Here is a 55,956-nt window from a genome sequence, read left to right on the forward strand (position 1 = left end):
CGCCGCCAGCCTGCCGACCCGTCCGGCGCCGGCCTGGGTGTTTCTCCACGGCCTCAAGGACCCGCTCTCCTCCAGCCTGATCCGGGCCGGCGGGGCGGCGGCGCAGAGGGGAGCCGCACCGCTTCCCGCCCTCGCGGCGGACCCTGACCTACCCGCGCCGGGCGAGCCGCCGCCGCCGCTCCCGCGGGGGTAGAGGCGGCCCGCGCGGGGGCCGGCGTGGTATTCCACCTCGGGGCAGTTGAAATCGGGGGGTCGAAAGCCTTATCTTAAGGTCCGGTCACGCGGGCGGAACTTGCCGCCGGCGGCCAACAGAGAGGATAAGGACCCCTGTCCATATTGGCGCTCTCCGCAGACGCCCCGACACCGGCATCTGCACCGATCTCCGAGCCGCGTTATGACGCGGAGGAGATCCTCGCCCTCGTTCTCGCCCGCCTCGAAGACGACAAGGCCGAGGACGTCGTGTCCATCGAACTGCGCGGCAAGACCACGATCGCCGACTACATGGTGGTCGCGTCGGGCCGTTCGCAGCGCCATGTCGGCGCGCTGGCCGAGCACCTCGTCGAGGCGCTCAAGGAGCGCGGCGTCGGCGGCGTGCGGGTCGAGGGCCTGCCGGCCTGCGACTGGGTGCTGATCGATGCGAGCGACGTGATCGTCCACGTGTTCCAGCCGGAAGTCCGGGGCTTCTACAACATCGAGAAGATGTGGTCGGGGCTGCGTCCCGAGGCCGCCTCGCCCCCGCGCGGCTGATCGCCCGGTGCGTCTTCTGATCGTCAGCGTCGGCCGGCTCAAGGCCGGGCCGGAACGCGAGCTGTGCGAGCGCTATGTCGAGCGTACCCGCAAGGGCGGGCGCGCGCTCGGCCTCAGCGGCCCGGACGTGGTCGAGGTCGCCGAGAGCGGCGCCCGCCGGCCGCAGGACCGCATGGTGGAGGAGGCGGCGGGCATCGTCGCCGCGCTGCCCGAGGAGACCGCGGTGATCGCGCTCGATCCCGGCGGGGCCGAACTCTCCAGCGAGCGGCTGGCCGAGGATGTCGCGGCGCTGCGCGACCACGGCGTGCGGGCGCTGAGCTTCCTGATCGGCGGCGCCGACGGGCTCGGGCCGGAAGCGCGGGAGCGGGCGGACCGCATGGTTTCGTTCGGCCGTGCCACGTTTCCGCACCAACTCGTGCGCATCATGCTCGCCGAACAGCTCTACCGGGCGACCACCATCCTCGCGGGGCATCCCTACCACAAGGCCTGAGGGTCGCCTTCGGGGTATGGTTTACCAGAGCTTAACGCCCCCTCGGTTCTTCTGCCCCCATGCGCCCGACCGTCCGCCCCCTGCTTTCCTCCCGCGTTTTCGCCGGGTGCCGGCTGATCGCCGCGCTGGCGGCGCTGGCCGTGGGTCTCGTCGTCCCGCCGGGCCTTGCCGGGCCGGCGGCGGCGCAGGAGAACCCGGCCGCCGCCGGGGTGGCGCCGGGCGAGACCGGATCGGCCCCGGGCGATTCGCCCGCCGCGGCCGACCCCCGGGTCGAGGACGGCGGCGGCCTGACCCCGGACGAGGCCGCGCCCGACGCTGCCGCCCCGGATTCCTCCGCGTCCGACAGGTCCGCTTCGGAGTCCTCCGCTCCCGTCCCGTCCACCCCCGCGCCGCCCGCGACTCAGGCGGCCGCGCCCGTCTCGCCCGCGGCTCCCGCTGCCGCATCTCCGGCCGCCGCCGCCGCTCCCGCAGGCACGCCGCAGGAAGAACCGCGCCAGCGGATGGAGAAGCTCGACGCCGAGCTGAAGGGCAGCGCCCAGGAACAGGCCCGGCTCAAGGCCGAGATCGAGGCCACCAAGGGCGACCGCGCCAAGCTCGCCGCGGCGCTGCTGGAGACCGCCGGCCGCATCCGCGAGGTCGAGGGCAAGCTCGACGCCAGCGAGCAGCGCCTGCTCCAGCTCGGCCGCGAGGAGAGCGACATCCGCCAGTCGCTCGACGGCCGCCGCAAGGAGCTGGCCGGCGTTCTCGCCGCGCTGGTGCGGCTCGGGCGCCAGCCGCCGCCCGCCCTGCTGGTGCGGCCCGACGACGCGCTGAAGTCGGTGCGCTCGGCCATGCTGCTCGGCGCGGTGCTGCCGGAGCTGAAGGCCGACACCGACCTATTGGTCAGCGAGCTGACCTCGCTCGCCCGGGTGCAGCAGCAGGCGGCGGCGGAGCGCGACGCTCTCGCAGAATTGAAAACGGCGATGGGCGAGGAACAGCGCCGGCTGAACGCCCTCATCGCCGAGCGCCAGCAGAACCAGGAGGCCGGCGAGGCCGCGCTGGCGCAGGAGCGCCAGCACGCCGCCACGCTGGCCGCCGCCGCCCGCAACGTGCGCGAGCTGATGGACCGGATGGAGAGCGAGATCGCCACCGCCCGCCGCGCCGCGGAGGCCGCCCGCGCGGCGGAAACCAAGGCGCCGCAAGGCTCGGCCGGGCGGCTGGCGGCGCTGAAGGACCCCGGCCGGCTCTCCCCCGGCATCGCCTTCGCCGAGGCCCGCGGCACCCTGCCGCTGCCCGCCGGCGGCGCGGTGCTGAAGCCCTTCGGCTCGAATGACGGCTATGGCGGCGCCGCCAAGGGGGTGACCTTCGCGACCCGCCAGGAGGCCCAGGTCTCCGCCCCCTGCGACGGCTGGGTGGTGTATGCCGGCCCCTTCCGCTCCTACGGCCAACTCTTGATCATCAATGCCGGCGGCGGATACCATATTCTTTTGGCGGGAATGGATAAGATAACGGTGGAGCTGGGCCAGTTCGTGCTTTCGGGTGAGCCGGTGGCGGTCATGGGCAAGGGACCGCAGCTCGTCTCCGCCGGCAGCCTTGGAACGGCCCAACCGATTCTTTACGTCGAGTTTCGTAAAGACGGTAATTCGATCGATCCATCGCCATGGTGGGCGACGAGCGAAAGCGAGAAGGTACGCGGATGATGCGTAGGACGTCAGTGTTTCTCTTTGGCGCGGCGGCCGGTGCCCTGATCGCCGTCGGCGCCACCCAGCCAAGGCTCGTCTTCGGCCCGGAGTCGGCCTTTGCCGCCGCATCGGACACCTATCGGCAGCTCAACCTGTTCGGCGACATCTTCGAGCGCGTGCGCGCCGACTATGTCGAAAAGCCCGACGACGCCAAGCTCATCGAGGCGGCGATCAACGGCATGCTGTCCTCGCTCGACCCGCACTCGACCTACATGGACGCGAAGAACTTCCGCGACATGCAGGTGCAGACGCGCGGCCAGTTCGGCGGCCTCGGCATCGAGGTCACCATGGAGGACGGCCTCGTCAAGGTGGTCTCGCCGATCGACGACACCCCCGCCGCCAAGGCCGGCGTCCAGGCCGGCGACCTGATCGCCAAGCTCGACGACCAGGACGTCAAGGGCATGACGCTCAACGAGGCCGTGGAGAAGATGCGCGGCGCCGTGCAGACGCCGATCAAGCTGACCATCATCCGCAAGGGCTCGGACAAGCCGATCGAGCTCACCCTGATGCGCGACGTCATCAACATCAAGTCGGTGCGCGGCCGGGTCGAGGACGGCGATATCGCCTATATCCGCATCACCTCCTTCAGCGAGCAGACCGCCGAGGGGCTGAAGAAGGCGATGGAGGACCTCACCGCCCAGATCGGCGAGGACAAGCTCAAGGGCTACATCATCGACCTGCGCAACAACCCGGGCGGCCTGCTCGACCAGGCGGTGGAGGTGTCCGACACCTTCCTCGACCGCGGCGAGATCGTCTCCACCCGTGGCCGCAACGCCGACGAGACCGAGCGCCGCAACGCCCGCCCGGGCGACCTCGCCAAGGGCAAGCCGGTCATCGTGCTGGTGAATGGCGGCTCGGCCTCGGCCTCGGAGATCGTCGCCGGCGCGCTACAGGACCACAAGCGGGCGACCATCCTCGGCTCGCTCTCCTTCGGCAAGGGCTCGGTGCAGACCGTCATCCCGGTCAGCGGCAACGCCGCCATCAAGCTGACCACCGCGCGCTACTACACCCCGTCGGGCCGCTCCATCCAGGCCAAGGGCATCCAGCCCGACATCGAGCTGGTGCAGGATGTGCCGGCCGACCTGAAGGAGAAGGCCGAGGCCGCCGGGGTCGACACCACCCGCGGCGAGGCGTCGCTGAAGGGCCACCTGAAGAACGGCGAGGACGAGAAGACCGGCTCGCCGGCCTATGTGCCGCCGGACCCCAAGGACGACACCCAGCTCAAGCTGGCGATCGACCTGATGCACGGCGTGCAGAAGAACGCCGCCTTCCCGGCCGACCCCAAGGCCGCCGTGCCGAACTGAGCGGCCGACATCCTTCCATCCGCCTTCCCGAAGCCCCGCCCCCCGGCGGGGCTTCGTCGTTTGCGGCGGGCGCCGCGGTGGCCGCGCCCTGCGGCCGCCGTCCCGGGGGCTTCGCCGCGAATGGCGGTGTCAGCGCCGGGCTGCGGCACTTGCCGGGCCCGGCCGGCGCGGCGTTAAGCAATCCTTAACCCTGCGGGCGGAGATTCCATGACACCGCCGCTCGCCGGCGCGGGGGCCGCCATCGCGCCGCAGGGTGCCCGGCTTCCGCCAAGATTGTGCCTTGGTCGGTGGCGATAACTGCCCATCGTTCATGGGAAACCGCTGAGATGACCGAGTACGACAGCTTCCTGGGAGCCGACACGGCCCGGCGCGACCGCGTGCTCAACGGCGTCGCGGTGGCGGTGTTCGGGGTCACCGGCTTCGCCATCCTCGCGGGCGGCGCGGCGTGGTTCTGGCTGCGGCCGGTCTCCACCGAGCGCCCGGTGGTGGAGCTGGCGCCCGCCATCTCCTCCGTCCCGCTCGACGCGCCGGTGCTGCGCCGCGACCACGATGCCGAGGCCGGCGACGACGGCATGGGCGGCCCGTCCGGGCCCTCGGTCACCATCATCGACGGTGCCACCGGCGAGCACCAGACCATCGTGTTCGGCCCCGATCTTGACGGCGCCGACGGCACTCCCGATACGGTGGCGCGCTGATCCCGCCACGGCCGGCCGCCCCCGCCCCGACACGCGGCTGTCGCTGACGCCCGCGAGGATCGGCCGCCCGGAGCCGGGCGTCCCCCGTCCTACCCGGAGTGCTGCCGTGACCCCCTTCGACCAGTTGCCCTATCGTCCCTGCGTCGGCGTCGTGCTGGTGAACCGTGCCGGCCTCGTCTTCATGGGCCGGCGTCTCGGCGGCGCCGAGCATGTCGACGCCGAGCATTCCTGGCAGATGCCGCAGGGCGGCATCGACGAGGGCGAGGACCCCGCCGAGGCGGCGCTGCGCGAACTCTATGAGGAAACCAGCGTCCGCTCGGTCCGCCCCCTCGCCGAGGCGCGCGACTGGCTGGCCTACGACCTGCCCGAGCCGATCGCCCGCGAGGCGTGGAAGGGGCGCTACCGCGGCCAGAAGCAGAAATGGTTCGCCTTCGCCTTCACCGGCACCGATGCCGAGATCGACGTGGCGACGCCCGGCGGCGGCGCGCACAAGCCGGAATTCGTGGAATGGCGGTGGGAGCGGCTGGAGAACACCCCCTCTCTCATCATCCCGTTCAAGCGCTCGGTCTATCATGAGGTGGTGCGGGAATTCGCGCCCCACATCGCGGCCTTCCGCGGTGCCTGAGCCGGCCGCGACCGCTGGCGGCGCCTACCTTAAAAAACCCGTCGTCAACCTTAAAAAAGCGCGAACGAACGTTCGCTCTTGACTCGGTGCCCGCTTTGCGAGCAGATGCGAACGAACGTTCGCTTTCGCTCCCGGAGACTGCCATGCCCGCGGCCGCCGCCGCCCCTGCCACCGCTTCCGGGCCAAACCGGAAGGACCCGCGCCGCCGCGTGCTCGACGCCGCGGCGCGCTGCTTCATCCGTGGCGGGTTCCATGCCACCAGCATGCACGAGGTCTGCGCCGAGGCCGGCATGAGCCCCGGGGCGCTCTACCGCTATTTCCCCTCCAAGGAGGCGATCATCATCGCCATTGTGGAGGAGGAGCGCTCGGCGCGGTCGGCGCTGCTGGCCCATCTCGACAGCTCCGCCACCCTCGTCGAGGCCCTTACCTTGATGGGAGAGGCGCTGTTCTCCAGCGATCCGCCAATGGTGTGCGTCGAGCTCGGGCCCGAGATCGCCGCCGAGGTCAGCCGCAACCCGCGCCTCCGGCCGGTCTTCGACGAGGTGGAAGACGAGATGGACGCCGCCTTCCTGCGCGCCCTGGAAGCGGCGCAGGCCCGGGGCGAGGTCGACCCCGCCCTCGATCGCGACCACGTCATGCTCATGATCAACGCCCTCGGCGACGGCATCATGCTGCGCCGCCGGCTGCAGCCCGAGCTTCCGCTGGCGCAAATGATGCCGCAGATCGCGACCCTTATCGGCCGCATGCTGGCCCCGCCGGCCCCTTCCGTTTCCTCCGGAGCCTCCCGATGAGCGCCCCCACCCCTTCCGCCCCCACGCCCGCGCGCGGCGGGCCGTCCACGCGCGGCCGCGTGCTGCTGGCGCTCGCCATGACCGTGGTGGTGGTCGGCGTCGGCGGCTATGCCTTCCGCGACCGCATTCCCGCCGATCTGTGGCCGGCCCGGGCCGCCGAGCCCGCGACGGCCGCCAACCCCGCGCCGGCCCCTGCTGCGCCCGCCGCCCAGGTGCGCGGCACCACCGTCACCGTGGTGCCGGCCGCCGAGCGCACGGTGGTCGAGCGCCTGCCGGTGAACGGCACGCTGGTGCCGCGCGAGGAGATCCAGGTCGGGCCGGAGATCGACGGCTACCGCGTGGTCGAGATCCTCGTGGAGGAGGGCGACCGGGTCGAGAAGGGCCAGCTCCTCGCCCGGCTGTCGCGCGACATGCTGGAGACCTTGCTCGCCCAGAACACCGCCAACGCAGCGAAAGCAAAGGCCGCCGTCGCCCAGCAGAAGGCGGCGCTGGAGCAGGCCGACGCCCAGCGCATCGAGGCCGAGGCCGCGGTGGCGCGCTCCCGCACCCTCATCAAGACCGGCGCCACCTCGCAGGAGGTGCTGGACCAGCGCGAGCGCGCCGTCAGCGTCGCCGAGGCGCAGGTCGCCGCCGCCCGCGAGGCGGTCACCGCCGCCGAGGCCGAGGGCGCCCAGATCAAGGCGATGCGCGACGAGATCGAGGTGCGGCTCGCCCGCACCGACATCCGCGCGCCGGCGGCCGGAGTTGTCTCCGCCCGCTCCGCCCGGATCGGTGCCATCGTGCTCTCCGCCAACACCGAGCCGCTGTTCCGCATCGTGCGGGACGGCGCCATCGATCTCGACGCCGAGGTGCCGGAATCGGCGCTGCCGCGCATCCGGCCGGGCATGAAGGTGGCGGTGACGCCATCCGGCTTCGCCGCGCCGGTGGAGGGCGCGGTGCGGCTCGTCGGCGCCAAGGTCGACAGCTCCACCCGCCTCGCCCGCGTCGCCGTGGCGCTGCCGGACGATCCCCAGCTCCGCCCCGGCGCCTATGGCCGCGGGGTGATCGAGCTGGCGCGCCACGAGGGTGTGGCGGTGCCGCTTTCGGCGGTGCAGTTCAGCCCGGACGGCACCTTCGTGCTGGTGGTGAAGAACGACACGGTCGAGCAGCGGGCGGTGAAGACCGGGCTTCAGGGCGAGGGCGTGGTCGAGATCGTCGACGGGCTGGCGGCGGGCGAGGCGGTGGTGGCGCGCGCCGGAGGCTTCCTGCGCGACGGCGACCGCGTCACGCCGGTCGCCGCGGCCGACACCGCGCGCGGGGGCGCCTGATGGCCATCAACATTTCCGCCTGGTCGATCCGCAAGCCCATTCCCTCCATCGTCCTGTTCGTCGTGCTGACGGTGCTCGGCCTGTTCGCCTTCGGCGACGTGCCGATCACCCGCATGCCGAACATCGACGTGCCCATCGTCACGGTGCAGATCAACCAGTCCGGCGCGGCGCCGAGCGAGCTCGAGACCCAGGTCACCAAGAAGATCGAGACCACGGTGGCCGGCGTGCAGGGGGTGAAGCACATCACCTCCTCCATCACCGAGGGCACCTCGCTCACCACCATCGAGTTCCAGCTCGAGACCCAGGTGGACCGCGCGGTGAACGACGTGCGCGACGCCGTGACCAAGATCCGCACCGAACTGCCACAGGACATCGACGAGCCGCTGGTGCAGCGCGTCGACGTCGAGGGCATGGCGATCGTCACCTATGCCGCCGAGGCGCCGACGATGACGCCCGACGAGCTGTCCTGGTTCGTCGACGACACCGTCATCCGCGCGCTGCAGGGCGTGCGCGGCGTCGCCCAGGTGAAGCGCGAGGGCGGCGTTGACCGGGAAATCCGCATCGCGCTGAACCCCCAGAAGCTCGCCGCGCTCGGCGTCACCGCCGCGGATGTGAACCGGCAGCTCGTCGCGACCAATGTCGACCTCGCCGGCGGGCGCGGCGAGATCGGCACGCTGGAGCAGTCGGTGCGCACGCTCGGCGGCGCCGCCACCGTGGCCGACCTCGCCGAGACCCGCATCGCGCTGCCGGGCGGGCGCCAGGTCCGCCTCGCCGATCTCGGCACCGTGACGGACGGGGCGGCCGAGCCGCGGCTGTTCGCCCGGCTCGACGGCAAGCCGGTGGTGGCCTTCGGCGTCTACCGCGCCAAGGGCTTTTCCGACGTGGTGGTGGCGCAGAACGCCGAGGCGGAGCTGCGCCGGCTCGAGGCGCGCCATCCCGACGTGACGATCACCCTCATCGACTCCACGGTGAAATACACCAAGGCCGACTATGAATCGGCCATGCACACGCTGGTCGAGGGCGCGGTGCTGGCGATCATCGTGGTGATGATCTTCCTGCGCGACTGGCGGGCGACGCTGGTCTCGGCGCTGGCCATCCCGCTGTCGATCCTGCCGACCTTCTGGGTGATGAACCTGCTCGGCTTCTCGCTGAACGGGGTCAGCCTGCTGGCGGTCACGCTGGTGACCGGCATCCTGGTCGACGACGCCATCGTCGAGATCGAGAACATCGTGCGCCACATGCGCATGGGCAAGTCGCCCTACCGGGCCGCGATCGAGGCCGCCGACGAGATCGGCCTCGCCGTGGTGGCGACCACGCTCACCATCGTCGCGGTGTTCATGCCGGTCAGCTTCATGGGCGGCATCGCCGGCCAGTACTTCAAGCAGTTCGGCATCACCGTCGCCGTTGCGGTGCTGTTCTCGCTGGTGGTGGCGCGGCTGCTGACGCCGATGCTGGCGGCCTATTTCCTGCGCGACCATGGCCACCGCGAGAGCCATGACGGGCCGGTGATGCGGGGCTATGTCGCGCTGCTGCGCGCCTCGATCCGCCACCGCTTCGTCACCATCGCCGTGGGCATCGGGCTGTTCGCCGTCTCGATGTGGCTCTCCACCCTGCTGCCGTCCGGCTTCATTCCCAATGCCGACGTGTCGCGCTCGGTGCTGGCGGTGGAGCTGCCGCCGGGCTCGACCCTGCACACCACCCAGGATGTGGTGGACGAAATTTCGGCGCTGATGAAGAAGCAGCCCGAGGTGGCGAGCGTGTTCGCCACCGCCGGCTCGAATTCGGGCGCCGGCGGGGGCGGCGGGCAGAGCGCCGGCGAGGTCCGCAAGGCGACGCTGATCATCAACCTCGTGCCCCGCGCCGACCGCACCGAGACCCAGAAGCAGTTCGAGAACCGGATGCAGCGCGTTATCGCCGGCCTGCCGGACCTGCGGTTCAATTTCGGCGCCTCCGGCGGCGCCGGCCCCGGCGGGCGCGAATTCACCGTCATCCTCTCCGGTTCGGACGGGCCGGCGGTGGAGAAGGCGGCGCTGGAGCTGGAACGCGAGATTCGGGCGAAGGCCCACGGCCTCACCAATGTCGTCACCTCCGCCGCGCTGGAGCGCCCGGAGATCCGGGTGGTGCCGAAGCTGGCGGAAGCCGCCGAGCTCGGCGTGTCGGTCTCGGACATCGCCCAGACCGTGCGCATCGCCACCATCGGCGATGTCTCGCAGAACCTCGCCAAGTTCTCGGCCGGCGACCGCCAGGTGCCCATCCGGGTGCAGCTCGACGAGGCGGCGCGGGCGGAGATCGGCACCTTCCAGACGCTGAAGGTGCGCACCGCCGCCGGCGCCTCGGTGCCGCTCTCGGCGGTGGCGGACATCGAGTTCGGGGTGGGCCCTTCCAGCCTCGACCGCTACGACCGCGCCCGGCGCATCGCCATCGAGGCCGACCTCGTCGGCAACACCCAGCTTGGCGAGGCGCTGGCGGAGGTCTACGCCCTGCCGGCGGCCAAGCACCTGCCGCCCGGCGTGGTGCTGAAGGAGGCGGGCGACGCCGAGATCATGGCGGAGGTGTTCGGCGGCTTCGCCATCGCCATGGCGGCGGGCGTGATGCTGGTGCTGGCGGTGCTGGTGCTGCTGTTCTCCGACCTGCTGCAGCCCATCACCATCCTCGTCGCGCTGCCGCTCTCGGTGGGCGGGGCCTTCGTCGCGCTGCTGCTCACCAACAACGCCATGACCCTGCCGGTGGTGATCGGCTTCCTCATGCTGATGGGCATCGTCACCAAGAACGCCATCCTGCTGGTGGATTTCGCGGTGGAATCGGTACGGCTCGGCCATGACCGCACCTCGGCGCTGATCGAGGCCGGCCGCAAGCGGGCCCAGCCGATCGTGATGACCACCATCGCCATGGCGGCGGGAATGGTGCCTTCCGCCATGGGGCTGGGGGAGGGCGCCGCCTTCCGCGCCCCGATGGCGATCGCGGTGATCGGCGGCCTGCTCGCCTCCACCGTGCTGTCGCTGGTGTTCGTGCCGGCGGTGTTCACGCTGATGGACGATGTCGGCCGCCTGTTCGGCAAGGTGTTCGGCCGCTTCGTCGGCGAGCGCGACGACCCGGAGGACGACCATCGGCGCGCCTCCGCGGCGGGCGCGGCGCCGCGCGGGGCTGAGGTCCAGCACGAGCTGCCGCCGCCCCGCATCGCGGCGGAGTGAGCCCACCCGGCGGCGCAGGCTGCCGGCGGCGTGGCGAACCCCATGAAAAAGCCGGCGCGGGTGCCCCCGCGCCGGCTTTTTCAGGCTCGCGGAGAGGGTCTACTGCAGCGGGGTGTTGTCGCCGCCGTCGGCGGTGCGCGCCAGCGTCATCTCGGTCACGGCGACCAGGATCTCGGCACGGGTCCTGAGGTCGGCGGCCTCCAGCAGCGCCTGCTTCTCGCGGGCGCCGAACGGCGACATCATGGCGAGGTTGTTCACCAGCGTCTCGTTCGGCGCGCCCTTGATGTTGTCCCAGTCCGCCTCGAGCTTGTTGGCGTCGAGATAGGAAGCAAGGGTGCGCAGGAGCTGGCCGCGATCCACCTGATCGGCGCCGCGATTGGGTATGAAGTCATCGGCGAAGGCCGTGAAATCCACCCGTGCCCGGCGAAACGGGGTGTCGACCGCCAGCTCTTCCAGAAGCCGGAAGCGGGCGACCCCGGACAGGCTGAGCACATAGCGCCCGTCGCCGGTCTCGGCCAGCTCGGTGATGCGCCCGACGCAGCCCACCGCCGCCAGCGCCGGCCCGTGCGGCAGGGCGCCGCCGCGGGGATCGGACTGGATCATGCCGATCAGCCGGTCTCCCGCCATGGCGGCGTCGATCATCGCGAGATAGCGCGGCTCGAAGATGTTCAGCGGCAACTGGCAGCGGGGCAGCAGCAGCACGCCTTCCAGCGGAAAGAGCGGGACGCTGTCCGGCAGTTCGTCCGGTCCCTGGTAGGGGCGGTTCATCGGCATGGTCGGTTCTCCGGACGGTGGTGCCGGGCGCGCGCCGCGCCCGGCCGGGGGCGGGCCGGCCTCAGGAGAACAGCAGCGAGGACAGGCGGCGGCGGCCGAGAAGGGTCATCGGGTCGGTCGGCCCCCACGCCTCGAAGAACTGGACGAGCTGCTTGCGCGCGCCGTCCTCGTTCCACGCGCGGTCCTTCTTCACGATGGCGAGGAGCTGGCCGATCGCCTCTTCCCGCTTGCCACGGGCGTTGAGCGCGAGGGCGAGGTCGAAGCGGGCCTGATGGTCCAGCGGGTCGGCGGCGACCTTTGCCTCCAGCCCGGCGAGGTCGCCGAGGGCGGCGGCGGCCTCCTCGATCTCGATGGCGGCGCGCACCGCGGCGATCGCGGCGTCGCCGGCGATGGCGGCCGGCACCGCGGCCAGCGTCGCCTTGGCCTGCTCGATCTGGCCGCTGGCGAGCTGGGCCCGGGCAATGCCGGCATGGGCCTTGGCGTTCTCCGGCTCCTCGCCCAGCACGGCGGCGAAAATCTCGACGGCGCCGACGAGATCGCCCTCGGCGAGGGCGGCCTCGCCGCTGGCGAGCACCTCGGCGATGTCGCCCCCGCCGGGGCCGCCCGCGGCCACCAGCTTGTCGACGAAGGCCTGCACCTGCCGCTCGGGCTGGGCGCCCATGAAGCCGTCGACCGGCTGGCCGTTGACGAAGGCATAGACCGTGGGCAGCGACTGGATGCCGAGCTGCTGGGCGACCTGGGGATGGTCGTCGGTGTTCATCTTGGCGAGGCGCACCTTGCCCTTGGCGCCGCGCACCACCTTCTCGATGACGGGGGTGAGCTGCTTGCAGGGGCCGCACCAGGGCGCCCAGAAATCGACGATGACGGGGCGGCGGCGGGATTCCTCCACCACGTCCTTCATGAAGCTCCGGGTGGTGGTGTCGATCACCACATCGTCCCCGGCCGGCACACCCGCGGGGCCCGGAGTGGCGGACTGGTTCAGCAGCATGGATCACCTCGGCTGGGCGGCTCGTTGTCGAGCGTTAAGATGGTTCTCCGGGCGGGGAATGCAACGGCTCACGCCGTCTCTTCCGTCCCCTCCGGCGCGCGCTTGGGCACGGCGAGAATCACGGGCTCGTGCCCGGTGGCGCGCAGGAAGCGCACCAGGTCGTCGCGCCCGATGGTGGTGGTCGAGGTGTTGCAGAGCGGATGGCAGTTGATCTGCGCGTGCTCCAGCAGCTCGGCGTCGAGCACCACCGTCACCCGGCCGGCGGTGTCGTTGATCGGGCCGAAGGCGGTGACGGCGCCCGGCTTCACGCCCAGCACCTCCTCCAGCAGCTCGGCGCTGCCGAAGGACAGCCGGCTGGCCGCGCCGAGCGGCACGTGCAGGCTCTTGAGGTCGACCCGCGCCTCCTCCTCCACCACGACGAGGAAGAGCCGGCCCTTCTTGTCCTTGAGGAACAGGTTCTTGGTGTGCCCGCCGGCGATCTCGCCGCGCAGGCGCTGGGAATCCTCCACCGTGAAAAGCGGGGGGTGGTCCACCGTCACGGTGGCGATGCCGAGCTCGGCCAGCCGCGCGAAGAGATGCGGCGCGGCGGCGCGGGCGCTGTCGGTGGTCACGGCGGCGGCGGCGGGGGCGGTGGTGCTGGTCATGGCGGTTTTCTAGTGCGGCGCCGGGAGGAAGGGAAGCGTTGACAGCCGGCGCCCGGCGCGGCCACATCGTCGGCCTCGCGCGGCAACAAGGCAGTCTCCATGCGTCCCGTCATCGGCGTCGTCTCCGACGTGAAGCCCGGCTCCGGCCATGTCACCCACGGTGTGACGGAAAAATACCTGTTCGCGGTGGCGCGCGGCGCGCAGACCTACCCGGTCATGCTGCCCGGCCGGCTCTCGGACGTCGACGGCACCATGAGCGAGACCGCGGTGCTGGAGGAGATCTTCGCCCTCGTCGACGGCATCTTCCTGCCCGGCAGCCCGTCCAATGTCGCCCCCGAACACTACGGCGCGGCGCCCTACGACCCGCCGCTGCCGTCCGACCCGCACCGCGACGTACTCTCGCTGCCGCTGATCCGCGCCTGCATCGAGCGCGGCGTGCCGCTGTTCGGCGTGTGCCGCGGCTTCCAGGAGATGAACGTGGCGCTGGGCGGTACGCTGCACCAGAAGGTGCATGAGCAGCCCGGCCATTTCGACCACCGCGAGGACGCCACCGGCACCATCGAGGCGCAATACGCCCCGGTCCACGAGGTCGCGCTCACCCCGGGCGGCGTGCTGGCCGGTCTCGCCGGGGCGACGCGGTGGAAGGTGAACTCGCTGCACGGCCAGGGTGTCGACCGGCTGGCGCCGGGCCTCGTGGTCGAGGCGCGGGCCGATGACGGGCTGGTGGAAGGCTTCCGGGTCAAGGACGCGCCGGGTTTCGCGCTGGCGGTGCAGTGGCACCCGGAATGGCGGTTCTGGGCCGATGCGCTGTCGAGCGGCCTGTTCGCCAGCTTCGGCGAGGCGGCGCGGGCCCGGGCGGCCGCCCGCCGCGGTCTGAAGGCGGCGGAATAGCGCGCGAGGCACCCGCACGGCACCGCCGCGCCGTTTCAGCCGCGCGCGGTGAACAGGTGGCCGATGCCGTCGCGGATGTCGTCCTCGATGGCGCGGCGCAGCCGGGCCTCGTCGCCCGCGCCGAGTGCCCGCAGCGCCTCGGCGTGGCGGTCCACCGGGTAGTGGCGCTCGAGGTCGGCCAGCGCCATGCGCATGAAGGGCCCGATCTGCAGCCAGATGGACTCGATCAGCGGCAGCAGCACGTTGTCCGGCCGGCCGCCATAGAGCGCGGCGTGGAAGGCGAGATTGGTCTCGATCATCGCCTCGGTGTCGCCGGTCTCCACCGCGATGTCGGATTCGCGGTTCAGCGCCTCCAGCCGCGCACGGAACGGGCCGTCGGCGTGGTCGAGCGCCCGGGCGGCGGCCTCGGTCTCCAGCAGGATGCGGGTGGTCACCAGCTCCTCGAAGCGCCGGGCGGTCATCTCCGGCACCCGGACCCGGCGGTTGTCGAGCAGCACCAGCGCCCGCTCCGCCACCAGCCGGCGCAGCGCCTCGCGCACCGGCATCGCCGAGACGCCGAGCGCCTCCGCCAGCCCGCGGATCGTCACCGCCTTGCCGGGGGGGAACCGGCCGGACATCACGGTGCGCCGCAGCCGGCGGAACACCCATTGCTGCACCGTCTCGCCCGGCAGGCGGGGGTCGTCGGCGAGGTCGAGCCGGGCCTGATCCATTGAGGTCCTTGAAGCGACTGTCGAAGCTGACACCTTCGTTCTGACATGTGGCGGTGGCAATGTCACAGTCCTGCCGATTCCCTGCCGCCGCCCCGCCCGGAGTTGCCCATGTCCACCGATGCCCGCACCGGCCACGAGATCGACCCGAAGCTGCTTGAAATCCTGGTCTGCCCGCTGACGAAGGGACCGCTGGACTATGACCGCGACGCCCGCGAGCTGGTCTCGCGCCGGGCGCGGCTGGCCTATCCCATCCGCGACGGCATCCCGATCATGCTGGTCGAGGAGGCCCGCCGCCTCGAGGAGCCGGTGCCCGGCAAGGGCTGAGGCCTGCCGTGCCGGCGGCGCCCCTACAGCGCCTGGCCGCGCAGCAGCTTCGGGGCCTGGCCACCGACCCCCGCGGCGTCGCGGATGAAGGCGTCCTTCAGCCGCGGCAGCCGCTCCACCACGCCGAGCCCGACGTCGCGCAGCAGCCGCAGCACGTCGGAGCGGTTCGAGAACAGGCGGTTGAGGCCGTCCGTCGCCACCCCCATGGTCAGCGTGTCGAAGCGGCGCCAGCGCTGGTAGCGCTCCAGCACCTCGACGCCGCCGAGGTCGAGCCCGAGCCTGCCGGCATCGGTGACCGCCTCCGCCAGCGCGGCGACGTCGCGCAGCCCCATGTTGAGGCCCTGGCCGGCGATGGGGTGGATGGTGTGGGCCGCATCGCCCACCAGCGCCAGCCGCTCCCCGACGAAGCGCCGGGCCATCTGGAAGCCCAGCGGGAAGGCGCGCGGGGTATCCAGAACCTCGATCGCCCCGAGCGCGAGACCGAAGCGCTGCTCCAGCTCGTCGTGGAACAGCACCGGGGGCAGCTCCAGCAGGCGCCGGGCGGCGGCGGTCGATTCGGTCCAGACGATGGAGCAGCGCCGTCCCGTCAGCGGCAGGACGGCGAAGGGCCCGGCGGGCAGGAAATGCTCGATCGCCTTGCCCTCGTGGTCGCGCTCATGGCCCACCGTCAGCACGATGCCGGACTGGCCATAGGGCCAGCCCACCGTGCCGATGCCGGCCATGCTGCGCAGCCGGGAGCGGCCGCCGTCGCAGGCGCACACCAGCTCCGCCGCGACCGCCGCGCCGTCGTCCAGCGTGAGCCGCGCCGAGCGTCCTGCGCTTTCCAGCGCGGTGACGCCGGCATTCACCATCGCGATTCCCGCCGCCTCGGCGGCCTGTGTCAGGGCCGCCTGCAGCGCGGCGTTGGGCACCATGTGGGCGAAGGGCTCGCCGGGCGTCGCGTCATCGCGGGAACGGATCTCGCCGTCGAAGGAGAGGAAGGCGGGCCGGGCCACGTCGCCGAGCCTGGAATCGGTGATCTCCATGGTCAGCATGGGCTGGGCCTCGGCGGCGACCTGCGGCCACACCCCGAGCGTTTCCAGCAGCCGGCGGGCGCCGGCGGCGATGGCCGAGGCGCGGGTGTCGCCGAGGGCGGGGCCGCGGGCGAAATGCGGGTCCGCCACCAGGATGCGCGCCTGCGCGCCCAGCCCGTGGCGCAGCGCGAGCGCGAGGGAGAGCCCGCCGAGCCCCCCGCCGGCAATGGCGATGTCGACGCGGCGCGGGGCCGCCGGAGCGGGGGAGGGGCTGGCGTGCGGGGCGGGCATGGCGGTCTCCTCGAGGCCGTGGCGGCGCCGGGCATCGGTGGCGCGCGGGAGGGCGCAGCGCCGCAGCGCGGGCCCGGGCCGTTGTCGGCGAGCCGACTTATGCCTTAGCTAACAGGCTGGTGACAATGCGGCGCATCGCCGTGCCGCCGGACCGGAGCCGCCATGCCCGCCGATCTGCCCCCGGATTCTTCGTCCAGCCCGCCGCCGGCTACCGCCGCCGCCGGCTCTGCTTTGCCGCCCGATGCCTTCGCCACCACCCCGCTGGTGCGCACGTTCCAGGCGCTGCTCGACCTCGAGCCGCTGGAGGTGAACCTGTTCCGCGGCCGCAACCCGCCGGCGGACTGGCTGGTGATCGCGCGGCGGGTGTTCGGCGGGCAGGTGCTGGCGCAGGCGCTGGTGGCGGCGCAGCGTACGGTGGAGGGCATCGCCGCCCACTCCCTCCACGGCTATTTCCTCCTCACCGGCGACCCGCAGGCGCCGATCGTCTACCAGGTCGAGCGCATCCGCGACGGCCGCAGCTTCGCCACCCGGCGGGTGGTCGCGGTGCAGCACGGCCGGCCGATCTTCATCATGTCCGCCTCGTTCCACCGGGAGGAGCCGGGCTTCGAGCACAGCATGAAGCTGCCCGCCGCCGTGCCGGAGCCGGAGGACATCCCGCCGATGGCGGAACGCGGGGCGGCGCTGGAGAAGCTGCCGGAGCTGGTGCGGGCCTACTGGACCCGGGTGCGGCCGATCGAGCTCAGGCCGGTGCATCTCGGCCGCCCGCCCGGGGCGGCCAATGCCGATCCGCGCCAGTTCATCTGGTTCCGCACCGCCGGGCCGCTGCCGGACGTGCCGGAGCTGCACCGGGCGATGCTCGCCTACACCTCCGACATGACCCTGCTGGAAACCACGCTGATCGAGCACGAGACCAGCGTGTTCAACGATGAGATCCTTGCCGCCAGCCTCGACCACGCGCTCTGGCTGCACCGCCCGTTCCGCATCGACGACTGGCTGCTCTACGCGCAGGACAGCCCCGCCGCCGGCGGCGGCCGCGGGCTTGCCCGCGGGCTGATCTACGACCGGGCCGGCCGGCTGGTCGCCTCGGTGGCGCAGGAGGGACTCATTCGTCCACGTGCAGTGCACAAATAACAGGCGCCATTGATCGCGAAATAATCATAACTTCGGCGGCAGCCGAGGGGCGCCGAAGAATTGTGCAGGCCCTTGCGCCGCCGGGCCGGGCAGCACCTCACAACCAGAGCGATTCCGCCGTTTGTGCGCCACCCGGACGGGGGGTGCGGGTGCGACCTATGCGGCGCGAAGGCTTGCCCCGCCTCGCTTGGCACGCGACTTGATTCCCCCCACCCCGGCTTGACCGAATGGTTGGGGGAAAACCCGCCTGGCCGAGTCCGACATCATTGCCCGGAGCCGGCGTATCGCGGTTCGGGGCCAAGCGGGGACAGGAACCATGAAGATCGTCATGGCTATCATCAAGCCTTTCAAGCTTGAGGAAGTCCGAGATGCCCTCACCGGCATCGGCGTGCACGGGCTGACCGTCACGGAAGTCAAGGGCTACGGCCGCCAGAAGGGCCACACCGAAATTTACCGCGGCGCGGAATACGCCGTCAGCTTCCTGCCGAAGCTCAAGATCGAAGTCGCCGTCGCCACCGAGCAGGTCGCCAAGGTCATCGACGCGATCTCCACCTCGGCGAAGACCGGCCAGATCGGCGACGGCAAGATCTTCGTCTACGCGATCGATCAGGCGGTGCGCATCCGCACCGGCGAGACCGACGTCGACGCCCTCTGATCCCGCGCCCTTGATTTTGACATTGGATTGCGACGGAGCACTCACCCCATGACGATGAAGAAGTGGATACGCGCGGGCCTTCCCGCGCTGGCGGCGGTGGCGCTGATGGCAGCGTCGGCCCATGCCCAGGATGCCGCGGTGGCAGCGGCGCCCGCCGGGCCCACGGTGAACAAGGCCGACACCACGTGGATGCTGCTGTCCACCTTCCTGGTGCTGATGATGTCGGTGCCGGGCCTGGCGCTGTTCTATGGCGGCCTGGTGCGCTCCAAGAACTTCCTGTCGGTCATCGCCCAGGTGTTCTACTCGGTCTGCATCGTGACCATCATCTGGTTCGTGTACGGCTATTCTCTCGCCTTCACCGGCGGCTCGCCCTTCGTCGGCGGCTTTTCCAAGGCGCTGCTGCACGGCGTCGGCCTCGAATCGCTCGGCGGCACCTTCTCGGTCGGCGTCGCGATTCCCGAGCTGGTCTTCGTGCTGTTCCAGCTGACCTTCGCCGCCATCACCCCGGCGCTGATCGTCGGCGCCTTCGCCGAGCGCGTGAAGTTCTCGGCCGTCGCCCTGTTCATCCCGCTCTGGGTCACCCTCATCTATTTCCCGATGGCCCACATGGTGTGGTACTGGGCCGGCCCGGACGCGGTTGACGCCGCCGCCAAGGCCGTTGCCGCCGCCACCGACCCGGCCGCCAAGGAAGCCGCCCAGTCGGCCCTCGACGCCGTCCTCGCCGACGCTGGCTACATCTTCTCGCTCGGCGCCATCGACTTCGCCGGCGGCACCGTGGTGCACATCAACGCTGGTATCGCCGGCCTCGTCGGCGCCCTCATCGTCGGCAAGCGCACCGGCTACGGCAAGGAGCTGATGCCTCCCCACTCGCTGCCCATGGCCCTCATCGGCACCGCCCTGCTGTGGGTCGGCTGGTTCGGCTTCAACGCCGGCTCCAACCTCGAAGCCGCGCCGCTCACCGTGCTCGCCAGCCTGAACACCTTCGTGGCCCCGGCCGCGGCGGCGCTCGCCTGGATGTTCGTCGAGTGGATCGTGAAGGGTAAGCCCAGCCTGCTCGGCATCGCCTCGGGCGTGGTCGCCGGCCTCGTCGCCGTCACCCCGGCCGCCGGCTTCGCCGGCCCGGGCGGCTCGATCATCCTCGGCCTCGTCACCGGCATCATCTGCTTCATCTTCTGCACCACCATCAAGAACGCCTTCGGCTATGACGACGCGCTCGACGTGTTCGGCGTGCACTGCGTCGGCGGCATCGTCGGCGCCATCGGCACCGGCATCCTGGTGAACCCCGCCCTCGGCGGCACCGGCGTCTACGACTACGCCGCCGGCGCGGTCGCCTCCTACGACACCGCCACCCAGGTGATGGCGCAGGTCAAGGCCGTGCTCATCACCATCGTGTGGTCGGGCGTCGGCTCGGCGATCCTCTACAAGGTGGTCGACATCATCGTCGGTCTGCGGCCGTCGGTGGAGCGCGAGCGCGAAGGCCTCGACATCACCGATCACGGCGAGCGGGCCTACCACTCCTGATCCCGGCCCGGCGCGGTCCGCCGCGCCGGCCTTCTTCTCCCTCGGGACCCACCCGACCTCGAACCCCGGCCTCTGGCCGGGGTTTTTCTTTTCCGCCCGCACGGTTTGCGGTGCATAGCGGGCTACCCGCGGTCCACCGCGCTGGCGTGCGGCGCCGGCCGGGTCCACCCTGCGGGGCGCTGCGGTTCCCGCCGCGCCGGCGGCGGCACGCCCGGCTCGCCATCCCGCGCGAAAACCGCCGGGATGGTTAAGAGCCCCTTTACCGGCGACGCCTAGGATCAAGCGGCCATGCATGATGTCCCCGAATCCGCCGCACTGTCGTCCACCGCCGCGCCGGCCGCCGCTCCCCCCGCGACGGCGGGCGCTGCGCCTGTGCCGCCGGCCGCCGCCGGCACGACCGCCGCGGCGGCGGATGCCGGGCCCGCGGCGCGCTCGCCCTTCGTGCGGCTGGGCGATCTTCTCGCCGGCCTCGCTCCCGGCCGGCCGCCGCTCAGCCTCGCGGTGGGCGAGCCCCAGCACCCGATGCCGGGCTTCGTCGGCGAGGTGCTCGCCGCCAACATCGCCGGCTTCGGCCGCTACCCCGCCGGCAAGGGCACCGCGGAATTCCGCACCGCCGTCGCCGACTGGTTCGGCCGGCGCTACCGCCTGCCGCGCCCGCTCGACCCCGAGGCCGAGGTGCTGGTGCTGAACGGCTCACGCGAGGGCCTGTTCGCCGCCGCCATCCTCGCCCGGCGCCTCGCACCGGCCGTCAAGCAGGCGGCCCCGACCGTGCTGCTGCCCAACCCGTTCTATGCGGCCTATGGCGCCGGGGCCGAGGCGGCCGGCTGCACCAGCGTGCCGCTGCCGCTGCCGCGCTCCGGCGGCTGGCTGCCCGATCTCGAGGCGCTGACGCCCGAGCTGCTCGGCCCCGCCGTCGCGCTCTATCTCGCCTCGCCGGCCAACCCGCAGGGCACGATCGCCGGCCGCGACTACCTCGCCCGGCTGGTCGAACTCACCCGCGCCCATGGCGTGATGCTGTTCGCCGACGAATGCTATTCCGAGATCTGGCTGGGGGATGCCCCGCCGACCGGGGTTCTGGAGGTCGCGGGACGCGATTTCGACGGCGTCGTCGCTTTCAATTCGCTCTCGAAGCGCTCCAGCCTGCCCGGCCTGCGCTGCGGCTTCTGCGCCGGCGACGCGACCTTCCTGCGCGCCTTTGCCGATTTCCGCAATGTCGCGGCGCCGCAGGTGCCCGAGCCCATCCAGGCGGTGGGCATCGCCGCGCTGGCGGATGAGGGCCATGTCCTCGCCAGCCGCGAGCTCTACCGCGCCAAGTTCGACCTCGCCGACCGGCTGCTCGGCGGGCGCTTCGGCTATCAGCGGCCGGATGGCGGCTTCTTCCTGTGGCTCGACGTCGCGGAACTGGGCGGCGGCGAGGCCGTTACCCGCCGGCTGTGGGAGCGGGAGGGGCTGCGGACCGTGCCGGGCGGCTATCTCTGCCGTTCCGATGCCGAGGGCCGCAACCCCGGCAGCGACTATCTGCGTGTGGCCCTGGTCCATGATCTCGCGACGACCGAAGCCGCGTTGGCGCGTCTCGTCGCCGGTCTGGCATAGCGGAAGCGGAGGCCGACGAGCGACATGGCGGCACGACGGAGGACCGAACCGGGCAGCCGGGACCGTGATTTCGAACCGGGCTTCGACGAGCCCGCCGAGGAGGGCTGGCGCCGCGCGCCGCGCTTCGAGGACGACACGCCCCGTTCCGGCCTCAGGGCCGAGCCGCGGCTCGACGACCGGCCGGAGCCCCCGCGTGCCTCCCGTCGCGCTGCCCGCCCCACGCGCCGCGAGGCCGCCGAGGCCGAACCGTCATGGGAGAAGCCGTCCCGGCGCGAGAGCGCCCGCACCGCCGCCGACCGCGCCGAGGAGCGCAACCTGCCCTCGCGTCCCTCGCGGCGCCCTTCCGCCCGGCCGCCGCAGGCCACGCCCTCGCCCTCGCGCCGGGGCGGGGTCAGCTCGACCCGCTCGACCCGCTTCCTGCCCGAGGAAGTGGGCAATGTGCTGCGCCGCCGCACCGCCGAGGTGCTCGGCCTCGTGATTCTCGGCGCCGCCTTCCTCATGCTGGTGGCGCTGGGAAGCTGGTCGGCCGACGACCCCAGCCTGTCGCGTTCCGCCGCGGCGGCGCCGGCCAACCTGCTCGGCCGCAGCGGCGCCGCCGCCGCCGACCTGATGATGCAGATCTTCGGCGTCGCCTGCCTCGCCCTCGTGCTGCCGATGGCGGCGCGGGGCTGGCTGATGCTCACCCACCGCACGCCGGGCCGGGAGCGGCTGCGCCTGTTCGCCTGGCTGGCCGGCGTGGTGTGCGCCTGCGGCTTCGCCGCCTGCCTGCCCGCCTTCGGCACCTGGCCGCTGCCCAACGGGCTCGGCGGCGTGCTCGGCGACGGCGTGCTGGCGGTACCGGCCGCGCTGTGGGGAGGCTGGCTGTCTTCCCTCGACTATATCCTGACCGGCGGCGTGTTCCTCGCGGCCGCGCTGGTCGCCCTGCCGGTGTCGATCGGGGTGGGGTTCGGCGAGCCCGACGTGCTCGATCTGCCGCCCGCGGCGGAGGAGCCCGAGGAGGACCCGCCCTCTTCCCTCACCCTCGGGGCGCTGGCCCATGGCGCGCTGGCGCTGCGGGCCCGGCTGTGGACGGCGCGCGGCAAGGCCTCGCGCGGCGGGGTGGTGGCGACGCTGCGCGAAATGGTCGGCCTCGATGGCGAGGAGCCGGACCTGCAGCCGCGCCGGGTCCGCGACGAGCCCAATTTCGGCGTCTCGCCGCTGGAGACCTTCCAGCCCGAGACCATCGTGCCGGAACCGGAAGACCCCTTCGACGTGCCGGACGAGCCGCCCCCGGTGCCGGTGTCGCGTTCCGAGCGGCGCCCGCCGCTGCGCTCCATCCGCGGCGGCCGGGCGGAGGCCGAGGAGGCGCGCCGGCGCTACCAGATTCCCCCGCTCGACCTGCTCGGCACCCCGCCGCCCAACCGCGGCCCCTCGGTTCCGCCGGAGGAGCTGGAGGAGGCCTCGCGCGACCTCGAAAGCGTGCTGGAGGATTTCGGCGTGCGCGGCGCCATCGTCAACGCCCGCCCCGGCCCGGTGGTGACGCTGTACGAGCTGGAGCCGGCGCCGGGCATCAAGTCGAGCCGGGTCATCGGCCTCGCCGACGACATCGCCCGTTCCATGAGCGCGGTTTCCGCCCGCGTTGCCGTGATTCCGGGCAAGAACGCCATCGGCATCGAGCTGCCGAACCCGCGGCGCGACAAGGTGCTGCTGCGCGAGATCCTCACCGCGCGGGATTTCGGCGAGACCGCGCTGAAGCTCGCCATCGCGCTGGGCAAGACCATCGGCGGTGAACCGGTAATCGTCGATCTCGCCCGGATGCCGCACCTGCTGGTCGCCGGCACCACCGGCTCGGGCAAGTCGGTCGCCATCAACACCATGATCCTCAGCCTGCTCTACCGCCACCGGCCGGAGCAGTGCCGCCTGATCATGATCGACCCGAAGATGCTGGAGCTCTCCGTCTATGACGGCATCCCGCATCTGCTGTCCCCCGTCGTCACCGACCCGAAGAAGGCGGTGGTCGCCCTCAAATGGGCGGTGCGGGAGATGGAGGAACGCTACAAGAAGATGTCGAAGGTGGGCGTGCGCAACATCGACGGCTTCAACGCCCGGGTGCTGGAAGCCCAGGCCAAGGGCGAGGCGATCGTGCGCACCGTGCAGACCGGCTTCGACCGCGAGACCGGAGAGGCGGTCTATGAGCGCGAGGAGATGGACCTCGAGCCGCTGCCCTATATCGTTGTGGTGGTGGACGAGATGGCCGACCTGATGATGGTGGCCGGCAAGGAAATCGAGGGCGCGATCCAGCGCCTCGCCCAGATGGCGCGCGCCGCCGGCATCCACCTCATCATGGCGACGCAGCGGCCCTCGGTGGATGTGATCACCGGCACCATCAAGGCCAATTTCCCCACCCGCATCTCGTTCCAGGTCACCAGCCGGATCGATTCGCGCACCATCCTCGGCGAGATGGGCGCCGAGCAGCTGCTCGGCCAGGGCGACATGCTCTACATGGCGGGCGGCGGCCGCATTTCCCGCGTGCACGGCCCCTTCGTCTCCGACCAGGAGGTGGAGCGCGTCGTCGAGCACCTCAAGCGACAGGGCGCGCCGGCCTATCTGGAGGCGGTCACCACCGACCTCGACGCCGAGGGCGAGGACACCCCGGTGTTCGACCGCGGCGCCAGCGGCGGCGGCGAGGAGGGCGGCGACCTCTTCGACCAGGCGGTGGCGGTGGTGATGCGCGACGGCAAGTGCTCCACCAGCTACATCCAGCGCCGGCTGCAGATCGGCTACAACCGCGCCGCGTCGCTGGTGGAGCGGATGGAGAAGGAGGGGCTCGTCGGCCCGGCCAACCATGCCGGCAAGCGCGAGATTCTCGCCGATCGCGAGGGTGAGGATTATTGAGCCCGCGGAACCGGCGGGCCGCGCGGCGAATTCCGCTCGGGCCACAGGATCGCCACAGGCGGCAGCTACCGCCTGACGCTACGGCTTCATGCCCGCACGGGCTTCATCGTGAGTGGATCATGCGCCTCCTCGCCACCGCCTGCGTTCTCCTGATGCTCCCGGCCGGGAGCGCGCTGGCGCAGCAGTCCCCGAACGAGTTCTTCGAGAAGCTCTTTCCCTGGACCAAGCAGGCCCCGGCCGCCCCGGCGCAGACCGTGCCGCCGGACGCGGTGGGAAGCGCTGTGGCGCCGGCCCCTGCCGGCAATCCCTATCCCGCCGCCGCCGCTGCGGCCCCCGCCGCCGCGCCCGTTGGCGCTGCCGCATCGCCCGGCACTGCCGTGCCGGCGGCCCGGCAGGCCGTGGTGCTGCCCGAGACCGGGCCACGCCCGGTGCCGGCCCCGCTGCCGAAGGAGACCGGCCGCCCGGTGGTGGCGGCGGCCCCGGCGCCCGCTCCGGCGCATGCGGGGAACCCGGCCCCTGCCAACCCGGCTCCCGCCGCGCCGGCGGCCGTGACCCCCGTCGCCGAGGCGCCGGCATCCGCCGCCCCCGCGGCCCCGGCCGAGCCGGTGCAGCTCGCCGCCGCGCCCTCGCAGCAGGCGCCCGCGGTGACGATCGACCGGATCAACCGCTACTTCAACAGCTTCAAGACCATGACGGGCGACTTCGTCCAGATCGACCCGAGCGGGGCGCGCCAGCGCGGCGAGTTCTACATCCTCAAGCCAGGCCGGGTGCTGTTCGAATACGCCCCGCCCAGCCAGATCGTGCTGGTGGCGGATGGCCGCTCGGTGTCGATCCGCGACAAGCGGCTGAAGACGCAGGACATCTCGCCCCTGTCGCAGACGCCGCTGCGCTTCCTGCTGTCGGAGAATCTCGATCTCGCCCGCAACGCCAACGTGGTCGGTGTCTACCAGGACGATGTCTTCGCCACCGTGGTGCTGCAGGAGACCCAGCCCATGGTCGGCACCTACCGGCTGATGATCATGTTCGACGCCAAGACCATGCAGCTCAAGCAGTGGACCGTCACCGACCCGCAGGGCTACGACACCACGGTCGCGGTCTCGAACCTTAACACCCGCGAGCAGCCGGACCCCGCGCTGTTCGTCATCAACCGCTGAACCGCGCCGCCCCCAAGCGCGCGTTACCGCCCTTCATCCCGAGGTGGTTGATTGATAGAGAGGGTGCCGCGCCCGGCTGCCGGCGTCCGCCCGTCCGCCCCTCTGTACGTCCTGCCGCAAGGTCCTCCCGTGCCGCTCACCATCGCCACCTGGAACATCAATTCGGTGCGGCTGCGCATCGAGCTTGTGGGCAAGCTCGCCGCTCTCCACCAGCCGGACATCATCTGCCTGCAGGAGACGAAGTGCCCGGACGACCGGTTTCCGCTGAAGGATATCGGCCGGTTCGGCTATCCCCACGTCGCCATCAACGGGCAGAAGGGCTATCACGGCGTCGCCATCCTCTCGAAGCGGCCGTTCGAGACGATCAGCCGGCAGGGCTTCTGCGACATGGGCGATGCCCGCCACATCGCGGTGACGCTGGGCGCCGGGGCCGGGCTGGCGGCCCCGCTCACCATCCACAATTTCTACATCCCGGCGGGCGGCGACATTCCCGACCCCGAGCAGAACCCCAAGTTCCGCCACAAGCTGGATTTCCTCGACGAGGCGATCGCCTGGGAGCAGCTTCACCCGCTGGCGCCGGGCGAGCGCTCGGTGCTGGTCGGCGATCTCAACATCGCGCCGCTGGAAACCGACGTGTGGAGCCACAAGCAGCTCCTCGACGTGGTCAGCCACACCCCGGTGGAGGTGGAGCGGCTCGGCCGGCTGCAGGCGGCGGGCAACTGGGTCGACGTGATGCGTGGCTTCATCCCGCCGAGCGAGAAGCTCTACACCTGGTGGAGCTACCGCGCGGCGGACTGGGCGGCGTCCGACCGCGGCCGCCGGCTCGATCACGTCTGGGCGAGCCCGGCGCTGGCCGCCACCGCGCGCAGCCTCGCCGTGCTGCGCGAGGCCCGCGGCTGGGAACGCCCCTCCGACCACGTGCCGGTGCTGGCGACCTTCGAGGCGTAGGCGCGGCGCGGCGGGCGAAGCTCGCCTTTCGCGCGGCCTTCGCTATAGTGCCCGGGCTTTCGAGAGGATTCCGTCCGTGTCCCGTCCGTTCCCGCGTCGACCTGCGCCCGGCCGCCTGCCGCGTGCGCTTGCCATCGTCCTGCTGCTGGGCGCGAGCGGCACGCTCGCCGGCTGCGGCGTGAAGGGGCCGCTGGAGCCGCCGCCGGGGTCGGTCCAGCCGGGGCCGGACGGCAAGATGCCGAAGGACACCGGGCCGGTGAAACCGGACAAACCCTTCGTGCTCGACCCGCTGCTCTGACGGCGACCCGCCCTTTCCCCGGCCTGTTCCTCCGGCACCCCGCCATGCACCATTTCGCCTATCGCGACGGCGTCCTGCACGCCGAGGACGTCGACCTCACCGCGCTGTCGCGCGAGGTCGGCACCCCGTTTTATGTCTATTCCACCGCCACGCTGGAGCGGCACTACCACGTCTTCACCGAGGCGTTCTCGGATGTGAAGGCGACGCTCTGCTACGCGCTGAAGGCCAATTCCAACCAGGCCGTCATCGCGACACTGGCGAGGCTCGGCGCGGGGGCGGACATCGTCTCGGGCGGAGAGCTGCAGCGCGCGCTGGCGGCTGGGGTGCCGGGCGGCAAGATCGTGTTCAGCGGCGTCGGCAAGACCCGCGAGGAGATGGCGGCGGCGCTCGACGCCGGCATCCTCTGCTTCAACGTCGAGAGCGAGCCGGAGCTGATCGCGCTGTCGCAGGTGGCGACCGCCAAGGGCATGACCGCCCCGGTCTCGATCCGGGTGAACCCGGACGTCGACGCCAGGACCCACGCCAAGATCTCCACCGGCAAGTCCGAGAACAAGTTCGGCATTCCGGTGTCGCGCGCCCGCACCGTCTATGCCGAGGCGGCGGCGCTGCCGGGGCTGCGCATCACCGGCGTCGACATGCATATCGGCAGCCAGATCACCGATCTCGAACCCTTCGACAACGCCACCGCGCTGCTGGCCGAGCTCGCCCGCGACCTGCTGGCCGCCGGCCACCCGCTCTCCCATCTCGATCTCGGCGGCGGGCTCGGCGTGCCCTATGTGGCGGGCGACCCCGAGCCGCCGCTGCCGTCGGCCTATGCCGCGCTCATCAAGCGGCACACCCACAATCTCGGGCTCGGCCTCGTCTTCGAGGTCGGCCGGCTGATCGTCGCCAATGCCGGCATCCTGGTGAGCCGGGTCATCTATGTGAAGGAAGGCGAGGGCAAGACCTTCGTCATCGTCGATGCGGCCATGAACGATCTCATCCGGCCGACCCTTTACGACGCCCATCATGAGGTGCTGCCGGTCCACGAACCGGCGGAGGGCGCGGGACAGATGGTCGCGGACGTGGTTGGCCCGGTCTGCGAGACCGGGGACTATCTCGCGCTCGGCCGCCGCCTGCCGACGCTGCGGCCCGGCGACCTCGTCGCGGTGATGACGGCGGGGGCCTATGGCGCGGTGCAGGCTTCCACCTACAACACAAGGCCGCTGATTCCCGAGGTTCTGGTGCGCGGGGCCGAGGCGGCGGTGGTGCGCCCGCGGATCGACGCCGCCCAGCTCATCGCGCTGGACCGGCTGCCCGGCTGGCTCGGCTGAGCCTGCCGCGCGCGCGGCGATGCCCGGCGACGCCTTCCTTCTGACGATCTTGTGTGCACGTCTGTCCCGCGGGCAGGGCTGGCGCCGCTGCCCTTGCGTGATACTCTGACGCCTTGGGGAAACGCGGGGGCAACGACCCGGGGCAGCACTGCCATTGGCTCAAGCCGGAGGCCGGAAACGCGTGACCACGCCGGACACACGATCTGAAAGCCCCACGGAGGGGCGGCCCAGCGAATCCCGCCTCGCCGAGGCCGGCTTCGTGGAGCGGACCCTCGCCCTCGCCCTGCGCCGCGCGCAGGGAGCGATTTTCTGGGAGCGGATCTGGCCGGCCATCGTCGCGGCGAGCCTTTCCCTGGGGTTTTTCCTCATCCTGTCGTGGGCGGGCCTCTGGCTGGCGCTCCCGGTCTATGGCCGCATCCTCGGCGTGCTGCTCTGCGGGGCGCTGGTCGGTGTCTCGCTGCTGCCGGCCCTCGCCATTCGCCGGCCGACCCCGGCGGAAGCGCTCAGCCGGCTCGACCGGGCCAGCCGGTTGCCGCACCGGCCGGCGACGGCGCTGTCGGATCATCTCGCCAGCCGCCCCGACGACCCGGTGTCGCAGGCGCTGTGGCGGGCCCATCTCGCCCGCATGGCCGGGCAGATCAGCGCGCTGCGTGCCGGCATTCCCTCGCCGCGCCTCGCCGCGCTCGACCCGCGGGCGATCCGGGCGCTGGTGGCGCTGGGGGTGGTGGCGACCTTCTTCATGGCGCCGGGCGAGCACGCCCGGCGTGTCGTCGCGGCGTTCGACTGGCGGGCGGCGGTGCCGCCCAAGCCCTACCGCATCGACGCCTGGGTCAACCCGCCGCCCTACACCGCGCGGCCACCCGTCATGCTGCCCGGGCTGCGCTCGGAGGAGGCGGCCGACGCCACCGGCGCCCGCGCGTCCGACGAGCCGCAGCTGCGCGCGGCGGCGCTCAACGTTCCGGCGGGCAGCGTGCTGTTCGTGCGCGTCACCGGGATTGACGGCGCGAAGATCGAGCTTGAGGGCGGCCTCGGCCCCGTCAAGGACGAGGCGAAGGCCGAATCGGCTCCCCCGCCCGCCGCGCCGCCGACCGGCGCCCCCGCCGCCGGCCGGCCCGTCGCCGCCGGCCGGCCCGTCGCGCAGGAGCAGCGCTTCGTGATCAGCGGCGACGGCGTCGCCCGGCTCACCGGCCCGGATGGCGACAGCGTGTCCTGGCGGTTCTCGGCGCTGCCGGACCAGCCGCCGAGCATCACCTTCGCCCGCGACCCGCAGATCGTCGGCCGCACCGGACTTGGCCTCGCTTACCGCGTCGAGGACGATTACGGGGTCGTGGCGGCGGAGGCCACCTTTGCCCCGCTGCCGCCGCCGCGCCCGCTCCATGCGCTCAGCAACGCGCCGACCCCGGCCGTGGGCACGCCGCTGGTGCCGCCGCCGGACTTCGCCCTGCCCCTGCCGGGCCTGCGGGCCAAGAGCGGCACCGGCCAGACCACGCGCGACTTCACCGAAAGCCCCTGGGCCGGGGCCCGGGTCTCGCTCACCCTCACCGCGCGCGACGAGGCGGGCAACACCGCGACGACCGACCCGCGAATCATCGTGCTGCCGGAGCGGGCCTTCTCCAATCCGCTGGCGCGGGCGCTGATCGAGCAGCGCCGCGACCTCGCGCTGGACACCGCCGCGCGGGAGCGGGTGCAGGTCGCGCTCGCCGCGCTCTCACTCGCTCCCGAGCGCTTCACCCCCAATCCGGCGCAGTACATGGGCCTGCGGACGGCCTATTTCCGCCTCGCCAATGCGCGCAGCGACGACGATCTGCGCGGGGTGGTGGATTATCTCTGGGACGTTGCCACCCGCATCGAGGATGGCGACATGTCCGATGTCGAGCGCCAGCTCCGGGCGGCGCAGGACGCGCTGCAGAAGGCGCTGGAACAGGGCGCCGGCGAGGACGAAATCAAGAAGCTGACGCAGGACCTGCGCCAGGCCATGGACAAGTTCCTCAAGGCCCTCGCCGAGCAGGCCCAGCGCAACGGCGACACCGCCAGCCAGGCGCAGGACCCCAACGCCCGCACCGTGCGCCCGCAGGACCTGCAGAAGATGCTGGACCGCATCGAGGATATGGCGAAGAACGGCGCCCGTGACGCCGCCCGGCAGATGCTGAGCGAACTGCAGAACATGCTCAACAATCTGCAGGCCGGCCGTCAGCAGCAGCGCCGCCAGGGCCAGAGCCAGATGTCGCAGGCCATGGACCAGCTCGGCGACATGATCCGCCAGCAGCAGAAGCTGCGCGACCGCACCTTCAAGCAGGGCAATGAGCGCGGCGAGAACCAGGACCAGGCCTATGACCAGTTGAAGCAGGGCCAGCAGCAGCTTCGCGACAAGCTGCGCGAGCTGCAGCAGAAGATGCAGCAGGCCATGCGCGGGCGCGGCCAGCCGCAGGAAGGCGAGCAGGGTCAGCAGGGCGAACAGGGCCAGCGCGGCTCCGGCCAGCAGGGGCAGCAGGGCGAAGGCCAGCAGGGCCAGGGTCAGCAGGGCCGCGGTTCCTCCGGGCAGGGCGGCGACCCCCTCGCCCAGGCCGAGCAGGCGATGCGCGAGGCCGAGGGCTCGCTCGGCGAGGGCGACGGCGCCGCCGCCGCCGATGCCCAGAGCGAGGCGCTCCAGGCCCTGCGCAAGGGCGCCCAGCAGCTAGCGGAAGCCATGCAGCAGCAGGGCCCCGGCGAAGGCCAGGGCCAGCCGTCCGGCGAGACGGCGGAGCGCAACGACCCGCTCGGCCGCCCGATGCGCTCGCGCGACTATGGCGACGACGTCACCGTGAAGGTGCCGGACGAGATGGACATGCAGCGCGCCCGCCGGGTGCTGGAGGAGCTCCGTCGCCGCTTCGGCGAGAGCTTCCGCCCGCAGCTCGAGCTGGATTATCTGGATCGGCTGCTGCGCGACTACTGAGGCGCCGGGCCGCAAGGCCCGGCCCCTCAAGCGCCGGGCCCGGTCCGCCGGTCGTTGTGGCGGCGGTGGACCGGCAGACCCTCGTGCCCGTGGCACGGTGGCGCCGATCGGCGATTCGCCGCAGACCGCCCGCCGCGCCGCGTTGCCGCGCCGCTCAATCCTCGGGGATGTAGCCGATGAAGGGCAACTGCCGGTAGGCGTGGGCGACGTCCATGCCGTAGCCGACGACGAAGTAATCCGGGCAGTCGAAGCCGACGAAGTCGGCGTGGATCTGCACCGCCCGCTTGTGCGGCTTCTCCAGCAGCACGCAGACCAGCACCCGCCGGGCGCCGCGGGCCGCCAGCAGGTCCTTGGCGAAGGCGAGCGTGCGGCCCGATTCGAGAATGTCGTCGATCAGCAGCACGTCGCGGCCGCGCACCTCGGTCTCGACGTCCCGCAACACCGTCACCTGGCCGGAGGACACGGTTGCCTTGCGGTAGCTCGACAGCGTGATGAACTCCACTTCGGGCGCGAGGCCGGCGCCGTGCATCGCCCGGATGAGATCGGCGGCGAAGACGAAGCTGCCTTTCAGCACGGCGATGACCACGAGCTTCTCCGGCCGGGCGGCGACGATCTCCTGCGCCAGCTCGCGATTGCGCTCGGCGATCCGCTCCGCATCGAACAGCACTTCCACATGCCGTGTCCGTTCGGTGTCGCTCATCGGGTCCTCTTGTCTGGTGCGGTCTGCAGGTGCCGTGGGGCGTTTCGGCGACACATTGCCGGGCGCGCCCGGCCGCGTCCAGCCGCGGTGCGGATCGCCCGCGATTTTGCCGCATCGCCCCCGCAGTGTGTTAGAGGTCGGCGGGCGAAATCAGCGTTCGGGCGGGCAAGGGAAGGCGTCTTTGGTCCGGTTTGAAAATGTTGGCCTGCGCTATGGCATGGGGCCGGAGGTGCTGAGGGATGTCACCTTCGGCATTCCCCGGCATTCCTTCCAGTTCCTGACCGGGCCTTCGGGTGCGGGCAAGACCACGCTGCTGCGCCTGTTGTTCCTGTCGCTGCGCCCCACCCGCGGCCTCATCACCATGTTCGGCCGCGACGTATCCACCATCGGTCCCGACGAGGTGGCGGCGCTGCGCCGGCGCATCGGCATCGTGTTCCAGGATTTCCGCCTTCTGGACCACATGACGACCTATGAGAACGTCGCCCTGCCGCTGCGGGTGCAGGGGCTGGAGGAGGCGAGCTACGCCGCCGAGGTGCGGGAGCTGCTGCACTGGGTGGGGCTCGGCGAGCACATGCACGTGCTGCCGCCGGTGCTCTCCGGCGGGGAGAAGCAGCGCGCGGCGATCGCCCGGGCGCTCATCAGCCGGCCGGAAATCCTGCTCGCGGACGAGCCGACCGGCAATGTCGATCCCCGGCTCGCCCGGCGCCTGCTGCGCCTGTTCGTCGAGCTGCACAAGACCGGAACCTCCGTGCTGATCGCCACCCATGACATCGCCCTGATGGACCAGTTCGACGCCCGCCGTCTGGTGATCCAGGACGGCCGGCTGCGTGTCTATGAGTGAGGGGCGCACCATGGCGAACGCCACCCACGCCGCGGAGGAGGACGCCGTCCACCTCGCCGTGCTCGACGAGGCCGAGGCCCGCGAGGAGCGGGTGCGGCGTCGCAAGCCGCGCGACCCGATCGTGCCCGGCGCCACCATCGCCGGCAGCGCGCTGGTGGCGGTGGTCGCGATCATGACCTTTCTCGCCGCCTTCACCATCGGCTCGGTCGCCTCGGTGCGGGGCATGATGGTGGAGTGGACCGCCGACATCGCCCGCGAGACCACGATCCAGATCCGCCCGGCGGACGGGCTGGACATGGAAGCCGCGCTCGCGAAATCCGTGGAGGTGGCGCAGGCGACCGCCGGGGTGAGCGCCGCCCGTACCATGCAGCCGGCGGAGACGGCGGCGCTGCTGGAGCCATGGCTCGGCGCCGGGCTGGATGTCGCCAGCCTGCCGCTGCCGCGCATGGTGGTGGTGTCGCTCGGCCCGGACGCGACCCCCGAAACGGTGGCGAAGCTGCGCAGCGAGCTGGCCGAGCAGGTGCCCTCCGCCAGCCTGGACGACCACCGCCAATGGACCGAACGGCTTTCCGGCACCGCCCGTACGGTGATGGTCATCGGGCTCGCCGTGTTGGCGCTGGTCTCGGCGGCGACCATTCTCTCGGTGGTCTTCGCCACCCGGGCCGCCGTTGCGGCGGCGCGCTCCATCGTGGAGGTGCTGCATTTCGTCGGCGCCCATGACAGCTTCATCGCCGCCGAATTCCAGCAGCATTTCCTTCATGTCGGGCTGAAGGGCGGCGCCATCGGCGGCGGCGCGGCGATGGGCACCTTCTTCCTGTTCTCCACCCTGCCGAAATGGATGGATGGCGGCGCCGCCCGCGCCACCGACACGCTGGTGGGCAGCGTCTCGCTCGACCTCTATGGCTATGGGGGTATTCTCGGTGCCGTGGTGCTGGTGGCTCTCGTCACGTCGGTGACGTCGCGGGTCACGGTCTACCGCACGCTGCGTCGCATAAGCTAGGCCGCCGGATCGTGTTGCCGTCCATGTCTCCCGCCCCGGTGGACCCGGGCGTCTCCCGTTCCCGCCGCGGTCGCGGCCGGCGCGTGGCGTTGCTGCTGCTGGCGGTGGCTGGCCTTGCCGGGCTGTTGCTCGCGGCGGGGTTCCTGATGTTCGCCGCGCGCATCCAGACGCGGGAAGCCACGCTCGACCGCGACGCCGACGGCATCGTGGTGCTGACCGGCGGCTCCGACCGGCTGGTGGACGCGACCAACCTGCTCGCCGAGGGGCGCGGCAAGCGGCTCCTCATCACCGGCGTGCACCCCGAGACCACCCTGCCCGAGATCGCCCGGCAGATGCCGGCGCCGGAGACGGCGCTGGAGTGCTGCGTGGACATGGGCCGCTCGGCGCTGAACACGCGGGGCAACGCCATCGAGACCGCGCAGTGGGCGCGGGCGCAGGGCTTCCACTCGCTGATCGTGGTGACCTCGACCTGGCATATGCCGCGCGCGCTGGTGGAGCTGCGCCGCGCCGCGCCGGACCTGCAGTTCATCCCCTTCTCGGTCGTCTCGCCCACGCTGCGGGCCGAGCCATGGTGGCGCAACGCCGCGACCATCCGGCTCATGGCGGTGGAATATCTGAAATATCTCGCCGCCTATGCCCAGATCCGGCCGTGGCCGGCCACGACGGAGGAAGTCAAGGCTTCGGCGCAGTAAGCCGGCGGATTCACGGGAACATTACCTACGGCGCGGGATTCAACCTGCACGGGCGAATTGACGCCATTCCACAATGTTCTAGATTTGTTCCCATGATGATGCTCACCGATTCGCTTCTGGATGACGGGCCTCTCGCTGCCGCCGCGGATATGGCGCTGGCGCGGCGGTTCCGTCTGTGGCGGGGCCCGGACGGTCGTCGCCAGGTTTACACGGTCTATGCCGCTGCCGAGGCGCCGGACTACGCCGGTGCGGTGGCGCTCGCGGTGCGGCGGGAGGAGGGGCGCTGCGTCGTCACCTGGGTCGGCCCCGCCGGGACGCGGGCCCGGGCAGCGGCCGCGGCCTCCGGCGCGCAGGAAATTCACCTGCGGCTCCTGCCGGACGCCGAGAGCGGGCCGCTCGCGCCGCAGTGAGCCACGGCTTCAGAGCCGCTCCGAGAGCCATTCCAGTTCGGGGTCGCGAATGCCGAGCTCGGCCAGATGGTCCCGGGTGGCGCGGACATAGTCGCGGTTCGGTCCGCCGACGCCGTGGCCCTGGCGGATGATCTCCAGCCGCCGCTGCGGGGTGAGGCCGCCGGCATACTGGACATGGCGGCGGTCGACCAGAAAGGCCACGGCCGCCACCTGGCGCGCGCTGCCGTCCTTCAGCCACACCCGCCGCACCGCCTCGCGGTAGATGTTCGTCACCTGCTCGCGCTCGCGCAGATAAGCCAGCACGGCCGGCGCCTCCTCCGGCACGACGCGGAAGGCGATGCCGATGCAGGCACCGCCCCGGTCGAGCCCGAGCACCAGTCCCGGCTGTTCCGGCGTGCCGCGCCAATGCACCGAGAGCACGCAGAGCGAGCGATGGGCGCCGATCAGCTTGGCCGGGCAGCGTTCGACATGGGCAAAGCCCGGATTCCACATCAGCGAGCCATAGCCGAACACCCACAGATCCTGCGGGGCGTCGGGAGAAGCGGAGGATGCGGTCATCGGACGGCGGCTCGGCTGGTGGAGACGGTGGGATGGTTCGGCGCATTTCGGCCGCCGGCAAGCTGTGAATCGGAACCGCGGCCGGTGCAAGGGGCGGGGTGAAATCGGCTTCCGGCGCCGGCCGGCCCGACCATCCCGGCGGGGGCCTTCCTGTGGTCCACCCCGCCCGGCTACACCGAAAGACGCTATAGCGGGTCTCTGCCATGAAGCCGCGCCGATTCGGCCCTAGCCTTTCCGCAGCTTCCGCCTCCTCGCTTCGCTCTGAAGGCCGCCCATGACCGACACCGCCTCGCTGCCGCCCCGCCGTCCGCTCTGGCTGGTCATCCTGCCGGTCGGGCTGGTGCTGATCGCCGCTGCCGGGTGGACCGCGCTGTGGTTCTACGCGGCGGCGCGCGCGCAGACCGAGATCGAGGCCTGGATCGCCGCCGAGGCCGGGCAAGGCCGGCAGTGGAGCTGCGCCGAGCGCCGCTTCGCCGGCTTTCCCTTCCGTTTCGAGCTGATCTGCACCGAGCCGAAGCTGGTCTTCTCCGTGCCGGCCAGTGCCGCGGCCGGCGCCGCCGCCGGCACGAGCTGGACCGCGACGGCGCGCCGCGCGCACGCGGTGGCGCAGATCTGGGACCCGCAGCACGTCATCGCCGAATTCGAATCGCCCTCCAGCCTGGTGGAGGCCACCAGCGGGCGCCGGCTGGACGCCACCTGGTCGCTGCTGCAGACCAGCGCCGTCGGGGCGAAGGGGCGGCTGGAGCGCGTTTCGATCGCCGCCAACGACTACGCCCTCGGCGAATCCGGCTCGGCGCTGTTCGCGGCCCGGCATTTCGAGCTGCATGTGCGCCACCACCCGGGGGACGACGGGCCGACGCTGGACATCGCCGCCGGCATGGACGGCGGCACCGGGCCGGCGAGCGTTGCCGACAAGCACCCGCCGGTGGACGGCGAGCTTCAGGCCACCATCACCGCCGTGCCGGAGTTCCGCTCCATGCCGCCCGCCGAGCGGCTGCGGCTCTGGCAGCAGGCCGGCGGCCGTCTGAAGCTGGTGCTGGCGCGGCTCACCGCCGGCGACAGCGTGCTGATGTCGAGCGGTGAGGTCGGGCTCGATGACCGTGGTCGACCCAACGGTCAGGCGCAGCTGACCATCGCCGGTTCCGACAAGCTGTTGAGCGCGCTCTCGACCTCCGGCCTTCTGCCCCCGGTTGTGGCCGGGCTGGCGCCGATGCTGCTGTCGGCGGGCCAGCCGGTCGAGGTCGACGGCCGCAAGGGCTCGAGCTTCCCGTTCACCTTCCGGGACGGGAAGGTGTCGATGGGCTTCATTCCGCTGGGCAAGATCGGCTCGCTCTACTGAGCCGGCAGCGGCTGCCGCCGGCCGTGGCGGCCGGCGGTTCGCTCAGTCGTGGGCGCGGCCGAAATCCGGCGCGGCCGTCTCCTGGCCCTGCTCGATGATGGAGCGGCGGATCGCCCGGGTGCGGGTGAACAGGTCGAACAGCGCATCGCCCTGCTCCCAACGGATCGCCCGCTGCAGCGCGATCAGGTCCTCGGTGAAGCGGCCCAGCACCTCGATCACCGCCTCGCGGTTGTTGAGGAAGATATCCCGCCACATAGTTGGATCGGAGGCAGCGATGCGGGTGAAGTCGCGGAAGCCGCCGGCGGAGTACTTGATCACCTCCGACTGCGTCACCGTCTCGAGATCGGCCGCCGTGCCGACGATGTTGTAGGCGATGAGGTGCGGCACATGGCTGGTGATGGCCAGCACGAGGTCGTGCCGCTCGGCCGTCATCACCTCCACATTGGCGCCCAGCGCCGCCCAGAAATCCTCCAGCCGCTCCAGTGCCGCCGGGTTCACCCCCTCGGGCGGGGTGAGAATGCACCAGCGGTTCTTGAACAGCGTGGCGAAGCCGGCATCCGGGCCGGAATATTCCGTGCCCGCCACCGGGTGGGCGGGAATGATGTGGGCATGGCCGGGAATATGGGCCGCGAGTGCCCGGGCGACGGAGGCCTTGACCGAGCCGACATCGGACACGATGGCATCCGCCGCCACCGCAGGGCCGATCTGTTCGGCCGCCGCGCCCATCGCGCCAACCGGCACGCAGAGCACGATGAGGTCGGCGCCCGCCACGGCTTCGGTCGGCGAGGCGGCGACGCGGTCGGCGAGGCCGAGCGCCTCGGCCCGGGTCCGCACCTCGGGCGCGCGGTCATAGGCCACCACCTCCTCGGCGAGGCGCCGCCCCAGGGCGGCGCGCAGGATCGAGGAACCGATCAGTCCGATGCCGATAACCGTCAGCCGGGCGAACAGCGGCTTCGGCAGCGGCGGGTCAAGCACCATGGTCCACCCCCGCCGGTGCCGCCGGCACGCCCATGAACTCCGCCAGCGCCGCGACGACGAGGCGGTTGGCCTCCTCGGTGCCGATGGTGAGGCGCAGCGCGCCCGGCAGGCCATAGCCGTCCATCCGCCGCAGCACCAGCCCGCGCGCGCCGAGGAAGGCATCGGCTTCCGGCGCGGTCCGGCCCGGCGTGTCGGGAAAGTGCACCAGCACGAAATTGGTCACGCTGGGGGTGACGGTGAGGCCGAGCGCGGCGAGCTCCCGCGTCATCCACGGCAGCCATTCCTCGTTATGGGCGACGGCACGGTCGACATGGGCGGCATCGCCGATGGCGGCCCTGGCGGCGGCGAGGGCGGGGGCATTGACGTTGAAGGCGCCGCGCACGCGGTTGATGGCATCGGCCACTTCGGCGGGCGCGTACATCCAGCCCACGCGCAGCGCCGCGAGCCCGTGGATCTTCGAGAAGGTGCGCAGCATCGCGACGTTGCGGCTGGTCGCCACCAGCTCGATGCCGGACTCGTAGTCGTTGCGGCGGACATATTCGGCATAGGCGGCGTCGAGCACGAGCAGCACATGGGGCGGCAGCCCCTGGTGCAGACGCTTGATCTCGTCGAACGGCAGATAGGTGCCGGTGGGGTTGTTCGGGTTGGCGAGGTAGACGATGCGGGTGCGTTCCGTCACCGCCGCCAGCAGCGCGTCGACGTCGCTGTGGAGGTCCCGCTCCGGTGCCACCACCGGCGTCGCGCCGGCGGCAAGGGTGGCGATGCGGTAGATGAGGAAGCCGTACTGCGAGTAGACGACCTCGTCGCCGGGGCCGGCATAGGCCAGCGCCAGCAGGGTGATCAGCTCGTCCGAGCCGGTGCCGCAGACGATGCGGGAGGGGTCGAGGCCATAGGCGGCACCGATCGCCTCGCGCAGCTGCACCGCGGCGCCGTCGGGATAGAGCTCCAGCGCGGCGCTGGCGTGGAAGGCTTCCAGCGCCTTCGGGCTGGCGCCGAGCGGGTTCTCGTTGGCCGAGAGCTTGTAGACCTTGCCGCCGCTGCCGGCATGGGCCCGGCCCGGCACATAGGCCTCGATCTGAAGCACGCCCGGACGGGGAACGGGGCGGTTCGGGACGGGCGCGGCGGGGGCGGTCATGGTCGGGCTCCGAAGGGCGGGCGGAAGGGCTAAGGGGCGTTCGGGAAAGGGGCCGGGCCTCAGGCACCGGCGCCGTGGGTATAGCGCCTCGCATGGCTGCCGACGAGGGCGGCGGAACGCACCGAGGTGCCGGCCGCCCGCAGCCCGGCGAGCACGGTTTCCAGCCCGCCCGGCGCCGACGCCTCCGGCACGGCGACCGAGACCAGCAGCGCCGCGGCGTCGAGTCCGCGATCGGGCACGGCGAGGATATCGGCCAGCGGCGCCACCGCGCGGGCGGCGTTGGCGCTCCAGCCGGCGACCCGCACGCTCCAGGTCTCCACCTCCGTCACCGCACCGTCCATCACCGGGTGGGCGATGCAGAAGACCGGCAGCCCGGCGGGATGGTCCGCACGCTCCACGAAAGGCAGCCGGGCGATGATCTTGGGGGTGGCCTCGCCTTCCAGCGCCGTCCACCACGGCCCGTTGGACGCGGCGGCGAAGGCCGGGACGAGGCCGAGATCGCCCTTGGACGCCGCCACCGCCGCCACCACGCCGGCCGCGCCCATATGGGCCTGGAACGGCACGGTGAAGCCGAAATGGAAGCGCGCGGCATCGCGCATCGCCGCCTCGCCGCTGGCGAGGTCGGCATGCACGGCATAGGGCGCCTGCACATAGGTGAAGGTCGAGATGATGACGCGCCAGATGCCTTCGACCGTGTCCAGCGGCAGCCGGCCGCGGTGCCGGTCCACCAGACGGCGCATCATCGCCGCCTCGCGGGCGGGACGGAAGGCGGAGCCTTCGCTGGCGGCGGCACGCTTGACCGCGACCAGCGTATCGATGATGTCTCCCCGCTCGATCAGCAGAGCGTGCATCTGCGCATCGATACGGTCGATCTCGTCGCGGAGCTGGGCCAGGGTGGGAAGCGGAGCGGGCGTCATGGCCGATGTCGTAGCGCCAAATCCCGGGCTGATCAAAGCCCGAAATCGTTGGCCGACCGCGACGCCGGCCTTTGCCGGGTCGCGGGATATTGACACCTCGGCCCTGTTGATAGCAGCGCGGCGTCCGCTATAACGAACCATTCGTCCGGTAAGTCGGTTTCAGGGTTCCTTCCCATGGCAGCCTCCAGCGCGGCATCCGCTCAAGCGCCCTCGATCGAGGTCCTCGCCCGCGGCGAGGCCGACCGGCCGCATTCCGCCGTGGTCAGGTTTGGCGCGGACAAGCCGCTGCGCCTCGATTCCGGCGCGGTGCTGACGCCGTTCCAGATCGCCTACCAGACCTATGGCACGCTGAACGCGGCGCGCAGCAACGCCATCCTGCTCTGTCACGCCCTGTCGGGGGACCAGCACGTCGCCAACGTCAATCCCGTCACCGGCAAGCCCGGCTGGTGGGAAACGCTGGTCGGGCCGGGCAAGCCGATCGACACCGACCGCTTCTTCGTCATCTGCTCCAACGTGCTCGGCGGCTGCATGGGCACCACCGGGCCTTCCTCCACCGGCCCGGACGGGCAGGTCTACGGGCTGGGCCTGCCGCTGGTCACCATTCGCGACATGGTGCGGGCCCAGGCCATGCTGGTCGACCATCTCGGCATCGAGAGGCTGCTCGCCGTGGTGGGCGGCTCGATGGGCGGCATGCAGGTGCTGCAATGGGCGGCGAGCTATCCCGAGCGGGTCTTCGCCGCCTTCCCGATGGCGACCGCGGCGCGGCACTCGGCCCAGAACATCGGCTTCCACGAGGTCGGGCGGCAGGCGATCATGGCCGATCCGGACTGGCGGAGCGGGCGCTATCTCGAGGAGGGCCTCAGCCCGCGGCGCGGGCTCGCGGTCGCCCGCATGGCCGCGCATATCACCTATATGAGCGACACCTCGCTGCACCGTAAATTCGGGCGCCGGCTGCAGGCCCGCGACGACCGCACCTTCAGCTTCGATGCCGATTTCCAGGTGGAAAGCTATCTGCGCCACCAGGGCGAGGCCTTCGTCGACCGCTTCGACGCCAATTCCTATCTCTACGTCACCCGCGCGATGGATTACTTCGACCTCGCGGCGGACTATGGCGGGGTGCTGGCCAACGCCTTCAAGGGCGGGCGGACGCGGTTCTGCCTCGTCTCCTTCACCAGCGACTGGCTGTTTCCGACCGCCGACTCCCGCGCCATCGTCCACGCGCTGAATGCCGCCGGCGCGCCGGTGTCCTTCGCCGAGATCGTCACCGACAAGGGCCACGACGCCTTCCTGCTGGAAGAGCCGGAGCTTTTCGCGATCGCCCGTGGCTTCCTCGACGCGGTGGCGCGCACTCTGGGTGTTTCCTGATGTCCGACCGCAGCGCCGTCCTCGACCTCACCATGCGCGGAGCCGCGCTCGGCGATTCCGGCAAGCGCATCGACCTGCTGATGGTGGCCGACATGGTGGCGCCGGGCAGCCGGGTGCTCGATGTCGGCTGCAGCGACGGCGAGCTGATGGAGCTGCTCGCCACACGGCGGGGCTGCGACGCCCGCGGCATAGAGCTGTCGCGCGAGGGGGTGAATGCGGCGGTGGCGCGGGGGCTCGCGGTCATCCAGGGCGATGCGGACGTCGATCTCGCCGACTATCCCGACGATTCCTTCGACTACGTCATCCTGTCCCAGACCATCCAGGCCACCCGGGCGCCGAAGAAGGTGCTGGAGCATATGCTGCGGGTCGGACGGCGGGCGATCGTCTCCTTCCCCAATTTCGGCTTCTGGCGCATGCGGCTCGACCTGCTGCTGAACGGCCGCATGCCGCGCACCGACAACCTGCCCTATAGCTGGCACGACACACCCAACATCCACTTCTGCACCATCCGCGATTTCGTCGCGCTGGTGGACGAGGTCGGCGCGCGGATCGAGAGCGCGGCCGCCCTCGATGCCGCCGGCCAGAAGGTGCGCTTCACCGCGCCGTGGTGGGTGTGGAACCTGCTCGGCGAGCAGGCGGTGTTCCTGCTGACGCGGAAATAGGTTCAGGCCGCCGCGGCGGCGGCGACCTCCTCCTCCGCCATCTGGCCGAGCAGCCAGAGGCTGCGTTCGGCGAGATTGGTGATGATCAGGATGGTGCCCTTCTGGGGCGCGGTGAGCTCGGCATCCGCGGCGAGATAGGCCTCCCGCAGCCGCTGCATCACCTCGCCACGCCGGCGCGTCATGCTGTGGAACAGGTCGATGTCCTCGGCGCCGCCGTCGCCCATCGCGTCGGCCATGGTGAGCAGCACCGCGTCGAGCCCTTCCACCACATTGCCGACGAGCCGGCCCAGCAGCGCCTTGTCCTCGCCGCGCCGCGCCGCCCGGGCCAGCTCGACCACGGTCTCGTTGAGCCCGTCGAGCAGGCGCTGCTGGTTGAGGGTTCGGTTCAGCCGGTCATAGCCGCCGACATCCAGCGGGGCGTCGCGCAGGCCGCGCAGAAACTCGTGCACCGCGCCGGAGAGCGCGACGAAATTGGCGTTCAGACGGTCGAGATCGTCCGGGGCGCTGCGGCCCAGCCGCGCCACCATGAGCGCGCGCGGGAGATAGGAGACGAGGCGGCGCTGCTCCATCCGCGCGAGGTCGAGCGCGGATTGCGGCTCGGCGGCCGCCTGGTCGTGGATGAACATGGGCCGGCCGTCATCCTCGTCGTGCCGCTCGGGGAAGCGCCGGGCGAGGAGGGGGCCGATCCGCGGCAGCAGCGTCAGCATCAGCGCCGCGCCGGTGATGTTGAAGGTGACCTGCACCATGGCGAGCTGGAACGATGGCTCCCCGCCGATCCGCTGCACCAGCGCCTCCATGAGCGGCAGGTGGAGATACTGCTCGACGAAGAAGAGCGGCACCATCAGCGTCGCGGTGACCAGATTGAACAGCACCTGGAACATCACGACCTGCTTGGGCCGCCCGGTGAGGTTGCTCGACAGCAGCAGGCTCTGGCAGCCCGAGCCGATGTTGGCGCCGTAGATCGCCATCATCGCCTGTTCGAAGGTGAGGCCGCCGGCCGCGGAGACCGTGATGGCGAGGATCACCACGGAGGCGCTGGACTGCGAGAGCTGCACCAGCGCCACCGCCAGCAGCAGCGGCAGCAGATAGGAGGCGCCCGCCAGCGTGAGCACCTGCAGGAACCAGGGTTCGCGCGTGAGCGGCGCCATCCCGGACTGCAGCATCTTCAGCCCGAAGAACACCAGCGCGACGCCGAACACCGCGGCGGCGAGGCTGCGCAGATGGGCGAGGCGCTCGACGGTGAAGGAAAGCCCGGTAATGCCCAGCACGAACAGCACGAAGACCTGCACGTCGAGCGTCGCCAGCATGACGAGGAAGGTCGCGCCGACATTGGCGCCGGCGATGATGGGCAGCGCCCCGCCCACGGCGATCAGCCCGGCGGCGATCATGCTGGCGAGGATGAAGGTGACGGCGGTGGTGCTTTGCATGATGCCGCCGGCGGCAAGGCCCACCACCACGGCGGCCGCGGGCTGGCGGGTCCAGCGGGCGACGAGCTGCTTGAAGCGCCGGCCGGTCAGCTTCTTCAGGTTCTCTTTCAGCAGATACATGCCGGCAAAGAAGATGCCGAGCCCGCCGAGGGCGGTTGCGATGGCGTGAAGCATCGGCTCAATCCAGATCCGGCGGTCGCGACCTTCTCCACCGGGAAGGCGGCATGGCCGGCTTCTCTCGGTGATGGCCGCCACCGGTGGGCGACCCCGGCTCGAACCTATATTCGTTTGCACGCGATGCAAATGTGGCGGTCGCGCCCGTGGGCCGCTGCGCCGGGCCTGATGCGGCGCCCAGCCTGTCCGCCTCCTCCGCGCCATGCGATCCAAAGACTAAATTGAACAGCCTGGAATACGATGGTAGGGTCAGTTAGGCCTTTTCATTCTTTCTTTGAATAAATGATGGCGAATATGACAAAAATAATGATCGACATCCCGCTTTCATTGAAGGTCGCCCTTGAGGAAGAGGCCAAGAAAAATAACGTCACCCGGGACGGTCTGATATCGGCTATACTTGCTGAACATGTGAATTTGAACGTACATACTGTCTTTCAGGTCTCCACATCCGGCGCCCTTGTCGCGGGTGTCTATGATCAGGAGGTCACGGTCGGCGCGCTGCTCGAGCATGGCGATTTCGGGCTCGGCACCTTTGCCGGGCTCGATGGCGAGATGGTCGTGCTCGACGGGCGGGTCTATCAGGCCCATGGCTCGGGCAAGGTGACCGAGGCGCGGGCGGACGCGGGCGCTCCCTTCGCGGTGATCACCCGGTTCACCCCGGACATGTCGGGAACGATAACGGACGTCACCAGCTTCAGCGACCTCGAGGCGCGGTGCGACGGTTTCCGCGCATCCGACAACATCTTTTACGCGCTGCGCCTTCACGGCCGCTTCTCGTACATCAAGACCCGCGTGGTGAATCCGCCCGAACCCGGGGTCGCCCTCACCGAAGCGGCAAAATCCCAGAGCGAATTCGAGCTCGAGAATATCGCGGGAACCCTCGTCGGCATCTGGTCCCCGGTCTTTTCAAGCCAGTTCAGCGTGGCAGGCTATCATTTCCATTTCATCTCCGACGACCATGAGCATGGCGGCCATCTGCTCGATGTGAAGGCGGACAGCCTGTCCTTCCAGATCGAGAATCTGAACGATTTCCGTCTCGTCCTGCCGGAGACCGAGACGTACCTGAAGGCAAATCTCGACAGGGATATCGCCGCAGAGCTGAACGCTGCCGAACGTGGCCATTGAACGGATCTTGAGTGACATCATGTCGGACGAAAAACACCCGGCCCAGATCGGCGCTGATCTCGTCGTTCGCGCGCTGGAAGCACACGGCGTAACGCACGTCTTCGGCATTCCCGGCGCGAAGATCGATGCGGTGTTCGACTCTCTGGTGTCGTCGACGATCCAGACGGTTGTCTGCCGTCACGAGCAGAACGCCGCCTTCATCGCCGGCGGCATCGGCCGCATGACCGGCAAGGCCGGCGTCTGCATCGCCACCTCCGGGCCGGGCGTGTCGAACCTGGTGACCGGACTGGCCACGGCCAACAGCGAGGGCGATCCCATCCTTGCCCTCGGCGGAGCGGTGTCGGTCGCCGACGCCGACAAGCAGATCCATCAGTCGATGGATGCCATCGCCATCATGAAGCCGGTGACGAAATATGCGGTCAGTGTCGGCGCGACGGAGCAGATCGCGGAAGTCATGGGCAACGCCTTCCGCGCCGCGGAAGGCGGCCGCGCCGGCGCGAGCTATGTGAACCTGCCGATGGACGTGATGAAGGCGCCTGCGCCGCAGGCCCCGGTTTCGTTTCCCAGATTCGCCGGCGCGGGGCCGGCCGATCCGCGCGCCATCGAGGAAGCGGCGAAGCTCATCAATGCCGCCGCCAATCCGGTCGTCCTGCTCGGGATGATGGCGAGCCGACCGGACGCCGCCGCCGCCCTGCAGCCGTTCCTCGGCAAGGGCAACCTTCCCGTGGTGGGCACTTTCCAGGCCGCCGGTGCGGTCGGTGCGTCGCTGTTCGAGAATTTCGGCGGCCGCGTCGGTCAGCTCGACAATCAGCCCGGCGACGAACTGCTCGAGGCCGCCGATCTGGTGATTACCGTCGGGTATGATCCCGTCGAGTACTGGCCGCCCGAATGGAACCACGCGAAGGACCGCAGGATCATCCATATCGACGTGCTGCCGTGCACGCTCGACGCCCACTACCAGCCCTATGTCGAGCTGGTCGGCGACATCGCCCTGACGCTGAATGCGCTCACGGCGGGGTTGGCGCGCGAGGGCCGGCCGGCGCTGTCGGCGGCGATGCTCGAAAAGATCAGCGCGGAGCGTCGCCTGCTCGGTGAAGGGGCGGCCAGGCGGAACGGCTTGCCCATCCATCCCCTGCGCCTCGTCCATGATCTCCAGCAGTTCCTCAGCGACGACGTCACGGTCTGCCTGGATATGGGCTCGTTCCACCTCTGGATCGCGCGCTACATGTACAGCTTCCGGCCGAGGCAGCTGCTGATCTCCAATGGCCAGCAGACGCTGGGCGTCGCGCTGCCCTGGGGTATCGCGGCTTCGCTGGTGCGGCCGGGCGAGAAGGTCCTGTCCATCTCCGGCGATGGCGGGTTTCTGTTCTCCGCGATGGAGCTTGAAACGGCGGTTCGTCTCGGCACCAACATCGTGCACATGGTCTGGATCGACGGCACCTACAACATGGTCAAGGTGCAGGAGGAGATGAAGTACGGGCGCAATGCGGGCATTGCGCTCGGGCCCCTCGATTACGTCAAATACGCCGAGGCGTTCGGCGCCACCGGCGTGATGATCCGGACGCCGGACGACATCCTGCCGACGCTGAAGAAGGCGTTCGAGACGCAAGGCCCTGTCATCATTGGGGTTCACGTCGACTATAGCGACAATGGGAAACTCTTCGAGCAGGTGCGCGAGAACGCGTTTCACTAGGGTGGCGCTGCCGGAAGGTGGCCGCCGCCGGTTTCTCCCGGCGAGACGCATCGAGCCCCACCGGGCTCCCCCGTGTGCCCCTCGCAACCCGCGCTCCTCAGGCTTCCGGTCGCGGTGAGGACAGGCATGCGCGCCGGAGCGCATCGTTGCGGGGAGTTTGCCGGAGGCAACGGCGCCCAGCGGGCCAGAACCTCCTTGCCCTTCAGGGCGTTAGGAGACTTCCGCATGGGAGCGTATGAAATGGTGCGCCAGTCCGGCGAGAATTCAAACCGTTTGTCAGAACTCTTCACCGAGTTGGCGAACTGGAATGATATCCTCAAGGATACGAGCTTGAACGTCTCCCTGCCGTCCCCGTGACGGCGCTGCCGGCCTTGATGTCATACTTTTCCGTCTGACCAACCCTCGGCCGCCGCGCGCAAGGCGGCCGATTTTCCCTCGTCCTCGCATGAAAGAGCCTATCCCCCCGCGCGGCCATGCCGCCGCGCCGATATCCCTGCGCCTGACGCCGGAGGAGCGCGACCAGCTTGAACGCGATGCCGCCGGACGCAGCTTGAGCGCCTACATCCGGTCCCGCCTGTTCGGGGCGGATACCAAGGTTGAACTGGCCGGCCGAACGTCAGGTCGCCTAGGCCCTGCCGAACGCCAGCGGCTTCTGGCGCGGATCCTAGCGAGGCTTGGAGCCTCGAAGGCGCTTCCTTCGCTGAACGAACTCGCGGATGCGGCCCGGATCGGGGTGCTGCCCCTGACGCCTGACGTCCTCGCCGACATCCATGGCGCCTGCCGGGACATTGCCGATATCCGCGACCTCCTTTTACGCGGCCTGGGACTCCGTCCGGCTAACGGAGAGCACGATGATCCTTAAGGCGAGCCAACGTGGCGGTGGCCGCCAGCTCGCGCTGCACCTGCTAAACACCCGCGACAACGACCACGTCGAGCTCGCTTCCGTCGACGGCTGCATTGCCACCGACGTGACCGGTGCCTTTGCCGAGATGTACGCCATCAGCCGCGCGACGCGCTGCCGCCAATACCTGTTCTCCGTCAGCCTCAGCCCACCCAAGGACGCGACCGTACCGGTGGCCGATTTCGAAGCGGCCATCGATCAGATCGCGGAGAAGCTCGGCCTAGGTGGCCAGCCGAAGGTCGTCCTGATCCATGAGAAGCAAGGCCGCCGCCACGCCCACTGTGTCTGGTCCCGCATTGATGTCGACAAGATGCGAGCGATCAATCTGCCGTTCTTCAAGGAGCGCCTGACCGAGCTGTCCCGCGAGCTCTACCTGACGCATGGCTGGGACCTACCCAAGGGGCTCGCCGACCCGTCTTTCGCCGATCCTCTGAACTTCGGGCTTACGGAATGGCACGAGGCCAAGAACGCGAAGCGCGATCCGCGCGAGGTCAAGGCGGTTTTGAAGCGCTGCTGGGCACAGTCGGACAGCGCCGAAGCATTTACGGCAGCCCTGAAGGGGCGTGGCTTCTGGCTGGCGCAGGGCGACCGACGCGGTTTCGTCGCCCTAGACTATAAGGGCAACGTCTATTCGTTGAGCCGCTGGCTGGACGTCAAGGGAAAGGAATTGCAGACCCGACTCGGCGTCCCATCCCGCTATCGATCGGTTGGCGATACGCAAGTCGAGATCGTATCGACGACCAGCGCAGCGGCACACCGGCTGCTGGAGGAACTCGAACGAAAGCAATCTACCGATCTGCAGCCTTTGCTAGAACAACGCGCCCAGATCGTGGCTCGTCAACGACGGGAACGCCGCGAGGCGGATCAGAGGCACATCGCCCTACGCGAGGCTGAGGCGCGCAAGCAGGCGCAACGCGTACGCCGCGGCCTCAGAGGAATTTGGGATTGGATCACGGGACAGCGTCATAAACTCACTCAACAAGCGAAGTCTGAAATGATCCGCATCGAACAATGCATTACCGAAGAAAAAGAAACTCTTCAAACAATTAATAATAGTGAATTATTGAGTATATATACGAAAATATTGCGAACTAATCGCCTTCATCGAAGCAAATATAAAGATTCTATAATTTATTTATATGAAATATCAAATAAGAATCCTAGATCTATGCAGCACGATACTGGGCGTTGTCCAAATGTAGAACATAATATTTAGGATAAAATGATATAAATCATACAAAGTAAAATATTTTATCTGATAACTGTTCTTATAACTTAGTTTTGTCTAATTTGTTCTGCGCGTTTCGCGCCTGATCGAAGCAAAATTTCCACAATGTGCGATTTATTTTCAAAATATGCAACGTCAAGAGCTGATTGACCGTCCTCATTAACCGCATTAATTTCAATATTATTTCGACTTAGTAAAATATTTACGCACGATACCTGGCCTGCGCCAGATGCTATCATAAGGGGGGATATTTGATGGATAGCGCGGTGATTTACGTCGGCACCTCTCTCGATTAGGGCGATGATTACATCTGCATGACCATTACCCGCGGCCATGTGAAGAGCAGTGAGCCCAAATATTGCGGGATTATCGATATCAATATCCATACAAGATAATAGCAATTTAACCATTTCTAAATCCCCGTCCGATGCAGAAATATACAGCGCATGCCATCCCTCATCCGTTCTAAAATTTATGGATTTTGTTGATTTACTCAATAACTGAATTGCCGATTGAAGATTATTGTTTCTACTGGCTGCGATCAGTGCTGTATACCCATCACTTATTGCAACGATATCCGGGTCGGCCCCGCGGTCTAGCAACAAAGCCGAAACTTCGGAGTGGCCCGCCGCACAAGCAGCCATGAGAGCGGTCTTTCCATTATCGCTCGTGCCTAGGTTGGGGTCGGCGCCACAATCTAGTAGGCAATTGGCCGCAGCGGCGTGCCCTTCGGCGCATGCAGCCATAAGAGCAGTCCACCCATTATCACGTAGCGTCAGATCCACCTCCGCGCCCAAGCTATGTAGCCATCCGACAAGAGGCGTATGGCCTCGGTATGACGCAACCATCAAAATAGTCCAGCCGTCTGTCTGACTTGTGTTCACATCTTCGGCAAAGTGACTATGGATCGCCTTCGCTGAATCCAAGCAACCTTCGTATACGGCCAGCCTCAAAGCGGACGAACGTCCCTCGGACCTGTCCATAAAACGAGAAATACTTGCGAACAGAGTGTCGGCCTCGCCACTCTTCAACTGCCCTTGACACGCTCGCCAGTCATAATGCTGCACAAGCGCGGCGCAGGACTGGCGCCCAAGCGGCCCTGCGCTTGCGGCATGCAGATCGGCCACATCCAGGCGATCGGCGAAGCGGTTGACAAGCTTGTCTTCCAGAGAACCGCGACCTTGTCTGATGACATCCGCGCAGCTGATGGATACGGCCTGTCGGAACAGGCTGTCCGCGGGGAAATGCACCGGATTGAGAAAATGGAGAAGCGTCGACCACGCGTTCCGGACCGCGCGAAGCTTTTGATCGTCATTCAATAGATTTCGAATAAGTCTTTGTACCGTTTCTATGAAATTCAGGGCATATTTTTCGTTAACATCGAGTGTATAAATCTTATCCATCATATGGACAAATGATGAAAATAAAGAGTCATTATTTTCTATTTCCTGTAAAAACAAAATAAGGAAATTTTCTCCGAGTATGTCTGGCTCAAACGGTTTCAGGACTTCAAGATCGGATGAGGAAACAATCCTGTTTGCCGATTGAGCCACTACATTCGAAAGACGGATCGGTGATCGATCGGATAGGATCCCCTTTGGGAGATTTTCCTCAAGGTCCGCAAAATTCACCCCACGCAGCAAGGTCGCTATCGACACATAGGCGCCCACCCACACGCCGATCGTCGCCGCATGCGGATTGTCATCCATTTGCACCCAGGGCAAGCGCGTCCGCCGGTCGAAATAATGCCGGATGAGATCTCTCCGGCTCCAATTCGAGATGTCTTTTTTTGCATCCCGGATGGCCTGCCCCAGCAGAGCGGCAAACAGCGGATGGCGAACGGCGTCGGGATGGCCTACCCCTGTACTGCCCGCCATCCGGTCCAATATCTTCTCAGCGGCGATGACGGCCGCGTCGTCGGGGGAAAATTCCCGAGCCTCCGTCCGAGCTGCCACGGCTATGATCTCGCGAATGAGGCGCGAGTCCGGCTTCTCGGCTTTGATTTCGATCGGGGATGCTTCGAACAGCACGCGGCTCTTGTGGCCATCGATCCTCTTCTGGTCGGCAAACGAACTGCCCCAAAAGAAGTCGTCATGAAGTATGTCGGGGTAGACGTGATCGACAACGAGAACCCGCACCTTGGGACCATCGTGGCGGAGGCATTTTTCGGTGATGGCCCTCATCACCTTCTCGTAGCCATAGGTGTAGTCGATGACGATCAGGGTCTTGCGGGTGATCTCCCACTCTTTCCAGCCAGCCGGATCGCGGCTCCGGACGAAGCCGGCATCCCAGTCCGTATCGTTGCCGTCGACCGGTACATAGGGACGCATCCATTCTGACACCAAGCGGGTTTTCCCCGCGCCGGAGGAGGCTACAAGCGCACAGATCAGGAAAGGCCGGTCGTCCTTCATGAAGGCGTCGAGGCGCGCCTTCTCGGCTTGGCGATGCGAGAACGGGATCGAATAGTGGTTGAACGGATTCAGCCAAATGCCCTCGTGGGCGTCCGGCGAGCGGGCATCCGCTTCCGAGACGTAGGGAGGCCATTCGAACGGCGCCGAAGGCGAGGAAAGAGGGGTGTCTTTTCCGTCATTGCGCGGCGAGGTTTGCGCGCCGGGATTCTGGTCGAGATTGCCGGCTGTCTCGATGGTAGTTTCAGGCGCGATTCCATAGCTGTTGGCGACTCGGAGCGGCACCCGATTCTCCCGCTCGCGGATCACTGGATCGAACGAAAGTTCCTCCGGATCGGTTGGCTTCGGAGCCGAGAGGTGATCCTCATCTGGAGAGGCCCCCAAAGGGAAGCCGCGCCCACCGAAAACCGCCGCATCAATCGTTTTAGCAAACGTGGTGAATTCGCAGTAATATCGGAACCAAAAGTAACATCCATTAACAAAGCGGCGACTTCCCCTTCCATCTCGTATTAATTCATAGTACCCCTCATTAGGTTTCTTATCTGGATCGCTTTCTTTTTTCCTACGTCTTACGCCGACATCATTTTCAACTGTTTCGAAGAACCTCTTGAATCGTCTCTCCACAAGATCGGCGCCATCATAAGTATCTTTATAGTCCCGAATTGCGTCGGCAACCGCTACGGACAGAACCTTGAAGTCCTGGCGCACGACAATTTTGAGGAAGGACTCGAAATCCACGACATTCCTCGGAAATCTAACGGATTGATTGATTTTGTCGAAATGCCGCTAGGCGATCAAGGGCTCCAGCTGGGGCCGCGAGATGTGGGGGGCTTAGCGCTGGCGCCTTTCCTTTCAGTGTCCACTGGGCCAGGAGCCTGCTGTGGGATTGCTGCCGGAATCTCGCTTAATAGGATCCCATCAAGCCAAAATTCCTCAAGCGTGACCACGCCCGATACGGGATCCCGCTCGATAAGAGCCGCCTTGCCGCCCGATCTGGTAAACTGACCGTGCTGCTTCCACTCTTCAAGGATGACGATCCCGGAGTCGGCGTCGCGGACGATCAGCGATGGCCCGGCTTCATTGTGTTCGTTATCGTAAAGGTAGAATTCTTCCCGGACGACCACACCGGTCTTGGGATCCCGGCTGATCTTTGCAGGCGCACCCTCCCGGTGGATGCCATGTTCTGTTGCCCATAATTGATAGGTCACTGCGCCGCTCGTTGGATCCCAGTTCGTCGAACATGGACCCTCCACGCGCAGGTGGCGTCCATGACTAAACCAGCGTTCTCGCACAAGCCGGCCATCCTGGGAAAATTGAAGCTCTGCGGGCGCCCCTTCGCGGTGGAGCATACCGTTCAGCAGGTGTGTTTCCAGCACGATCCGGTGGGTGCTCGGATTTCGTTCGATTCGGCAGACATACTCCTCGATGGTAACATCCTCAGTCATAAGAAAACATTATCACGAAAATGTGATAAAAATCAAATTCTACATATTCTACATAAGGTTGCATCGACAACTACGGGAACATTGCCGGCGACTTACCGGAAGTTCCAGGCTTTCGTTACCGGTTTTTCTTCTGCCAGGACGGTGCATCGATCTAGCTCAAAGGAGTTACCGATGCTTACGCCTCCTTCGCCTCAGACCTCTGTGCAACCCGCCGAAGACATTGCTGAGAGGCATCGCGGTTTGGACGTGGTTCTCATCGAATTGGATCTCGACGCGCTCATCGCGCGCCTGATCTATCTCTCGGCCGAAAACCGCCATCTCCGGCGGGAGCTCGCCGACCGCCTCTTCGCAACGCGCGAGGAGAGCGGCCATGACTGATAGTCGCGCTCTCATCCCCGCCCACCCCCCGGCCGCGTCGCGGCCGGGGGAGGCGATCAGCCCGGCGGCGGCGCGCTCGTCGACCCGGCACGAAAACCTGAACCTCGGCTTTGCGATCGAGACCGGCACCGTCGGCGCCAATCTCGACCTCTTCGCCGAGGGGCGGCGTCTGCAGGCCCGCATGATCCAGTCCGATCAGCGGCACTTCCTGTTCGACAGCCTTCCGGACGACGCCTTCGCCCGGTCGGCATGCATGGCGGTCGCCCGGAACGGCGACGACGTGTTCGGCACGGTGCTCGCGCATCCCGATGCGGACGGGGCGCTTCTCGTCCGCACGCTCATCGTGAACCCAGCCTATGCAGGTCTCCGGATGGGCTCGGCTCTGGCGAGCGCGGTGATCCTCGATGCCTTCGTAAGGGGCGTGCCGTTCGCGTCGGTGACCTGCGCCGTTCGGGTGCTCCGCGACGGCAGCCTCAACAAGCCTTCCGAGAAGTCGTTCCATCGGATCGGCTTCGCCACCGAGGCGGGCATTCATAAAGCCCGTCTCGCGGGTACCCTCCGCGACGGGCATCTCGTGCCGACCGCGGAGGTCGACGAGTTCGGCCACTTCGTCCGGTATGTCCGGCTCCGCGGCGCCCGCGCCGAGGTGCTGGATCGCAGCGTGGCGATGCTTGCGGAATGGCGGGACATCCCCATCCCGCTGGACCGCCTGCTGGCGGAGTAGCCGAGCCGGCCGCCCCGGAGACGGGGCGGCCGGCCGCCGCGCAAAAATTCGTGGGCCGCGCTCTTGCGGCGGCGCCACCCGCTTCCCATCGTCATGACAGGCGGCATGGTCCTACCGGCCGTTATTTCCCCGCAAAGTCCGCTTCCACCGTGCCGGCGCCTCAATGCGCATGGCGGCGTACGGCCTCGCCGACGACGGCGCGGATGTCGCGCGCTTCGTCCGAGAGGATGGCGACGAGCTTCTCGGCGAACTCCAGATACACGTCCAGCGTCTGCTCGCGCTGCACATGCTTGAGAAGCATCTGCGCAACCGTCCAGGCCAGATCGAGCCTCTCCAGCTCGTAATCGGCGGTCCACGCCGACAGGGACGACAAGATCTCGCCTTTGAGGCGGGCATCGGCGTCGTGGGATGCGCCGTGATGAACATCCTGCATTTCAAAATTCCTTCCTGAAATCATGAGGTGACTATCATGTCCGAGGATACCAAATCCGGGGGCGGCTCCGCCAATTCCGGCGGCCGCGCCGCCATGAGCGAGGCCTTCAACCGCGAGAACGATCTCGCCCAGCAGATCGCCACCCTGTCACCCGAGGGCAAGCGGAAGGTGGAGATGGTCCGGGAACTCAGTTCCGAGCGGCTGGATGCGGAGAAACGCGCCCAGCAGCGCAGCAATGGCTTCAGATTGATGCGCACCAAGGTGGAATTGCTTGAGAACTACATTCGCGACCAGTCGGACCGCCCGCCCGAGGTGCGGGCAAATCCAACGCAGGATCTCGTCATCATCAACGAGCAGGCCGAGCGGATGGTCGCCGAGCGCGAGGCCTTCTACCTCCGGACCATCGAGCGCGAGGCCGAGGCCAATATCCGCCAGATCATTGCCTCCGAGCGCCAGGGCCAAGACCGTTCCCGTCAGCCCGATCATGACCGCGAGCCGGAGCGCTGAGCATGGGCCGGCCGGTCAGCCCCTGGAGCGCGGCGCTGTCGGCCGCGCTGCTCTTCCTGATCTGGCGTTTCCTCGTCTCGATCGACGCCAGCCCGGTCCTGATATGGCTCTATGCGGCACTGGTCGGGCTGTTCGCCCTCGTGACGCTCCGCGGGCTCATTGCCGCGTTCCGCTGGAGCCGCCTGCTCAAGGCGATGCGCGAGCCGACCGGGCTGTTCGGCCGGACCTCGTTCCCGACGGCGGAGGATGCGGAAGACCTCGGTCTGTCCTTCTCCAATGAGGACGGCAATGGCATCCCGCTCGGCGGCGTCGGCGACAGGATCATCTACTATAAGGGGCCGGCACCGATCAGCATCCGCGCCGCCACCAATGCCGGCAAGACGGAATCGAGCTCGGCCCTGATCTGCTTCGCGCTCGGCGCTCACCGCAACGTCATCGCCACCGCAAAGGGCGCCGAGCTTGCGTGGTTATGTGGACGGTACCGGAGTAAGATACTCCGGCAACTGGTCGTCTATATCGACCCGTGGCGGCTGATGAGGAAGCTCGGCCTGCCCTCGCACGACTTCAACCCGATCGGCCATCTCGTCGACTACGCCGCCGGCGGCTCGTCCGAGCTCATCGACAAGGCCCGCGCCGCCGCGCTGATCCTGCTTCCCGAGCCGGACAGCGGCGGCGGAGGTGAAAACAAGATCTTCCGCGTGCTTGCCCGGGATCTGATCACCTGGTGCATCGTCTATCTCGCCCTCTGGCAGGCCGAGACCGGCGAGCTCTCGTCGAACCTCCCGTACCTGTTCCGCAAGCTCAGCGGGTCGACCTCCGACGTCGAGGCCTTCTTCCGTGAGATGCTGCTGTGCGACGCCTATGAGGGCAGCGTGCGCCGCGGCGCCGAGCGCTTCCTCAGCCGGATGATGAAGGCGGAGAAGTTCGCCGAATCCATCCTGAGCGAAGCCATCGCGGCCCTCGACCTCTACGATCCGGCCGGGCCGCTCGGTCACACCACCGACTACAGCGATTTCGATCCGAAGGACTTGAAGAACCCCGATCGACCTACCACTGTCTTTCTTATCATACCCCCTGAGAAGACCACGCTCTACGGCCCGCATATCGGGCTGTGCATGAACACGCTGATCGACCTGTGCATCGAGGCGGACCGCTTTCTCCCCCAAGTCACTGTCGTCGCTGACGAATTCGCCTCTTTGGGCGTGATGCCTTCAGCGGTGCCCGCCCTCATGATGGGCAGGTCGCGAGGGGTGCAGCTCATTACCTATGTGCAGGATACCCAGAGCTACGCCCGCTACGCGAAGGAAGCCAGTGCCTTCACCACGCAAAGCGAGGTCCTGATAGCTTTCTCCATCCGCAGCACCAAGGACGGCGAGGAATATTCCAAGCGGTCCGGCCAGCGCAGCGTGGTCGTGGAGAGCAACAGCGTGCCGCTGCAGGCGGGAAGCCCGGCCGGCAACCACTCGCTGAGCCTCTCCGAGAAGAACATCCCCAATCTGCGTCCCGACGAGTTCCTGCAGCTGCCAGACTTCACTGCGGCGGTGTTCTTCAAACAGCACCCTCCGCTTATCGTAGATCTGGTTTCCTTTCGCGCTGTCGCAGAGTGGCGCCAGCATGCCGAGCCGATGCCCGGTGCGCCGCCGCTCAAGGACCTGCCGGTCAAATACCGCGCCTGATCCCTTCCTGATCCCCACATCGATGGAGACTGCCATGTCGCCGTTCCGGCGCGTGCCGCCGCGCGCCTCCACCACGCCCGTCTTCGATCGCACCGGCCGTGCGACCTTCTGGCCGGCGCTCGTCAAGGTCGCCGCCATGCCGGCGATCGCCATCGCGCTGCTGGCCTGGTTCGGCCAGCCCGCGCTGCGCATCCAGTACTGGTACCACGGCACGAGTTCGGCCCCGGTCTATGACCGCTGTCTCTACCTGTCGGCCTTCGCCGGCTGGCACGACCGCCGGGTGACGCCGTTCGACGGCGACGATCCGTGCCCCGT

53 protein-coding genes (2 of these 53 cut by a window edge) are annotated in these 55,956 nt (G+C 69.0%); 39 read left to right on the forward strand and 14 right to left on the reverse strand.

What is annotated here, in order from left to right; translation table 11 throughout:
- From KHC27_RS01935 to KHC27_RS01980, 10 genes are all read left to right on the forward strand, one after another.
- Positions 1 to 193, forward strand: partial view of a nicotinate-nucleotide adenylyltransferase gene (locus tag KHC27_RS01935; RefSeq protein WP_213334519.1) — the 3' end only. The gene continues 527 nt to the left of window position 1, outside the view; the window shows 193 of its 720 coding nt (coding positions 528-720); its start codon lies off the left edge, out of view; its stop codon occupies positions 191 to 193.
- Positions 194 to 336: 143 nt separating this feature from the next.
- Positions 337 to 747, forward strand: a complete 411-nt coding sequence (rsfS, locus tag KHC27_RS01940) for a ribosome silencing factor (RefSeq protein WP_213334357.1) — start codon at positions 337 to 339, stop codon at positions 745 to 747.
- Positions 748 to 754: 7 nt separating this feature from the next.
- A complete protein-coding gene (rlmH, locus tag KHC27_RS01945) occupies positions 755 to 1,237 on the forward strand; it encodes a 23S rRNA (pseudouridine(1915)-N(3))-methyltransferase RlmH (RefSeq protein WP_213334360.1) in 483 nt (160 codons plus the stop codon).
- Positions 1,238 to 1,296: 59 nt separating this feature from the next.
- Positions 1,297 to 2,916 (forward strand): murein hydrolase activator EnvC family protein, encoded by a 1,620-nt coding sequence (locus KHC27_RS01950; RefSeq protein ID WP_213334363.1) that lies wholly within the window; start codon positions 1,297 to 1,299, stop codon positions 2,914 to 2,916.
- Entirely contained in the window at positions 2,913 to 4,262 is a 1,350-nt protein-coding gene (locus KHC27_RS01955) for a S41 family peptidase (RefSeq protein WP_213334366.1), read from the forward strand. The genes KHC27_RS01950 and KHC27_RS01955 overlap by 4 nt, the downstream gene beginning before the upstream one ends.
- A 326-nt stretch (positions 4,263 to 4,588) precedes the next feature.
- On the forward strand, positions 4,589 to 4,957 hold the full coding sequence (locus KHC27_RS01960) for a hypothetical protein (RefSeq protein WP_213334369.1): 369 nt from the start codon (positions 4,589 to 4,591) through the stop codon (positions 4,955 to 4,957).
- Between the two features lie 106 nt (positions 4,958 to 5,063).
- The gene (locus KHC27_RS01965; protein WP_213334371.1) at positions 5,064 to 5,582 is read left to right on the forward strand and encodes an RNA pyrophosphohydrolase; all 519 of its coding nucleotides are present in this window, start codon (positions 5,064 to 5,066) and stop codon (positions 5,580 to 5,582) included.
- Positions 5,583 to 5,725: 143 nt separating this feature from the next.
- Positions 5,726 to 6,373, forward strand: coding sequence for a TetR/AcrR family transcriptional regulator (locus KHC27_RS01970; protein WP_213334373.1), 648 nt, complete (start codon positions 5,726 to 5,728; stop codon positions 6,371 to 6,373).
- Positions 6,370 to 7,680: an efflux RND transporter periplasmic adaptor subunit gene (locus KHC27_RS01975; protein ID WP_213334375.1), complete on the forward strand. Its 1,311-nt coding sequence runs from the start codon at positions 6,370 to 6,372 to the stop codon at positions 7,678 to 7,680. The genes KHC27_RS01970 and KHC27_RS01975 overlap by 4 nt, the downstream gene beginning before the upstream one ends.
- On the forward strand, positions 7,680 to 10,871 hold the full coding sequence (locus KHC27_RS01980; RefSeq protein ID WP_213334377.1) for an efflux RND transporter permease subunit: 3,192 nt from the start codon (positions 7,680 to 7,682) through the stop codon (positions 10,869 to 10,871). Before KHC27_RS01975 ends, KHC27_RS01980 begins: the two co-directional genes overlap by 1 nt.
- Positions 10,872 to 10,970: 99 nt before the next feature.
- On the opposite strand, the gene KHC27_RS01985 is transcribed toward KHC27_RS01980, so the two are convergent.
- The 3 genes from KHC27_RS01985 to KHC27_RS01995 form a co-directional block, all read right to left on the reverse strand.
- On the reverse strand, positions 10,971 to 11,645 hold the full coding sequence (locus KHC27_RS01985; RefSeq protein ID WP_213334379.1) for an LON peptidase substrate-binding domain-containing protein: 675 nt from the start codon (positions 11,643 to 11,645) through the stop codon (positions 10,971 to 10,973).
- 61 nt (positions 11,646 to 11,706) lie between these two features.
- Positions 11,707 to 12,633, reverse strand: a complete 927-nt coding sequence (gene trxA, locus KHC27_RS01990) for a thioredoxin (RefSeq protein ID WP_213334381.1) — start codon at positions 12,631 to 12,633, stop codon at positions 11,707 to 11,709.
- 68 nt (positions 12,634 to 12,701) lie between these two features.
- Entirely contained in the window at positions 12,702 to 13,277 is a 576-nt protein-coding gene (locus KHC27_RS01995) for a prolyl-tRNA synthetase associated domain-containing protein (RefSeq protein WP_213334383.1), read from the reverse strand.
- A 99-nt stretch (positions 13,278 to 13,376) separates the two neighbouring features.
- Between KHC27_RS01995 and KHC27_RS02000 the strand changes: the two genes are divergently transcribed.
- Entirely contained in the window at positions 13,377 to 14,168 is a 792-nt protein-coding gene (locus KHC27_RS02000; RefSeq protein ID WP_213334385.1) for a gamma-glutamyl-gamma-aminobutyrate hydrolase family protein, read from the forward strand.
- Positions 14,169 to 14,203: 35 nt separating this feature from the next.
- Here the strand turns inward: KHC27_RS02000 and KHC27_RS02005 are convergent, their stop codons facing one another.
- Positions 14,204 to 14,878 carry a GntR family transcriptional regulator gene (locus tag KHC27_RS02005; protein WP_213334388.1) on the reverse strand — a complete coding sequence of 225 codons (675 nt, stop codon included), beginning with the start codon at positions 14,876 to 14,878 and terminating at the stop codon, positions 14,204 to 14,206.
- 108 nt (positions 14,879 to 14,986) lie between these two features.
- Between KHC27_RS02005 and KHC27_RS02010 the strand changes: the two genes are divergently transcribed.
- Positions 14,987 to 15,202, forward strand: a complete 216-nt coding sequence (locus tag KHC27_RS02010; protein ID WP_213334390.1) for a Trm112 family protein — start codon at positions 14,987 to 14,989, stop codon at positions 15,200 to 15,202.
- A 23-nt stretch (positions 15,203 to 15,225) separates the two neighbouring features.
- On the opposite strand, the gene KHC27_RS02015 is transcribed toward KHC27_RS02010, so the two are convergent.
- Positions 15,226 to 16,506: a ubiquinone biosynthesis hydroxylase gene (locus KHC27_RS02015; RefSeq protein ID WP_213334392.1), complete on the reverse strand. Its 1,281-nt coding sequence runs from the start codon at positions 16,504 to 16,506 to the stop codon at positions 15,226 to 15,228.
- A gap of 162 nt (positions 16,507 to 16,668) precedes the next feature.
- Between KHC27_RS02015 and KHC27_RS02020 the strand changes: the two genes are divergently transcribed.
- From KHC27_RS02020 to KHC27_RS02065, 10 genes are all read left to right on the forward strand, one after another.
- Positions 16,669 to 17,637: an acyl-CoA thioesterase gene (locus KHC27_RS02020; protein WP_213334394.1), complete on the forward strand. Its 969-nt coding sequence runs from the start codon at positions 16,669 to 16,671 to the stop codon at positions 17,635 to 17,637.
- Positions 17,638 to 17,953: 316 nt separating this feature from the next.
- Positions 17,954 to 18,292 (forward strand): P-II family nitrogen regulator, encoded by a 339-nt coding sequence (locus KHC27_RS02025; RefSeq protein WP_213334396.1) that lies wholly within the window; start codon positions 17,954 to 17,956, stop codon positions 18,290 to 18,292.
- Between the two features lie 48 nt (positions 18,293 to 18,340).
- Positions 18,341 to 19,813 carry an ammonium transporter gene (locus KHC27_RS02030; RefSeq protein WP_213334398.1) on the forward strand — a complete coding sequence of 491 codons (1,473 nt, stop codon included), beginning with the start codon at positions 18,341 to 18,343 and terminating at the stop codon, positions 19,811 to 19,813.
- Between the two features lie 288 nt (positions 19,814 to 20,101).
- Positions 20,102 to 21,406: an aminotransferase class I/II-fold pyridoxal phosphate-dependent enzyme gene (locus KHC27_RS02035; protein WP_213334402.1), complete on the forward strand. Its 1,305-nt coding sequence runs from the start codon at positions 20,102 to 20,104 to the stop codon at positions 21,404 to 21,406.
- Positions 21,407 to 21,430: 24 nt separating this feature from the next.
- Positions 21,431 to 24,280, forward strand: a complete 2,850-nt coding sequence (locus tag KHC27_RS02040; protein WP_213334404.1) for a DNA translocase FtsK — start codon at positions 21,431 to 21,433, stop codon at positions 24,278 to 24,280.
- Positions 24,281 to 24,399: 119 nt separating this feature from the next.
- Positions 24,400 to 25,434, forward strand: coding sequence for an outer-membrane lipoprotein carrier protein LolA (locus tag KHC27_RS02045; protein WP_246518672.1), 1,035 nt, complete (start codon positions 24,400 to 24,402; stop codon positions 25,432 to 25,434).
- 129 nt (positions 25,435 to 25,563) lie between these two features.
- Positions 25,564 to 26,382: an exodeoxyribonuclease III gene (locus KHC27_RS02050; protein WP_213334406.1), complete on the forward strand. Its 819-nt coding sequence runs from the start codon at positions 25,564 to 25,566 to the stop codon at positions 26,380 to 26,382.
- Positions 26,383 to 26,458: 76 nt separating this feature from the next.
- Positions 26,459 to 26,680, forward strand: a complete 222-nt coding sequence (lptM, locus tag KHC27_RS02055; RefSeq protein ID WP_343210808.1) for an LPS translocon maturation chaperone LptM — start codon at positions 26,459 to 26,461, stop codon at positions 26,678 to 26,680.
- Between the two features lie 44 nt (positions 26,681 to 26,724).
- Positions 26,725 to 27,993, forward strand: a complete 1,269-nt coding sequence (lysA, locus tag KHC27_RS02060; RefSeq protein WP_213334408.1) for a diaminopimelate decarboxylase — start codon at positions 26,725 to 26,727, stop codon at positions 27,991 to 27,993.
- Positions 27,994 to 28,174: 181 nt separating this feature from the next.
- Positions 28,175 to 30,925 carry a TIGR02302 family protein gene (locus KHC27_RS02065; protein WP_213334411.1) on the forward strand — a complete coding sequence of 917 codons (2,751 nt, stop codon included), beginning with the start codon at positions 28,175 to 28,177 and terminating at the stop codon, positions 30,923 to 30,925.
- Positions 30,926 to 31,079: 154 nt separating this feature from the next.
- On the opposite strand, the gene hpt is transcribed toward KHC27_RS02065, so the two are convergent.
- The gene (gene hpt / locus KHC27_RS02070; RefSeq protein ID WP_213334415.1) at positions 31,080 to 31,625 is read right to left on the reverse strand and encodes a hypoxanthine phosphoribosyltransferase; all 546 of its coding nucleotides are present in this window, start codon (positions 31,623 to 31,625) and stop codon (positions 31,080 to 31,082) included.
- A 181-nt stretch (positions 31,626 to 31,806) separates the two neighbouring features.
- Between hpt and ftsE the strand changes: the two genes are divergently transcribed.
- The 4 genes from ftsE to KHC27_RS02090 all read left to right on the forward strand — a co-directional run bounded on the left by ftsE (position 31,807) and on the right by KHC27_RS02090 (position 34,568).
- Entirely contained in the window at positions 31,807 to 32,466 is a 660-nt protein-coding gene (ftsE, locus tag KHC27_RS02075; protein ID WP_213334417.1) for a cell division ATP-binding protein FtsE, read from the forward strand.
- Positions 32,467 to 32,476: 10 nt separating this feature from the next.
- Positions 32,477 to 33,466, forward strand: a complete 990-nt coding sequence (locus tag KHC27_RS02080) for a cell division protein FtsX (RefSeq protein WP_213334419.1) — start codon at positions 32,477 to 32,479, stop codon at positions 33,464 to 33,466.
- A gap of 23 nt (positions 33,467 to 33,489) precedes the next feature.
- A complete protein-coding gene (locus KHC27_RS02085; protein WP_213334421.1) occupies positions 33,490 to 34,158 on the forward strand; it encodes a YdcF family protein in 669 nt (222 codons plus the stop codon).
- Positions 34,159 to 34,250: 92 nt separating this feature from the next.
- Entirely contained in the window at positions 34,251 to 34,568 is a 318-nt protein-coding gene (locus tag KHC27_RS02090) for a hypothetical protein (RefSeq protein ID WP_246518676.1), read from the forward strand.
- A 9-nt stretch (positions 34,569 to 34,577) separates the two neighbouring features.
- On the opposite strand, the gene KHC27_RS02095 is transcribed toward KHC27_RS02090, so the two are convergent.
- Positions 34,578 to 35,126: a gamma-glutamylcyclotransferase gene (locus KHC27_RS02095; protein ID WP_213334423.1), complete on the reverse strand. Its 549-nt coding sequence runs from the start codon at positions 35,124 to 35,126 to the stop codon at positions 34,578 to 34,580.
- A gap of 274 nt (positions 35,127 to 35,400) precedes the next feature.
- On the opposite strand from KHC27_RS02095, the gene KHC27_RS02100 reads away from it, so the two are divergent.
- Positions 35,401 to 36,465 carry a DUF2125 domain-containing protein gene (locus KHC27_RS02100; protein WP_213334424.1) on the forward strand — a complete coding sequence of 355 codons (1,065 nt, stop codon included), beginning with the start codon at positions 35,401 to 35,403 and terminating at the stop codon, positions 36,463 to 36,465.
- A gap of 42 nt (positions 36,466 to 36,507) precedes the next feature.
- Here KHC27_RS02100 and KHC27_RS02105 read toward each other — a convergent pair whose 3' ends face one another.
- The 3 genes from KHC27_RS02105 to KHC27_RS02115 are packed head-to-tail and all read right to left on the reverse strand — an operon-like array spanning position 36,508 to position 39,495.
- The gene (locus KHC27_RS02105; RefSeq protein ID WP_213334426.1) at positions 36,508 to 37,443 is read right to left on the reverse strand and encodes a prephenate/arogenate dehydrogenase family protein; all 936 of its coding nucleotides are present in this window, start codon (positions 37,441 to 37,443) and stop codon (positions 36,508 to 36,510) included.
- Positions 37,433 to 38,578, reverse strand: a complete 1,146-nt coding sequence (gene hisC / locus KHC27_RS02110) for a histidinol-phosphate transaminase (RefSeq protein ID WP_213334428.1) — start codon at positions 38,576 to 38,578, stop codon at positions 37,433 to 37,435. Before hisC ends, KHC27_RS02105 begins: the two co-directional genes overlap by 11 nt.
- A 59-nt stretch (positions 38,579 to 38,637) precedes the next feature.
- Positions 38,638 to 39,495: a chorismate mutase gene (locus tag KHC27_RS02115; protein WP_213334431.1), complete on the reverse strand. Its 858-nt coding sequence runs from the start codon at positions 39,493 to 39,495 to the stop codon at positions 38,638 to 38,640.
- Between the two features lie 174 nt (positions 39,496 to 39,669).
- On the opposite strand from KHC27_RS02115, the gene metX reads away from it, so the two are divergent.
- Both metX and metW read left to right on the forward strand, forming a co-directional pair.
- Positions 39,670 to 40,860 carry a homoserine O-acetyltransferase MetX gene (gene metX, locus KHC27_RS02120; protein ID WP_213334434.1) on the forward strand — a complete coding sequence of 397 codons (1,191 nt, stop codon included), beginning with the start codon at positions 39,670 to 39,672 and terminating at the stop codon, positions 40,858 to 40,860.
- 32 nt (positions 40,861 to 40,892) lie between these two features.
- A complete protein-coding gene (metW, locus tag KHC27_RS02125; RefSeq protein ID WP_213334527.1) occupies positions 40,893 to 41,522 on the forward strand; it encodes a methionine biosynthesis protein MetW in 630 nt (209 codons plus the stop codon).
- A 2-nt stretch (positions 41,523 to 41,524) separates the two neighbouring features.
- Here metW and KHC27_RS02130 read toward each other — a convergent pair whose 3' ends face one another.
- A complete protein-coding gene (locus KHC27_RS02130) occupies positions 41,525 to 43,123 on the reverse strand; it encodes a Na/Pi cotransporter family protein (protein WP_213334437.1) in 1,599 nt (532 codons plus the stop codon).
- Between the two features lie 306 nt (positions 43,124 to 43,429).
- On the opposite strand from KHC27_RS02130, the gene budA reads away from it, so the two are divergent.
- From budA to KHC27_RS02155, 5 genes are all read left to right on the forward strand, one after another.
- The gene (gene budA, locus KHC27_RS02135) at positions 43,430 to 44,248 is read left to right on the forward strand and encodes an acetolactate decarboxylase (RefSeq protein ID WP_213334439.1); all 819 of its coding nucleotides are present in this window, start codon (positions 43,430 to 43,432) and stop codon (positions 44,246 to 44,248) included.
- 7 nt (positions 44,249 to 44,255) lie between these two features.
- Entirely contained in the window at positions 44,256 to 45,941 is a 1,686-nt protein-coding gene (alsS, locus tag KHC27_RS02140) for an acetolactate synthase AlsS (RefSeq protein ID WP_213334441.1), read from the forward strand.
- A gap of 225 nt (positions 45,942 to 46,166) precedes the next feature.
- The gene (locus KHC27_RS02145) at positions 46,167 to 46,298 is read left to right on the forward strand and encodes a bifunctional aminoacyl-tRNA synthetase (RefSeq protein WP_246518678.1); all 132 of its coding nucleotides are present in this window, start codon (positions 46,167 to 46,169) and stop codon (positions 46,296 to 46,298) included.
- An 88-nt stretch (positions 46,299 to 46,386) separates the two neighbouring features.
- On the forward strand, positions 46,387 to 46,803 hold the full coding sequence (locus tag KHC27_RS02150) for a hypothetical protein (RefSeq protein WP_213334443.1): 417 nt from the start codon (positions 46,387 to 46,389) through the stop codon (positions 46,801 to 46,803).
- Positions 46,793 to 48,058, forward strand: coding sequence for a relaxase/mobilization nuclease domain-containing protein (locus KHC27_RS02155; protein ID WP_213334445.1), 1,266 nt, complete (start codon positions 46,793 to 46,795; stop codon positions 48,056 to 48,058). Before KHC27_RS02150 ends, KHC27_RS02155 begins: the two co-directional genes overlap by 11 nt.
- A gap of 59 nt (positions 48,059 to 48,117) precedes the next feature.
- On the opposite strand, the gene KHC27_RS21970 is transcribed toward KHC27_RS02155, so the two are convergent.
- Positions 48,118 to 51,216, reverse strand: coding sequence for an ankyrin repeat domain-containing protein (locus tag KHC27_RS21970; RefSeq protein WP_213334447.1), 3,099 nt, complete (start codon positions 51,214 to 51,216; stop codon positions 48,118 to 48,120).
- Positions 51,217 to 51,272: 56 nt separating this feature from the next.
- Positions 51,273 to 51,686 (reverse strand): hypothetical protein, encoded by a 414-nt coding sequence (locus KHC27_RS02165; RefSeq protein WP_213334449.1) that lies wholly within the window; start codon positions 51,684 to 51,686, stop codon positions 51,273 to 51,275.
- 60 nt (positions 51,687 to 51,746) lie between these two features.
- On the opposite strand from KHC27_RS02165, the gene KHC27_RS02170 reads away from it, so the two are divergent.
- The gene (locus KHC27_RS02170) at positions 51,747 to 52,301 is read left to right on the forward strand and encodes a type 1 periplasmic-binding domain-containing protein (RefSeq protein ID WP_213334451.1); all 555 of its coding nucleotides are present in this window, start codon (positions 51,747 to 51,749) and stop codon (positions 52,299 to 52,301) included.
- Positions 52,294 to 53,025 carry a hypothetical protein gene (locus tag KHC27_RS02175; RefSeq protein WP_213334455.1) on the forward strand — a complete coding sequence of 244 codons (732 nt, stop codon included), beginning with the start codon at positions 52,294 to 52,296 and terminating at the stop codon, positions 53,023 to 53,025. Before KHC27_RS02170 ends, KHC27_RS02175 begins: the two co-directional genes overlap by 8 nt.
- A gap of 160 nt (positions 53,026 to 53,185) precedes the next feature.
- Here KHC27_RS02175 and KHC27_RS02180 read toward each other — a convergent pair whose 3' ends face one another.
- A complete protein-coding gene (locus tag KHC27_RS02180; protein WP_213334458.1) occupies positions 53,186 to 53,458 on the reverse strand; it encodes a hypothetical protein in 273 nt (90 codons plus the stop codon).
- Positions 53,459 to 53,494: 36 nt separating this feature from the next.
- Between KHC27_RS02180 and KHC27_RS02185 the strand changes: the two genes are divergently transcribed.
- The 3 genes in view from KHC27_RS02185 to KHC27_RS02195 are tightly spaced (at most 34 nt apart) and all read left to right on the forward strand, a layout consistent with a single transcriptional unit that may run on beyond the window.
- A complete protein-coding gene (locus tag KHC27_RS02185; protein WP_213334461.1) occupies positions 53,495 to 53,965 on the forward strand; it encodes a hypothetical protein in 471 nt (156 codons plus the stop codon).
- 2 nt (positions 53,966 to 53,967) lie between these two features.
- Positions 53,968 to 55,641, forward strand: a complete 1,674-nt coding sequence (locus KHC27_RS02190) for a type IV secretory system conjugative DNA transfer family protein (protein WP_213334464.1) — start codon at positions 53,968 to 53,970, stop codon at positions 55,639 to 55,641.
- Positions 55,642 to 55,675: 34 nt separating this feature from the next.
- Positions 55,676 to 55,956, forward strand: partial view of a hypothetical protein gene (locus KHC27_RS02195; protein WP_213334466.1) — the 5' portion only. It continues 49 nt past the right edge of the window; only the first 281 of its 330 coding nucleotides appear in the window; the start codon lies at positions 55,676 to 55,678; its stop codon lies beyond the right edge, outside the window.

This window comes from Ancylobacter lacus (assembly GCF_018390635.1).
Lineage (GTDB): Bacteria > Pseudomonadota > Alphaproteobacteria > Rhizobiales > Xanthobacteraceae > Ancylobacter > Ancylobacter lacus.

What these genes read in the sequence shown, in the direction of transcription:
- KHC27_RS01950 (WP_213334363.1), top strand. Translation starts at nt 1,297, where the DNA reads ATGCGCCCGACCGTCCGCCCCCTGCTTTCCTCCCGCGTTTTCGCCGGG.
- KHC27_RS01955 (WP_213334366.1), top strand. Translation starts at nt 2,913, where the DNA reads ATGATGCGTAGGACGTCAGTGTTTCTCTTTGGCGCGGCGGCCGGTGCC.
- KHC27_RS01960 (WP_213334369.1), top strand. Translation starts at nt 4,589, where the DNA reads ATGACCGAGTACGACAGCTTCCTGGGAGCCGACACGGCCCGGCGCGAC.
- KHC27_RS01970 (WP_213334373.1), top strand. Translation starts at nt 5,726, where the DNA reads ATGCCCGCGGCCGCCGCCGCCCCTGCCACCGCTTCCGGGCCAAACCGG.
- KHC27_RS01975 (WP_213334375.1), top strand. Translation starts at nt 6,370, where the DNA reads ATGAGCGCCCCCACCCCTTCCGCCCCCACGCCCGCGCGCGGCGGGCCG.
- KHC27_RS01980 (WP_213334377.1), top strand. Translation starts at nt 7,680, where the DNA reads ATGGCCATCAACATTTCCGCCTGGTCGATCCGCAAGCCCATTCCCTCC.
- KHC27_RS01985 (WP_213334379.1), bottom strand. Translation starts at nt 11,645, where the DNA reads ATGCCGATGAACCGCCCCTACCAGGGACCGGACGAACTGCCGGACAGC.
- trxA (WP_213334381.1), bottom strand. Translation starts at nt 12,633, where the DNA reads ATGCTGCTGAACCAGTCCGCCACTCCGGGCCCCGCGGGTGTGCCGGCC.
- KHC27_RS01995 (WP_213334383.1), bottom strand. Translation starts at nt 13,277, where the DNA reads ATGACCAGCACCACCGCCCCCGCCGCCGCCGCCGTGACCACCGACAGC.
- KHC27_RS02000 (WP_213334385.1), top strand. Translation starts at nt 13,377, where the DNA reads ATGCGTCCCGTCATCGGCGTCGTCTCCGACGTGAAGCCCGGCTCCGGC.
- KHC27_RS02005 (WP_213334388.1), bottom strand. Translation starts at nt 14,878, where the DNA reads ATGGATCAGGCCCGGCTCGACCTCGCCGACGACCCCCGCCTGCCGGGC.
- KHC27_RS02010 (WP_213334390.1), top strand. Translation starts at nt 14,987, where the DNA reads ATGTCCACCGATGCCCGCACCGGCCACGAGATCGACCCGAAGCTGCTT.
- KHC27_RS02015 (WP_213334392.1), bottom strand. Translation starts at nt 16,506, where the DNA reads ATGCCCGCCCCGCACGCCAGCCCCTCCCCCGCTCCGGCGGCCCCGCGC.
- KHC27_RS02020 (WP_213334394.1), top strand. Translation starts at nt 16,669, where the DNA reads ATGCCCGCCGATCTGCCCCCGGATTCTTCGTCCAGCCCGCCGCCGGCT.
- KHC27_RS02025 (WP_213334396.1), top strand. Translation starts at nt 17,954, where the DNA reads ATGAAGATCGTCATGGCTATCATCAAGCCTTTCAAGCTTGAGGAAGTC.
- KHC27_RS02030 (WP_213334398.1), top strand. Translation starts at nt 18,341, where the DNA reads ATGACGATGAAGAAGTGGATACGCGCGGGCCTTCCCGCGCTGGCGGCG.
- KHC27_RS02035 (WP_213334402.1), top strand. Translation starts at nt 20,102, where the DNA reads ATGCATGATGTCCCCGAATCCGCCGCACTGTCGTCCACCGCCGCGCCG.
- KHC27_RS02040 (WP_213334404.1), top strand. Translation starts at nt 21,431, where the DNA reads ATGGCGGCACGACGGAGGACCGAACCGGGCAGCCGGGACCGTGATTTC.
- KHC27_RS02045 (WP_246518672.1), top strand. Translation starts at nt 24,400, where the DNA reads ATGCGCCTCCTCGCCACCGCCTGCGTTCTCCTGATGCTCCCGGCCGGG.
- lysA (WP_213334408.1), top strand. Translation starts at nt 26,725, where the DNA reads ATGCACCATTTCGCCTATCGCGACGGCGTCCTGCACGCCGAGGACGTC.
- hpt (WP_213334415.1), bottom strand. Translation starts at nt 31,625, where the DNA reads ATGAGCGACACCGAACGGACACGGCATGTGGAAGTGCTGTTCGATGCG.
- KHC27_RS02080 (WP_213334419.1), top strand. Translation starts at nt 32,477, where the DNA reads ATGGCGAACGCCACCCACGCCGCGGAGGAGGACGCCGTCCACCTCGCC.
- KHC27_RS02085 (WP_213334421.1), top strand. Translation starts at nt 33,490, where the DNA reads ATGTCTCCCGCCCCGGTGGACCCGGGCGTCTCCCGTTCCCGCCGCGGT.
- KHC27_RS02090 (WP_246518676.1), top strand. Translation starts at nt 34,251, where the DNA reads ATGATGATGCTCACCGATTCGCTTCTGGATGACGGGCCTCTCGCTGCC.
- KHC27_RS02095 (WP_213334423.1), bottom strand. Translation starts at nt 35,126, where the DNA reads ATGACCGCATCCTCCGCTTCTCCCGACGCCCCGCAGGATCTGTGGGTG.
- KHC27_RS02100 (WP_213334424.1), top strand. Translation starts at nt 35,401, where the DNA reads ATGACCGACACCGCCTCGCTGCCGCCCCGCCGTCCGCTCTGGCTGGTC.
- KHC27_RS02105 (WP_213334426.1), bottom strand. Translation starts at nt 37,443, where the DNA reads ATGGTGCTTGACCCGCCGCTGCCGAAGCCGCTGTTCGCCCGGCTGACG.
- hisC (WP_213334428.1), bottom strand. Translation starts at nt 38,578, where the DNA reads ATGACCGCCCCCGCCGCGCCCGTCCCGAACCGCCCCGTTCCCCGTCCG.
- KHC27_RS02115 (WP_213334431.1), bottom strand. Translation starts at nt 39,495, where the DNA reads ATGACGCCCGCTCCGCTTCCCACCCTGGCCCAGCTCCGCGACGAGATC.
- metX (WP_213334434.1), top strand. Translation starts at nt 39,670, where the DNA reads ATGGCAGCCTCCAGCGCGGCATCCGCTCAAGCGCCCTCGATCGAGGTC.
- metW (WP_213334527.1), top strand. Translation starts at nt 40,893, where the DNA reads ATGCGCGGAGCCGCGCTCGGCGATTCCGGCAAGCGCATCGACCTGCTG.
- KHC27_RS02130 (WP_213334437.1), bottom strand. Translation starts at nt 43,123, where the DNA reads ATGCTTCACGCCATCGCAACCGCCCTCGGCGGGCTCGGCATCTTCTTT.
- budA (WP_213334439.1), top strand. Translation starts at nt 43,430, where the DNA reads ATGATCGACATCCCGCTTTCATTGAAGGTCGCCCTTGAGGAAGAGGCC.
- KHC27_RS02145 (WP_246518678.1), top strand. Translation starts at nt 46,167, where the DNA reads ATGGGAGCGTATGAAATGGTGCGCCAGTCCGGCGAGAATTCAAACCGT.
- KHC27_RS02150 (WP_213334443.1), top strand. Translation starts at nt 46,387, where the DNA reads ATGAAAGAGCCTATCCCCCCGCGCGGCCATGCCGCCGCGCCGATATCC.
- KHC27_RS02155 (WP_213334445.1), top strand. Translation starts at nt 46,793, where the DNA reads ATGATCCTTAAGGCGAGCCAACGTGGCGGTGGCCGCCAGCTCGCGCTG.
- KHC27_RS02170 (WP_213334451.1), top strand. Translation starts at nt 51,747, where the DNA reads ATGACTAAACCAGCGTTCTCGCACAAGCCGGCCATCCTGGGAAAATTG.
- KHC27_RS02175 (WP_213334455.1), top strand. Translation starts at nt 52,294, where the DNA reads ATGACTGATAGTCGCGCTCTCATCCCCGCCCACCCCCCGGCCGCGTCG.
- KHC27_RS02180 (WP_213334458.1), bottom strand. Translation starts at nt 53,458, where the DNA reads ATGCAGGATGTTCATCACGGCGCATCCCACGACGCCGATGCCCGCCTC.
- KHC27_RS02185 (WP_213334461.1), top strand. Translation starts at nt 53,495, where the DNA reads ATGTCCGAGGATACCAAATCCGGGGGCGGCTCCGCCAATTCCGGCGGC.
- KHC27_RS02190 (WP_213334464.1), top strand. Translation starts at nt 53,968, where the DNA reads ATGGGCCGGCCGGTCAGCCCCTGGAGCGCGGCGCTGTCGGCCGCGCTG.